41 protein-coding genes, 1 other RNA gene and 1 pseudogene (1 of these 43 running past the window's edge) are annotated in these 57,671 nt (G+C 50.9%); 15 read left to right on the top strand and 28 right to left on the bottom strand.

Annotation, left to right across the window (positions count from 1 at the left end; all coding sequences use genetic code 11):
- Both HA51_RS21605 and HA51_RS21600 read left to right on the top strand, forming a co-directional pair.
- Positions 1–360 carry the 3' portion of a MurR/RpiR family transcriptional regulator gene (locus HA51_RS21605; RefSeq protein WP_084936618.1) on the top strand. The gene continues 372 nt to the left of window position 1, outside the view, so only the last 360 of its 732 coding nucleotides appear in the window; its start codon lies beyond the left edge, outside the window; the stop codon is at positions 358–360.
- Between the two features lie 125 nt (positions 361–485).
- Entirely contained in the window at positions 486–1,925 is a 1,440-nt protein-coding gene (locus tag HA51_RS21600; protein WP_084936617.1) for a 6-phospho-beta-glucosidase, read from the top strand.
- Between the two features lie 138 nt (positions 1,926–2,063).
- Here HA51_RS21600 and HA51_RS21595 read toward each other — a convergent pair.
- The 8 genes and pseudogenes from HA51_RS21595 to HA51_RS21560 form a co-directional block, all read right to left on the bottom strand.
- A pseudogene (locus HA51_RS21595) lies at positions 2,064–2,804 on the bottom strand (SDR family oxidoreductase); the annotation flags it as partial.
- Between the two features lie 187 nt (positions 2,805–2,991).
- Positions 2,992–5,865: an aminomethyl-transferring glycine dehydrogenase gene (gene gcvP, locus HA51_RS21590; RefSeq protein WP_084936615.1), complete on the bottom strand. Its 2,874-nt coding sequence runs from the start codon at positions 5,863–5,865 to the stop codon at positions 2,992–2,994.
- Positions 5,866–5,964: 99 nt separating this feature from the next.
- Positions 5,965–6,351: a glycine cleavage system protein GcvH gene (gcvH, locus tag HA51_RS21585; RefSeq protein ID WP_084936614.1), complete on the bottom strand. Its 387-nt coding sequence runs from the start codon at positions 6,349–6,351 to the stop codon at positions 5,965–5,967.
- Between the two features lie 20 nt (positions 6,352–6,371).
- Positions 6,372–7,469, bottom strand: a complete 1,098-nt coding sequence (gcvT, locus tag HA51_RS21580; protein WP_084936613.1) for a glycine cleavage system aminomethyltransferase GcvT — start codon at positions 7,467–7,469, stop codon at positions 6,372–6,374.
- A 521-nt stretch (positions 7,470–7,990) separates the two neighbouring features.
- Positions 7,991–9,193 (bottom strand): FAD-dependent 2-octaprenylphenol hydroxylase, encoded by a 1,203-nt coding sequence (gene ubiI, locus HA51_RS21575; RefSeq protein WP_084936612.1) that lies wholly within the window; start codon positions 9,191–9,193, stop codon positions 7,991–7,993.
- A gap of 20 nt (positions 9,194–9,213) precedes the next feature.
- Positions 9,214–10,392, bottom strand: coding sequence for a 2-octaprenyl-6-methoxyphenyl hydroxylase (gene ubiH / locus HA51_RS21570; protein ID WP_084936611.1), 1,179 nt, complete (start codon positions 10,390–10,392; stop codon positions 9,214–9,216).
- Positions 10,389–11,711: a Xaa-Pro aminopeptidase gene (pepP, locus tag HA51_RS21565; RefSeq protein WP_084936610.1), complete on the bottom strand. Its 1,323-nt coding sequence runs from the start codon at positions 11,709–11,711 to the stop codon at positions 10,389–10,391. The genes ubiH and pepP overlap by 4 nt, the downstream gene beginning before the upstream one ends.
- A 47-nt stretch (positions 11,712–11,758) precedes the next feature.
- The gene (locus HA51_RS21560) at positions 11,759–12,340 is read right to left on the bottom strand and encodes a YecA/YgfB family protein (protein WP_084936609.1); all 582 of its coding nucleotides are present in this window, start codon (positions 12,338–12,340) and stop codon (positions 11,759–11,761) included.
- A 169-nt stretch (positions 12,341–12,509) separates the two neighbouring features.
- Here HA51_RS21560 and zapA point away from each other — a divergent pair, with 169 nt between their 5' ends.
- The 3 genes from zapA to HA51_RS21545 all read left to right on the top strand — a co-directional run bounded on the left by zapA (position 12,510) and on the right by HA51_RS21545 (position 13,845).
- Complete coding sequence (zapA, locus tag HA51_RS21555) at positions 12,510–12,839, top strand: cell division protein ZapA (protein WP_084936608.1); 330 nt, start codon at positions 12,510–12,512, stop codon at positions 12,837–12,839.
- Between the two features lie 39 nt (positions 12,840–12,878).
- Positions 12,879–13,062: non-coding RNA, 6S RNA (gene ssrS / locus HA51_RS21550), on the top strand.
- 183 nt (positions 13,063–13,245) lie between these two features.
- Positions 13,246–13,845, top strand: coding sequence for a 5-formyltetrahydrofolate cyclo-ligase (locus HA51_RS21545; RefSeq protein ID WP_084936607.1), 600 nt, complete (start codon positions 13,246–13,248; stop codon positions 13,843–13,845).
- Positions 13,846–14,063: 218 nt separating this feature from the next.
- Here the strand turns inward: HA51_RS21545 and serA are convergent, their stop codons facing one another.
- A complete protein-coding gene (gene serA / locus HA51_RS21540; protein WP_084936606.1) occupies positions 14,064–15,302 on the bottom strand; it encodes a phosphoglycerate dehydrogenase in 1,239 nt (412 codons plus the stop codon).
- A 279-nt stretch (positions 15,303–15,581) separates the two neighbouring features.
- The gene (rpiA, locus tag HA51_RS21535; protein ID WP_084936605.1) at positions 15,582–16,241 is read right to left on the bottom strand and encodes a ribose-5-phosphate isomerase RpiA; all 660 of its coding nucleotides are present in this window, start codon (positions 16,239–16,241) and stop codon (positions 15,582–15,584) included.
- 181 nt (positions 16,242–16,422) lie between these two features.
- On the opposite strand from rpiA, the gene HA51_RS21530 reads away from it, so the two are divergent.
- Entirely contained in the window at positions 16,423–17,328 is a 906-nt protein-coding gene (locus tag HA51_RS21530; RefSeq protein ID WP_084936604.1) for a LysR family transcriptional regulator ArgP, read from the top strand.
- 266 nt (positions 17,329–17,594) lie between these two features.
- On the opposite strand, the gene HA51_RS21525 is transcribed toward HA51_RS21530, so the two are convergent.
- Positions 17,595–18,326 (bottom strand): oxidative stress defense protein, encoded by a 732-nt coding sequence (locus HA51_RS21525; RefSeq protein WP_084936603.1) that lies wholly within the window; start codon positions 18,324–18,326, stop codon positions 17,595–17,597.
- 219 nt (positions 18,327–18,545) lie between these two features.
- Here HA51_RS21525 and HA51_RS21520 point away from each other — a divergent pair, with 219 nt between their 5' ends.
- Complete coding sequence (locus tag HA51_RS21520) at positions 18,546–19,853, top strand: MFS transporter (protein WP_084936602.1); 1,308 nt, start codon at positions 18,546–18,548, stop codon at positions 19,851–19,853.
- Here HA51_RS21520 and HA51_RS21515 read toward each other — a convergent pair.
- Positions 19,840–20,538, bottom strand: coding sequence for an IclR family transcriptional regulator (locus HA51_RS21515; protein WP_084936601.1), 699 nt, complete (start codon positions 20,536–20,538; stop codon positions 19,840–19,842). The genes HA51_RS21520 and HA51_RS21515 overlap by 14 nt on opposite strands.
- A gap of 59 nt (positions 20,539–20,597) precedes the next feature.
- Between HA51_RS21515 and HA51_RS21510 the strand changes: the two genes are divergently transcribed.
- On the top strand, positions 20,598–22,874 hold the full coding sequence (locus HA51_RS21510; protein ID WP_084936600.1) for an FAD-dependent oxidoreductase: 2,277 nt from the start codon (positions 20,598–20,600) through the stop codon (positions 22,872–22,874).
- Here the strand turns inward: HA51_RS21510 and argO are convergent.
- The 6 genes from argO to tkt all read right to left on the bottom strand — a co-directional run bounded on the left by argO (position 22,853) and on the right by tkt (position 30,520).
- On the bottom strand, positions 22,853–23,476 hold the full coding sequence (gene argO / locus HA51_RS21505; RefSeq protein WP_084936599.1) for an arginine exporter ArgO: 624 nt from the start codon (positions 23,474–23,476) through the stop codon (positions 22,853–22,855). The two genes, HA51_RS21510 and argO, sit on opposite strands and share 22 nt — an antisense overlap.
- Before the next feature lie 221 nt (positions 23,477–23,697).
- The gene (gene mscS, locus HA51_RS21500; protein ID WP_084936598.1) at positions 23,698–24,570 is read right to left on the bottom strand and encodes a small-conductance mechanosensitive channel MscS; all 873 of its coding nucleotides are present in this window, start codon (positions 24,568–24,570) and stop codon (positions 23,698–23,700) included.
- 188 nt (positions 24,571–24,758) lie between these two features.
- Entirely contained in the window at positions 24,759–25,838 is a 1,080-nt protein-coding gene (gene fbaA / locus HA51_RS21495; protein ID WP_084936597.1) for a class II fructose-bisphosphate aldolase, read from the bottom strand.
- 102 nt (positions 25,839–25,940) lie between these two features.
- Positions 25,941–27,104, bottom strand: coding sequence for a phosphoglycerate kinase (gene pgk, locus HA51_RS21490; protein WP_084936596.1), 1,164 nt, complete (start codon positions 27,102–27,104; stop codon positions 25,941–25,943).
- A gap of 51 nt (positions 27,105–27,155) precedes the next feature.
- Positions 27,156–28,175, bottom strand: a complete 1,020-nt coding sequence (gene epd / locus HA51_RS21485; protein WP_084936595.1) for an erythrose-4-phosphate dehydrogenase — start codon at positions 28,173–28,175, stop codon at positions 27,156–27,158.
- A 353-nt stretch (positions 28,176–28,528) separates the two neighbouring features.
- Complete coding sequence (tkt, locus tag HA51_RS21480) at positions 28,529–30,520, bottom strand: transketolase (protein ID WP_084936594.1); 1,992 nt, start codon at positions 30,518–30,520, stop codon at positions 28,529–28,531.
- 273 nt (positions 30,521–30,793) lie between these two features.
- On the opposite strand from tkt, the gene loiP reads away from it, so the two are divergent.
- Positions 30,794–31,549, top strand: coding sequence for a metalloprotease LoiP (loiP, locus tag HA51_RS21475; protein WP_084936593.1), 756 nt, complete (start codon positions 30,794–30,796; stop codon positions 31,547–31,549).
- 44 nt (positions 31,550–31,593) lie between these two features.
- Here loiP and HA51_RS21470 read toward each other — a convergent pair whose 3' ends face one another.
- Positions 31,594–32,004, bottom strand: coding sequence for a YidB family protein (locus tag HA51_RS21470; RefSeq protein WP_084936592.1), 411 nt, complete (start codon positions 32,002–32,004; stop codon positions 31,594–31,596).
- Positions 32,005–32,873: 869 nt separating this feature from the next.
- A complete protein-coding gene (speB, locus tag HA51_RS21465) occupies positions 32,874–33,794 on the bottom strand; it encodes an agmatinase (RefSeq protein WP_084936591.1) in 921 nt (306 codons plus the stop codon).
- A 685-nt stretch (positions 33,795–34,479) separates the two neighbouring features.
- On the opposite strand from speB, the gene HA51_RS21460 reads away from it, so the two are divergent.
- From HA51_RS21460 to HA51_RS21440, 6 genes are all read left to right on the top strand, one after another.
- Positions 34,480–35,256, top strand: coding sequence for an ABC transporter permease (locus HA51_RS21460; protein ID WP_084936590.1), 777 nt, complete (start codon positions 34,480–34,482; stop codon positions 35,254–35,256).
- Positions 35,253–35,918, top strand: a complete 666-nt coding sequence (locus tag HA51_RS21455; protein ID WP_084936589.1) for an ABC transporter ATP-binding protein — start codon at positions 35,253–35,255, stop codon at positions 35,916–35,918. Before HA51_RS21460 ends, HA51_RS21455 begins: the two co-directional genes overlap by 4 nt.
- A 16-nt stretch (positions 35,919–35,934) precedes the next feature.
- Positions 35,935–37,044, top strand: coding sequence for a stealth family protein (locus HA51_RS21450; protein ID WP_245840247.1), 1,110 nt, complete (start codon positions 35,935–35,937; stop codon positions 37,042–37,044).
- A 226-nt stretch (positions 37,045–37,270) separates the two neighbouring features.
- Complete coding sequence (locus HA51_RS21445; RefSeq protein WP_245840249.1) at positions 37,271–39,946, top strand: bifunctional glycosyltransferase/CDP-glycerol:glycerophosphate glycerophosphotransferase; 2,676 nt, start codon at positions 37,271–37,273, stop codon at positions 39,944–39,946.
- Between the two features lie 313 nt (positions 39,947–40,259).
- Complete coding sequence (locus tag HA51_RS27010) at positions 40,260–40,841, top strand: tetratricopeptide repeat protein (protein ID WP_139810716.1); 582 nt, start codon at positions 40,260–40,262, stop codon at positions 40,839–40,841.
- Positions 40,842–41,166: 325 nt separating this feature from the next.
- Complete coding sequence (locus tag HA51_RS21440; protein ID WP_084936588.1) at positions 41,167–41,925, top strand: acyltransferase; 759 nt, start codon at positions 41,167–41,169, stop codon at positions 41,923–41,925.
- Positions 41,926–42,174: 249 nt separating this feature from the next.
- Here the strand turns inward: HA51_RS21440 and HA51_RS21435 are convergent, their stop codons facing one another.
- The 8 genes from HA51_RS21435 to HA51_RS21395 all read right to left on the bottom strand — a co-directional run.
- Positions 42,175–43,416, bottom strand: coding sequence for a capsule biosynthesis protein (locus HA51_RS21435; RefSeq protein WP_084936648.1), 1,242 nt, complete (start codon positions 43,414–43,416; stop codon positions 42,175–42,177).
- 38 nt (positions 43,417–43,454) lie between these two features.
- Positions 43,455–45,482, bottom strand: a complete 2,028-nt coding sequence (locus HA51_RS21430) for a capsular polysaccharide biosynthesis protein (protein ID WP_084936587.1) — start codon at positions 45,480–45,482, stop codon at positions 43,455–43,457.
- 12 nt (positions 45,483–45,494) lie between these two features.
- Entirely contained in the window at positions 45,495–47,171 is a 1,677-nt protein-coding gene (locus HA51_RS21425) for a polysaccharide biosynthesis/export family protein (RefSeq protein ID WP_084936586.1), read from the bottom strand.
- Between the two features lie 11 nt (positions 47,172–47,182).
- Positions 47,183–48,331 carry a capsule biosynthesis protein gene (locus HA51_RS21420; protein ID WP_084936585.1) on the bottom strand — a complete coding sequence of 383 codons (1,149 nt, stop codon included), beginning with the start codon at positions 48,329–48,331 and terminating at the stop codon, positions 47,183–47,185.
- Between the two features lie 1,047 nt (positions 48,332–49,378).
- Complete coding sequence (locus HA51_RS21410) at positions 49,379–50,602, bottom strand: HlyD family type I secretion periplasmic adaptor subunit (protein ID WP_425435780.1); 1,224 nt, start codon at positions 50,600–50,602, stop codon at positions 49,379–49,381.
- Positions 50,602–52,788 (bottom strand): type I secretion system permease/ATPase, encoded by a 2,187-nt coding sequence (locus tag HA51_RS21405; protein ID WP_084936582.1) that lies wholly within the window; start codon positions 52,786–52,788, stop codon positions 50,602–50,604. Before HA51_RS21405 ends, HA51_RS21410 begins: the two co-directional genes overlap by 1 nt.
- Positions 52,785–54,239 (bottom strand): TolC family outer membrane protein, encoded by a 1,455-nt coding sequence (locus HA51_RS21400; protein ID WP_084936581.1) that lies wholly within the window; start codon positions 54,237–54,239, stop codon positions 52,785–52,787. The genes HA51_RS21405 and HA51_RS21400 overlap by 4 nt, the downstream gene beginning before the upstream one ends.
- Positions 54,240–54,319: 80 nt before the next feature.
- On the bottom strand, positions 54,320–57,671 hold a 3,352-nt coding region (locus HA51_RS21395; protein ID WP_139810715.1), incomplete at its 5' end, for an Ig-like domain-containing protein.

Below are 57,671 nucleotides of genomic sequence, written 5' to 3'. Positions count from 1 at the left end.
CTCGGGAAATACGGTGCACGTTATTTTTCCAATATCGGTAAATTTAGCCATCATATTGATGACCCTTATTATCCCGTCAGTAAGAGTGCTTATGAAAATGCGCTGGCGATTATTTTATCGGTGTCCGGTGAAACCGAGGAGATACTGCGTTTCGCCAGCCAATTTAGTCTGCATCACTGTAAAATCATCTCCATTACCAACCATGAAGGCTGTTCACTGGCAAAGATGGCTGACTTCAATCTCTCTTATCACATGCCACAACTGAAGCTCGGTGACCGCCTCGACATCACCACCCAGGTGCCCGTTTTATATATTCTGGAAACCCTTGGCCGATATATTTCCCGCGCCACTGCACTATAAAACACCCTGTTTTTTCACTGTAACAAGTCACCTATTTCACCCGGTGTTATATCGTGACTTTAATAAGTGAGTTGTTACACTGCGGGCAGTTTACTATTCCGCAAACAGTGTAATGAGGTGCGCCGATGAGTGAAGGATTGCAATTACCAAAAGGGTTTCTTTGGGGCGGTGCCGTTGCCGCACATCAGGTTGAAGGCGGCTGGGACCAGGGTGGTAAAGGCGTCAGCATTGCCGATGTATTGACTGGGGGGGCTCACGGCGTGGACCGTGTGATCACTTCCTACGTTGAGGCCGATAAATATTATCCTAACCATCAGGCCGTTGAGTTCTATTCACACTACAAGCAAGACGTGGCGCTGTTTGCCGAGATGGGCTTCAAGTGTTTCCGCACTTCGATTGCATGGACGCGCATCTTCCCCAATGGAGATGACCAGCAACCCAACGAAGCCGGCTTACAGTTCTATGATGACCTGTTTGATGAACTGCTAAAGCACGGCATCGAACCGGTGATCACCCTCTCCCACTTTGAAATGCCTTACCACCTGGTGAAAGAGTACGGCGGCTGGGCCAATCGTAAAGTGGTCGATTTCTTTGTGCGGTTCAGCGAGGTCGTCATGACGCGCTACCAGCACAAAGTGAAATACTGGATGACCTTCAACGAAATCAATAACCAGCGTAACTGGCAGTATCCGCTGTTTGGCTACTGCTGCTCGGGCGTGGTATTTACCGAGCACGAGAAACCAGAACAGATGATGTACCAAGTCATGCATCATCAGTTTGTTGCTAGCGCCAAGGTGGTGAAACGCGGTCATGAAATCAATCCTCATTTCCAGATTGGTTGCATGATTGCCATGGTGCCGGTCTATCCGTTCTCATGCCATCCCGACGATGTGATGCTGGCACAGGAATCGATGCATCAACGCTATGTCTTCAGTGATGTCCAGATGCGGGGTGCCTATCCGGCTTACACGCTCAAAGAGTGGGCGCGCAAAGGCTATCAGATTGAGATGCAGCCAGAAGATGCGGAAACGCTGCGCCAGGGCTGTTGTGACTACGTTGGCTTTAGCTATTACATGAGCAACGCGGTAAATACCCAAGCCAGCGGCGTGGATGATCCTATCACCGGCTTTGAAGGCGTGGTGCCGAATCCCCATGTGAAAGCGTCTGACTGGGGTTGGCAAATCGACCCTGTTGGCCTCCGCTATGTGTTGAACTCGCTGTATGAGCGTTATCAGAAGCCACTGTTTATTGTTGAAAATGGCTTCGGTGCTATCGATAAGCCAAATGCAGAGGGATTCATTGAGGATGACTACCGCATTGATTATTTGCGGTCGCATATTGAAGAGATGAAGAAAGCCGTGGCGCTGGATGGCGTAGATTTGCTGGGTTATACCCCTTGGGGTTGCATCGACTGCGTGTCGTTTACAACCGGCCAATACAATAAACGCTATGGCTTTATTCACGTCGATAAAAACGATGACGGCAGTGGCAATTTTTCCCGTTCGAAGAAGAAGAGCTTTGCCTGGTATCAGCAGGTGATTGCGAGTAATGGCGCGGAGTTGTAATTCAGAGCGATATCTTTGGCCAGGTCAGCATAAATGCTGACCCTACGAGATTAACAAGCGTTGTCGGGTTGGCAGCCATGCCGACCTGACGAGGTGAACAAGCGTTGTCGGGGTTGGCAGCCATGCCGACCTGGTTTTACGCCCGCCTGCGGCATCAATAAAGGTGCCAGTGACGTAAGAGGCGGCATCACTTGCCAGCCAGAGAATGGCCTCGGCAACTTCATTTGCCTGACCACCACGCCCCATTGGCAGCGAACTCGCCACGCGATCCACTCTTCCTGGCTCGCCGCCATCGGCATGCATTTCAGTGTAGATCAAGCCGGGTCGCACACTGTTGACGCGAATCCCCTCGGCCGCCACCTCAAGTGACAAGCCTTTGGTCAAGGTATCCATCGCGCCTTTTGAAGCCGCATAATCAACATATTCATTCGGTGCACCAAGACGTGAGGCCGCCGATGAAACATTGACGATGGCACCGCCCTGTCCGCCATGCGCTGTGCTCATACGCTTTACCGCTTCACGACAGCAAATAAATGTGCCGAGAACATTAGTGGCAAACACGCGCTGAATACGCTCAGCGTCGAGATCTTCAACACGGCACTGGGTGAACAAAATCCCGGCATTATTCACCAACACTCGCAGCGCGCCATCCTGTTCATCCAGCTGTTGGAACATGCGCACCACCTGAACTTCATCCGCAATATCTGCCTGCACGGCAAATGCACTGCCGCCCTGCGCTTCAATTTCAGTAACCACCTGCTGGGCTTCCGTCGCGCGTTTACGATAGTTTATCGCGACACGATAGCCCGCTTGTGCCAGCAGCAGAGCGGTCGCCCGTCCAATGCCACGACTGCCGCCAGTCACTAAAGCCAGATCCATGTTGCCTCCAAAATAAAAAGGGCCGATTTCTCGGCCCTCAGGATAAGTCGACTGAAACTGTTTAGCCTACATAATTTGCGTTGCAGCAAGGCAGCAAGCTCGTTGATCCACGGTGACCGACATCAGTCAGTGACCGTGGTGAACGATTGCAGCCAACGCCGCTGCGAACTCATTTATGACGGCTAAATTATTGGTATTCGCTCATTGGAACACAGGAGCAAAATACATTACGGTCACCGAAGACATCATCCAGGCGTTTCACTGTTGGCCAATATTTGTTGGCGCTGCCAGCCGGGAACACCGCCAGTTCGCGAGTGTAGGGATGTGCCCAGTCACCGACAATTTCCATCTGCGTGTGTGGCGCGTTCACCAGCGGGTTGTCTTCAGCTGGCCATTCACCATCAGCCACGCGGTCAATTTCCATACGGATAGAGAGCATGGCATCGATAAAGCGATCCAGCTCGATTTTGCTTTCAGATTCCGTTGGCTCAACCATCAGCGTGCCAGCAACCGGGAATGACATGGTGGGTGCATGGAAGCCGTAATCGATCAGACGCTTGGCAATATCCAACTCACTGATACCGGTCTGCTCTTTCAGCGGACGAATGTCGAGAATACACTCATGCGCCACGCGACCATCACGACCTGCATAAAGAATTGGATAGGCAGATTGCAGACGGCTGGCAATGTAGTTGGCATTCAGAATCGCTACTGAACTCGCTTGCTTCAGGCCTTTCGCGCCCATCATACGGATATACATCCAGCTAATTGGCAGGATAGAGGCACTGCCAAACGGTGCCGCTGATACTGCGCCCTGTTGGGTCAGCACGCCATCAATCTGCACCACGCTATGACCCGGCACAAACGGAGCCAGATGCGCTTTCACGCCGATTGGGCCCATGCCCGGACCGCCACCACCGTGTGGGATACAGAAAGTTTTATGCAGGTTGAGGTGCGACACATCAGCGCCAATGTAGCCTGGCGTAGTAATGCCAACCTGAGCATTCATGTTGGCACCATCCAGGTAAACCTGGCCGCCATACTGATGCACGATCTGGCACACTTCACGGATGGTTTCTTCGTAGACGCCATGCGTCGAAGGATAGGTCACCATGATGCAAGAAAGTTCATCACCGACCTGAGCGGCTTTTTCGCGCAGATCGCCCAAGTCGATGTTGCCTTGTTTGTCACAGGCCACCACCACCACTGACATGCCCGCCATCTGTGCAGAGGCCGGGTTAGTGCCGTGTGCGGAGCTTGGGATCAGGCAAACATTACGTCCACCTTCGTTACGGCTTTCATGATAGCGACGAATCGCCAGCAGGCCGGCATATTCACCCTGCGCGCCGGAGTTCGGCTGCATGCAAAGTGCATCGTAACCGGTGAGCTGTACCAGCCACTGCGAAAGCTGACCGATCATCTGCAGATAGCCCGAAGCCTGTTCTGCCGGGCAGAATGGGTGCAGCTCAGCAAATTCCGGCCAGGTGATAGGAATCATCTCCGCAGCGGCGTTGAGCTTCATGGTGCAAGAGCCTAACGGGATCATCGCCTGGTTCAGCGCCAGATCCTTTTTCTCAAGGCTGTGCATATAACGCATCATTTCGGTTTCGCTGTGGTGGCGATTGAATACCGGATGCGTCAGGAATTCACTGACACGCTGCATGCCCGCAGGAATCGCACTGTTCTCAGCGGCCACGCTGGCATCCAGTGCATCAATGTCGAGGCCATGTGCATCACCCAACAGAATGGCAAACAGGGACTGCACATCTTCACGCGTGGTGGTTTCATCCAACGTGATGCCTACGCCATTGAGCACGTCGCTACGCAGGTTAACGCCAAAACTCAGCGCACGATTGAGGACCTCGGCTTTATCAGCGACTTCCACCGTCAAGGTATCGAACCAGCTGGTATGACGCAGTTTCAATCCACCGTTTTGCAGGCCAGTCGCCAGAATGCTGGTCAAGCGATGGATGCGTGAGGCAATGCGGGTTAAGCCTTTTGGACCATGATAGACCGCATATAAACCGGCGATATTCGCCAGTAACACCTGTGAAGTACAGATGTTGGAGTTCGCCTTCTCACGGCGAATGTGCTGCTCGCGAGTTTGCATCGCCATACGCAGTGCGGTGTTGCCTGCAGCATCACGTGAAACACCGATAATACGACCCGGCATTGAGCGTTTGTGCTCATCACGGCTGGCGAAGAAGGCCGCGTGTGGACCGCCGTAGCCCATTGGCACACCGAAGCGTTGGGCAGAACCGAAGACGATATCCGCGCCCTGCTTGCCCGGCGCTTCTAACTGCACCAGCGCCATAAAATCAGCAGCCACACTGACCACGACTTTGCGGCTTTTCAGTTCGGTGATCAGTGAACGGTAGTCGTGCACTTCCCCGCTGGTCCCGACCTGTTGCAACAGCACACCGAACAGATCGTCGTGATCCAGCGCCTTATCGGCACGATCGATAATCAGTTCAAAACCGAAGGTTTCAGCACGGGTACGCACGACGTCCAGCGTTTGCGGATGGATATCGTCAGCAATGAAGAACTTAGTAGCGTTTTTCAGTTTGCTGACGCGCTTTGCCATCGCCATCGCTTCGGCAGCGGCGGTGGCTTCGTCCAGCAATGACGCAGAAGCAATATCCAAACCGGTTAAATCGAGCGTCAGCGTCTGGAAGTTCAGCAGTGCCTCAAGTCGGCCCTGTGAAACCTCAGGCTGATAAGGGGTGTAAGCGGTGTACCAACCCGGATTTTCCAGCATGTTGCGCAGAATGACTGGCGGGGTGATCACCGCACTGTAGCCCATGCCGATCCAGGATTTATAACGCAGGTTCTGACTGGCAATCGCTTTCAGCTCTGCCAGCGCTTGTTGTTCGGTCGCGGCATCGCCAACCGCCGGAGGACCTGGCAGTTGGATGTCGGCAGGGACGATGGCGCTAATCAACGATGCCAATGAGCTGGCTCCAATCGCTTCCAACATCGTGGCTTGCTGCTCGGGGGTTGGACCGATGTGGCGCTCAATGAAAGCACCGTTGTGTTCAAGCTGGCTGAGAGTCTGGGTCATTTGCAGTAAATCCTGAATCGGGCTGGGTTACAAAAACGGCATAAAATCAGGCAGATAAAAAAGAAGGTGCCGATTATCAGCACCTCCTGTCACTACCGGTTACTCATCGATAGAAGCTTTATACGCAGCGGCATCCAGCATTTCATCAAGCTCTGACTCATCGCTGGCTTTGATACGGAAAAGCCAGCCGTCAGCGTAAGGTGCACTGTTAACCAGCTCCGGTGAACCGTCTAACTCATCATTCACCGCGACGATTTCACCACTCAGTGGCGCATAGATATCAGAAGCCGCTTTGACGGATTCCGCAACCGCACAGTCATCACCGGCTGCGACAACCGCACCGACTTCTGGCAGGTCAACAAACACCATATCACCCAGCAGTTCCTGAGCGTGTTCGGTGATCCCCACGGTAAAGGTGCCGTCGGCTTCTTTACGGACCCATTCGTGGCTATCGCGGTATTTCAATTCATTAGGCACATTGCTCATCGCCATTTCTCCTGAAAAAATTACTGAGCGACCGGCTTACCGGCGCGAACAAAAATCGGTTTGGTGACTTTCACCGGCATTTCACGATTGCGGATCTCTACAATCGCTTGCTCACCAATGCCCGCTGGCACACGTGCCAACGCGATGCTGCAACCCAGCGTCGGGGAGAAAGACCCACTGGTAATAATACCCTGCTGTAGCTGACCTTGTTCGTCAGTGAAACGCACCGGCAAGCCGTTACGCAGCACCCCTTTTTCGGTCATGATCAAACCCACCAGCTTTTCGGTACCCTTGGCACGTTGCGCTTCTAACGCATCGCGACCAATGAAATCACGATCGGAAGGTTCCCAGCTGATGGTCCAACCCATGTTGGCCGCCAGCGGTGAAACACCTTCGTCCATCTCCTGACCATACAGGTTCATCCCTGCTTCCAGGCGCAGCGTATCGCGTGCACCCAAACCCGCCGGTTTCACCCCCGCAGCCAGCAGTTTCTGCCAGAAATCAGCCGCTTCACTGTTAGGCATCGCGATTTCATAACCCGCTTCACCGGTATAGCCCGTCGTGGCGATAAACAGATTTTCAGCCTGTACGCCAAAGAAAGGTTTCATACCTGCAACAGCTTCACGCTGCGCCGCAGTGAAGAGCGTTTGTGCTTTTTGCTGTGCATAAGGACCTTGCACCGCGATCAGCGCTAAATCGTCACGTTCAGTGAGTTCGACCCCAAACGGCTGCGCATGCTGTTTAATCCAGGCTAAATCATTTTCACGCGTCGCGGAATTCACCACTAAGCGGAAAAAGTCTTCGCTCATAAAGTAAACAATCAAATCATCAATGACGCCAGCGGAGGCATTTAGCATGCCGGTGTAGAGGGCTTTGCCGGGTTGGGTCAGTTTGGCAACATCATTTGCCAGCAGATGGCGCAGGAATTCGCGGGTACGGGCCCCGCGTAAATCGACGATGGTCATGTGGGAAACATCAAACATACCGGCATCGTTACGCACTGCGTGGTGCTCATCCATTTGCGAGCCGTAATGCAGTGGCATCATCCAGCCATGGAAGTCCACCATGCGAGCGCCGCATGCCTGATGCTGTTCGAATAGAGGCGTTTGCTGAGTCATAGCCATCCTGTGAAGACAAGTGAGTGTGACGCGCCTGCGCCGCCTTTACGGCTGACGCAAACGTTCTCTTTGTGCTGAAGTTACCACCGAATGCGGCGATTAACCATAAGGAAAACGAGGGCGAAACAGTACCATCACTCCCACAATCACCGAATACCACCCAGCACAATTCACTGCAATATTGTGATTAACCACGCATAAAATACAATTGAGATACATAAACTCAGCCAAAAAATGGAATGAGCGACGCAGTACGACAAAATGGTTCGGCTAACAAATAGAGTTATCATTAGTTAAAGTAATGCGAATTGGCAGGTAAAATTAGAATAAATCAAACGAGGCGCAATTTGGGTGCAGACGCGCACCAATCTCGTGCAACACGCCATGGCACACTGAATTGCACCGCTAAGGGTTGCAGAGATTGTTCAGGTCGCAGAGGTTGTCGCGTGAGGTTTAGCGCATGAAACTGAATTAAAGAAGAGAGGAGAAAACGGCGCCAGAGGAGGCGCCTTAGACGAGAGCTAGCGGATCCAGTGAGGGATATCGTTTAGCCCCATGGCCTGCTTCAGCATCAGCGGTTTCACGCCAGGCAGCGTATCGGCTAGTTTCAACCCTACGTCGCGCAACAGCTTTTTCGCCGGATGCGTGCCGGCAAACAGCTCACGGAACCCTTGCATACCAGCCAGCATCATCGCGGCGCTGTGCTTGCGGCTGCGCTCATAGCGACGCAGATATAGATGCTGTCCAATATCTTTGCCTTCCTGGTGCAAACGGCGGATTTCACCAATCAATTCCGCCGCATCCATAAAGCCAAGGTTTACCCCCTGCCCCGCGAGGGGATGGATAGTATGTGCAGCATCGCCCACCAGAGCCAAACGGTGTGCAGCGAAATTACGTGCATAACGTGCTGTCAGCGGGAAAGTTTTGCGCTCGCTTTCGACCTGGCACAAGCCCAACCGCATATCAAATGCCACCGAGAGCTGCTGGTTAAACAGCGTTTCCGGCATCGATTGTACACGCGCCGCTTCCTGAGGTGACAGTGACCAGACAATGGAGCACAGATGCGGGTCCTGCATAGGTAAGAACGCCAGAATACCGTCGCCATGGAACACCTGACGCGCAATCGCATCGTGTGGCATGTCAGTGCGGATATTGGCCACCAACGCGTGGTGGTCATAATCCCAGAAGGTGATGGGAATATCGGCTTTGTCGCGTAGCCAGGAATTTGCGCCATCCGCTGCAATCAGCAGGCGCGCACTCATCATGCTGCCATCCTGCAAGGTGACAAAGGCTTCATTGTCACCAAATGCCACCTGCTGTAACTGTGCTGGAGCAAATAAGGTGATATCACTGCACTGGCTGGCGCGCTGCCATAATGCACTGTGAATCACTTCATTTTCAATGATATGGCCGAGATGTGACAGACCCTGCTGCTCGTCATCAAAACTGATCGAGCCAAAGCTGTCTTGATCCCACACTTCCATGCCGTGATAGGCGCTGGCACGCAGTGCGAGGATGCCAGACCAGACATCTAATTTTTGCAGCAGGCGCTCGCTGGCGGCGTTGATCGCCGAGACACGAATCGACGCCGCACTCGCGGGATCAAATTGTGGCTCTGGTGCTTTTTCCAGCACGGCAACACGCAGGCCGCTCCCCTGCAATCCGCAGGCGACGGCCAGACCTACCATGCCACCACCGGCGATGGCCACATCAAATGTTTGCATTGCTGCCCCTTAATTCATGCTTAACGCTTGACCCAGCCGAGCGTACGCGCGGCAAGTGGGCTTCGCAGCCATGGCAGATGGTCCATTGCCACCAGCCCAAGATTTCTTCCCGCCACTAAAGGCGCATAACGGTTGGCAAACAGCCGCACTAACCCATCGGTCACACCAATAGTGGCGGTGCGATCCGCTTGGCGACGCGCGGCAAAATGGTGCAACACGCCATAGCTGCCCACATCTTGCCGTTGCCGATATGCACCTGCCAGCGTTTCTGCCAGCGACATCACATCCCGCAGCCCGAGGTTGAAGCCCTGGCCGGCAATCGGATGCAGCGTCTGTGCCGCATTGCCGACCAGCGCCAGGCGATGTGCCACCTGACGTTCTGCCTTTTGCAGCGCCAGTGGATAAATTTCGCGTTGGCCCGTGTGGGTAAAACGCCCCAGGCGCCAGCCAAATGCCTGCTGTAGCTGGTGCAAGAAGGTGGCATCATCCCACTGTTTTAATGTCGCTTCCGCCTCAATGGGATGGCTCCACACTAAGGACATACGATTATCTGACATCGGAAGCAGCGCCAGTGGACCGTGCTCGGTAAAGCGCTCATACGCACGGCCCTGATGCGGCAGTTGGGTGGTGACATTGGCGATAACCGCGAGCTGTTGATAATCGTCACGCTGCCAGGTCATCCCGCAGGATGCCGCTAACGGAGAGCGCGAACCATCCGCTGCCACCAACAATGCACCCTCAAGTTTTTCGCCACTGCTGAGCGTGACCTGCACAGATTCAGCGCTGCGCTCCACCACCGTGACGTAATCAGGGCAATGTACCGTCACACCCGGCGCACTTTTGAGGCGCTGGAATAGACGCTGCCCCACATCGAACAGTTCAACGACGTGGCCCAGTGCCGGGAGCTGATAGTCATCTGCCTGCAACTGCACAAAACCCGTGTGACCGCGATCTGAAACGTGAATATCCGTGATGGGCGTGGCGCAATCAGCCAGCGAGCGCCACAGGTCAATATCGGCCAACTGCTGGCAGGTGCCCGCCGCTAGCGCGATGGCACGTCCATCAAACCCTGGATGCGCACGGCTGTCTGGCAGGCTGCGTTCAATCAGGGTGACGGGTAATTGGCCGCGCGTCAGATGCGAGATAGCCAATGCCAGCGTGGCACCGGTCATACCGCCGCCTGCAATCAAAATGCTCATGCGTGACGTGCCGCCGCCATCAATGCTTCTATCGCATCCGCATCTTTGACAACGCTGTCGGTCAGGTTTTCATTGCCTTCCGCAGTGATCACGATGTCATCTTCAATACGAATACCGATGCCGCGATACTGCTGAGGAACTTTGGCATCCGGCGCAATGTAAAGGCCCGGTTCAATGGTCAGCACCATACCCGGCTCGAGAATGCGGTCACGGCTTGGAGTGCCGTAATGGCCGACGTCATGCACATCCAGCCCCAGCCAATGGCTCAAGCCGTGCATGAAGAACGGACGGTGCGCCTGCTCTTCAAACAGCGTATCGATATTGCCTTCAAGAATACCAAGATCGACCAGACCGGTGATCATGATATGCACCACTTCATCATTGACGTCGTGGATGCTGATGCCTGGGCGGAACATCGACAGCGCTTTGTAGAGCGAAGCCAGTACGATGTCATAAATCTCGCGCTGTGGCTGAGTGAACTTACCATTCACAGGGAAAGTGCGGGTGATGTCTCCCGCGTATCCTTGGAATTCACAGCCCGCGTCAATCAGCACCAGATCGCCATCGCGCATTTCACTTTCGTTTTCGGTGTAATGCAGAATGCAGCCGTTGTCACCCGATCCGACAATGGTGTTGTAGGACGGGAAGCGCGCGCCGTGGCGATTGAATTCATGGTGAATTTCGCCCTCGAGCTGATACTCAAACATCCCCGGACGACAGGTTTGCATGGCGCGGGTGTGCGCCAGTGCACTGATTTTTCCTGCGCGGCGCAGGATTTCGATCTCAGCTTCGCTTTTAAACAGGCGCATATCGTGCACCCATGGACGCCAGTCGGTGAGGGTCGCCGGTGCGCTCAGGTTTTGGCGGAAACCGCGACGCAGTTTTTCCAAAGCGCTGAACACCAGTTGGTCAGCTTCTGCGTATTCACCCTGAGCGTGGTAAACCACATCAAGCCCGTTGAGCAGCTGATGCAATTGATCACCGATATCGTCCCAAGGCAACGCGCGATCAACACCCAGTTTCGCCGGTGCGGCATCTTGTCCAAGACGACGACCAAACCAGATTTCTGCAGTCAAATCACGCACACGATTAAACAGCACGCTGTGATTGTGCTTGTCGTCGCTCTTGATTAGCACCAGCAGCGCCTGCGGCTCGTTAAATCCGGTGAAGTACCAGAAATCGCTGTTTTGGCGGAAGTTGTATTCCGTGTCGTTGCTGCGCGTCACTTCAGGTGCAGCGAAAATCAAAGCGGCACTGCCAGGTGTCATCCGGGCAATCAGCGCCTGACGACGTTGCTGGAAGGTTTCCAGTGTAATCATGTTTGCACTCCCTGTTGAAACGGGCAACAACGTACCCGATGACGCGCTTAGTGTAGCGTAGGCTTTTGAACTTCCGGTGCGGTTGGCGTGTGCTGACGCGTGAAGGTATCGTGGCACAACAATGCGGCAACGCGCACGTACTCGATCACCTCTTCCAGCGACTGCTCCAGCTCTTCCTGATCTTCATCTTCGTCGTAACCGAGTTGCGCGATGGTCCGCAGATCATCAATCGCTTCGCCGGTTTCGCCGGTGACTTTTTCCAGCTTTGGCTGCGTAACGCCCAAGCCAAGCAAGAAGTGATTCACCCAACCAGCCAGTGCATCAGCACGATCAAACACGGTGATGTCGTCATCCTCTGGCAGCATCAACTGGAACATGAACCCTTCGTCTTCCAGCGTACTGGTCAGGCTTTCATGCAGCGCTTGCAGCGGCTGCGACAGGCTTTGCGAAAACGCCATGCCTTCATTGGTAAGGTCATGGACCATGGTTTTCCAACCGTTGTCCTTGTTGCCACCGCACACGATTCCTGAGAGCAATCCGTGCATTTCAGCCGGCGTCATTCCGACACCTTGCTGTGAGAGTGCTGCGGCAAGCGCGTTGTAACTCGGCGTTGCGTTCTGTAATGACATAAGCTTTGGTCGTCGTTGGCTGAATAAGTTCGTGTTATGCTACCACCAGGTGCCTCTGGGTTTCCAGAAAAGGGGTTGTATCTTATCACTCGGATATATATAGTTGCGCCCCTCCCAACCCATTGAACGGTAAGGGAGAGCGAACGAAGTAATCAGTTAGGATGGTGGCATGTCTGCACAACCGGTAGATATTCAGATTTTTGGTCGTTCATTGAGAGTGAATTGCCCGCCTGAACAGCAAGAAGCGCTGAACCTGGCAGCAGAGGATCTCAATCAACGGTTGCAAGATTTAAAAGTTCGCACTAGAGTCACCAATACAGAGCAACTGGTGTTCATCGCCGCCTTGAACATTTGCCACGAGTTGGCACAAGAAAAAGGCAAGACGCGCGATTATGCAACAAACATGGAACAACGTATCCGCATGTTGCAGCAGACCATTGAACAAGCTTTAGTTGAGCAAGGTCGCATAACTGATCGCCAGGGCCCTAAATTCGAATAACACTTCATGGTACTCGTGTTAGAGTGACGGTGAAGTCAATTTTCTCTGAGATGTTTGCAAGCGGGCCCGTCCCCTGAGCCGATATTTAATACCAACAGAATGTGACGATCCACAATTTGTGCGCATGCTCGGTCCGTCCGAGAAGCCTAATAGTTGTGACGGCATGTTCACCTTGAACCATGGGTTCAAGGGTTACAGCCTGCGGCGGCATCTCGGAGATCCCTTCTTTAGTAGTATCTGCTAGATAATTCATGTTGTAGCAAGGCGGCAAGCAAGTGAGTCCCAATCAGCTTAAGTGATTGGGGTGAAGTGAGAGCAGCAACGCCGCTACAACCTGAAGTATGGCGCGACACCCCCGTTTCGCATGATATAGTGGCTGGCAACAGCTCGCTCTGCCGGGGACATCATGTCAGCACCCTCTCTTCTCGACCGCCAAGACATTCGCCAGCATGTGCGCCATCTGCGCCGCAACCTTACGTCTGAACAACAGGAACAGGCAGCCGATCTGTTGGCCGAGCATGCTATCAATTTTGCGCCAATTGCCAATGCGCAACACATCGCCCTGTTCTTATCTGTCGATGGTGAAATCAATACTCGCCCACTGATAGCCAAACTGTGGCAGCAAAAAAAGCAGGTTTACCTGCCGGTGTTACACCCTTTTTCACCCGGCAATTTGCTGTTTCTACGCTATTCGCCAGACACGACGCTAAGCCCAAATAAATTGCGTATACCTGAACCGCCGCTGGATATCACCCAGATGGTAACGCTCGATCAGTTGGATGTCATGCTAGTGCCGTTAGTAGCGTTTGACCATCAAGGTCAACGTTTGGGCATGGGCGGAGGTTTTTACGACCGTACACTGCAACACTGGCAGCAGCACGGATTTTTACCCATGGGGATTGCGCACGATTGCCAACGCGTGGAGTCACTGCCGGTGGCTGCATGGGATGTGCCGTTGCCGGCTATTTTGACGCCGTCAAAATTGTGGCAGTGGGACAATACGTAGTAGAGCAATTTATTGCAGTGTGACAATGCTTAGCGGCCCAATTCATTGCAGTGGGATAATGCGTAGCAGCGCAATTCACAGCAGTAGGACAATACGTAGCAGAGCAATTCATTGCGCATCTTTCAGCACATCTAAAGCTTCCAGCACGCGCGATAAATCTCGCCGCTACGTTTGTTTGGAGCACCAGCAGCGCACCAAGGTGCGCTGCAAGAGTGATATCAGTACAGCAGACGGGCGCGAATGGTGCCCGGAATAGCTTTCATCAGCTGCAGCGCTTTTTCTGCTACATCCTCTTCTGCATCAATATCAATAACCACGTAACCCATAACCGGTGTCGTTTGCAGATACTGGGCAGCAATGTTGATGCCCTGCTCAGCAAAGATCTGGTTGATAGCAGTCAGCACACCTGGACGGTTCTCATGAATGTGCAGCAAGCGGCTGGCGCTGGCGGCATGCATCGGCAGGGAAACCTCAGGGAAGTTAACCGCTGACAGCGTAGAACCGTTGTCAGAGTATTTCGCTAACTTGCCTGCCACTTCAGTACCGATGTTCTCCTGCGCTTCCTGAGTCGAACCACCAATGTGTGGCGTCAGGATCACGTTGTCGAACTCACACAGCGGTGAATTGAACGGGTCGCTGTTGGTTGCTGGTTCCACTGGGAACACGTCGATCGCCGCGCCTGCCAGATGTTTGTTTGCCAGCGCATTGCACAATGCTGGGATATCAATCACGGTCCCGCGCGCAGCATTAATCAGCAGTGAACCCGGCTTCATCAGCGCCAGCTCTTCAGTACCAATCATGTTCTGCGTAGTGTGGTTTTCTGGCACATGCAGGCTGACCACATCGCTCATGTTCAGCAAGTCAGACAGATAGCGCACTTGGGTCGCGTTGCCCAACGGCAATTTGGTTTCGATATCGTAGAAGAACACATGCATGCCCAGGCTTTCCGCCAGCACGCCCAGCTGCATCCCAATATGACCGTAGCCAATGATACCCAGTTTCTTGCCACGCGCTTCATAGGAACCCGTAGCCAGTTTATTCCAGATACCGCGGTGCGCTTTGGCGTTAGCTTCAGGAATGCCACGCAGCATCAGCAGCATTTCACCAATCACTAGCTCAGCGACTGAACGGGTGTTGGAGAATGGCGCGTTAAACACTGGCACGCCGCGTTTAGCCGCTGCGCCCAAATCAACCTGATTGGTGCCGATACAGAAGCAACCCACAGCCACCAGCTTTTCAGCTGCCGCAAAAATCTCTTCGGTCAGTTGGGTACGGGAACGGATACCAATGAAGTGCGCATCGCGAATGGAGGACTTCAGCGACTCCGCATCCAGTGCCCCTTTATGGAATTCGATGTTGGTGTAACCCGCAGCACGCAGATTTTCCAGTGCACTCTGGTGAACGCCTTCCACCAGCAGGAACTTAATCTTGTCTTTTTCCAGTGATACCTTTGCCATTTCCCGACCCTATTCTGAATTCAATGAGGACTACCATAAGCTAGCCTTCTGCCAAAATATCAAAAATTTCGTGCGCGGCAATACAAACGATTGCCTGCCTGCCAGCATGCGCCCACGCGTAGGCAGCACAATGCCGTACAAAATCGTGACATGCGTGTGTCGCGAAGTACGAACCCGCGCTTGATGAATCTTTTGTGACATAAGTCACCAAATTTCACCCTGGCGAGAAAAGATGTTTTGCAGATGGAAATAACCGGCGCAAACATCGCGCCGGATAGATCAATTTGTGATGGTTTTTACGCCATTGGCGGTGCCAATCAACGCAACATCCGCTCCGCGTGCGGCAAACAGACCCACTGTCACCACGCCCGGCAGCGCATTGATGGTTTGTTCCAACGCAATCGGATCAAGGATTCGCAGATTATGTACGTCGAGAATAATGTTGCCGTTATCAGTGACCACATTCTGACGATACTCTGGCAAGCCGCCCAGCTTAACCAACTCACGCGCCACAAATGAACGCGCCATCGGGATCACCTCAACCGGCAGCGGGAAATTGCCCAGTACATCGACCTCTTTTGAGGCATCAGCGATACAGACGAATTTCTTTGCCACCGCAGCAACAATCTTTTCACGCGTCAGTGCTGCACCGCCGCCCTTGATCATCTGCATATGTGGATTGATTTCATCTGCGCCATCGACATAAACCGATAACTCATCGACTTCGTTGAGATCAAAGACATGAATGCCCAAGGCTTTCAGTTTCTCTGTGGAGGCGACGGAGCTGGAAACCGCGCCTTCAATTTGATCCTTCATGGTGCCAAGCGCATCAATAAAATGCGCCGCAGTAGAACCGGTGCCAACGCCCACAATTGTGCCTGGCTCAACGTACTGCAACGCTGCCCAACCTACTGCTTTTTTCAGTTCATCCTGGGTCATGATATGTTTAAAACCTGTGCGACATCGAAGTGCGCGTAGTATAAAACAAGGCGTCGTAAAATTGCGCGGCTGTTGAAGCAACGATTTAATCCTTTGGAATCTGGCCCGCAAAAAACCATCGCAGCACACCATTACCATTTTGTGGCATAGTACTTTCCATCCTGAACGAGAGAGAACAACAATGAAACGCCCGGATTATCGAACGCTTCAGGCGCTGGATGCTGTGATTCGCGAGCGCGGCTTTGAACGTGCCGCCCAAAAACTCTGCATCACGCAGTCTGCGGTGTCACAGCGCATTAAACAGCTGGAAAATCTATTTGGTCAGCCGCTGCTGGTGCGCACAGTGCCGCCGCGTCCGACCGAGCAAGGACAAAAACTGCTGGCGCTGTTGCATCAGGTTGAGCTGCTGGAAGAGGAATGGCTGGGTGATGACAACAGCGGTGGCACACCACTGTTGCTTTCGCTGGCGGTCAACGCCGATAGTCTGGCAACCTGGCTGCTGCCCGCGCTGAAGGATGTGCTAGCAGATTCGCCGGTGCGTCTGAACTTGCAGGTAGAAGATGAAACCCGTACTCAGGAACGCCTGCGTCGTGGTGAAGTGGTGGGTGCCGTCAGTATCCAGCCGCAACCCTTGCCGAGCTGTCTGGTGGATCAGTTGGGTGCGCTGGATTACCTGTTCTGCGCCTCGCCTGATTTTGCCGCCCGTTTCTTCCCGAATGGCGTCACTCGCTCTGCACTGCTGAAAGCGCCTGCGGTGGCGTTTGACCACCTTGATGATATGCATCAGGCGTTTTTACAGCAGAACTTTGACCTGTCGCCGGGCAGTGTGCCGTGCCACATCGTGAACTCGTCGGAAGCCTTCGTGCAGCTGGCACGTCAGGGTTCGGTATGCTGTATGATCCCGCACCTGCAGATTGAGCGTGAACTGGCGCAAGGTGAGATTGTTGATCTGACGCCGGGCTTGTATCAGCGTCGCATGCTGTACTGGCACCGATTTGCACCAGAAAGCCGTTTGATGCGCAGCGTGACAGATGCGTTGATTGCGCATGGTCATCGCGTGTTGCGCCAGGATGATGTCACCGCATAAAAAAGGTCGCCATGATTGGCGTAATGCCGTTCACTCAAGCCAATGAGTGCGAATTTAACCCGGTACGCATGAATGCGCACCCTACAAAAACCGCACCAAACTTTGTAGAGTCGCCATTAACCGCACCCAACAATGTAGGGTCGCCATTAACCGCACCCAACAATGTAGGGTCGCCATTAATGCGACCGAAATGCACTTAAGTGACAAACATTACGCCATGATTGGCGATCTGCTTTGATGTGCGCGCATTCACGCGCAACCAGGCATTACTGCGCTGCGTTTGGCTTAATATCGAACACCACATCCACCTGATCGTCGAAGTGAATGCTCTGCTGCTCATAAGTCTGCTGCGCGGTGGTATCCGCTGGTGCGCCAGCCGCTTTGTACATGCGCGCCATTGGCATAGGCTGGTAGTTGGCAACGTGATAACGGATGCTGTAAACAGAGCCTAACTTCGCGTTAAAGCCTTCTGCCAAGGCATTGGCCTGCTGAGTCGCATTGGCAATGGCCGCTTTACGCGCCTGATCTTTATAAGCATCTGCATTGGCTACGCCCAACTCCACTGAACGGATCTCGTTCAGACCAGATTTCAATGCACCATCCAGCAGTTCGTTGAGTTTATCCAACTGACGCAGGGTGACCTGTACCTGACGCACGGCACGATACCCCTTCAGCACGGATTTGCCCTCTTTGGTGTAGTCGTACTCCGGCTGGGTGCTCAGGTTGGCCGCATCAATATCTTTCTTCTCGATGCCGTTTTTTTGCAGGAAATCGAAATATTGCGCCACGCGATCGTCAGCTTGTTTTTTTGCATCTGCCGCGTCTTTCGACGAAACATTCACCACGATAGAGAGCGTCGCGATATCGGGACGGGCATCAACACTTGCCTGTCCTGACGTCACCACATGTGGGCCATTCGGGACTTCACCCGCCTGTGCCATACCCGACAGGGCGCCGGTGCTCATTACGGCGGCTAGCGCCAGTGCTTTCAGTTTCACGAAAGTCCTCCTTGAAGGTTCAATTTGCAGGTCGCCACTATGGCTAAACCTAAAACACATTACTATGCGTGATGGTCTGAGTTTGAAATCACAAGAAAGTTCGGACCCGGTACTGTTTTAACGTATCCGCGATCGCAAAACTATGCTTACAGATTCGCTGAATGAATGCATCAGTGTTTCTATTAAAGAAACAATTCTAGCCTCTGGGAGAGTTGTATCATGACAGAACAGCCACTTAGCCAAACCGTTGTCGGCGTCCGCGCTGGGCGCACGCGATTCTTGATGCTCGGGTTGGTGTTTATCAACATCATCATCAACTACATGGATCGCACGAATCTGTCGGTGGCCGCCACGCAAATGGCCGGCGAACTGCGTTTCACACCAATGGAGATGGGGTTGATCTTCTCCGCATTTGGCTGGATCTACGCTGCGCTACAGATTCCCGGCGGTTTTTTGATTGACCGTCTCGGTGCACGCCTGGTGTATGGCGTAGGGCTGTTCGCCTGGTCATTGATTACCGCGCTGCATGCGCTGGCCAATAGCTTTGGCGCGTTATTTGGCTTGCGGCTCGGCGTCGGTGCCTTTGAAGCCCCGGTGATGCCTTCGAACAATCGTGTCATCTCCAGCTGGTTCCCCGAGCAGGAACGTGCCAGCGCGATTGGCATCTACTCTTCCGCCCAGTTCGTTGGCCTCGCCTGTATGACGCCGCTGCTGTTCCACGTGCAGGATGCCTTTGGCTGGCGAGGATTGTTCCTCATTACTGGCGTGGCGGGCATGATTTGGGCGCTGGTGTGGACTCTGCTGTATCGCGAGCCACATGAACACAAAGGCGTATCAGATGCGGAGTTGAAATACCTGCGCAGCAACGGAGCGTTGCTCGAGAGCCGTCAACAATCACAACAACCCAAAGCCCGCTGGTGTGATCTGGTGCAGATGTTCCGCAGCCGCAAGCTGGTCGGCATTTATATCGGTCAGTTCACGATCTCCGCCACCTTCTGGTTTTTCCTCACCTGGTTTCCCACTTACCTGGTGGAATATCGCCATATGGATTTCATCAAAAGCGGCTATGTGGCCTCGGTGCCCTACTTCGCCGCGTTTTGTGGTGTGCTACTGGCGGGATTTGCATCGGATCGCATGATACGGCGCGGCGTGTCTGCCAGCGTCGCACGTAAATTACCGGTGATCCTCGGCCTGTTCCTGACCCTGTTTATTCTCGGGGCTAATTACACTGACGATTCCACGCTGATTATTCTGTTTATGTCGCTGGCGTTCTTTGGCAACGGGCTAGCAACCATCACCTGGGTGTTTGTCACCGCGCTGGCACCCCGTCATCTGATTGGCCTTGCGGGCGGCGTGTTCAACTTCACCGGCGCCCTCTCCTCCATCGTGGTGCCGATTGCGATTGGTGCCTTGATCGATGGCGACAACTTCGCCCCAGCACTTGGCTTTATTGCGGTACTGGCTGCGATAGGGATCTGTAGCTATCTGTTTGTAGTGGGGAAAATTGATCATGTCAGCGCGCGCTGATCAACACCTGCGCCAGCGCTTGCAGCTGTTGCAAACGCTGCTGCAAATGCGCCTCATCCGTCTGCCAGATTTTGGCGAAGGCAAGCGCCGCGCGGTTGTTATTGATCGGCTGTGCCATGCTCACTTCGCCGTCATCGCGATGCCAGATCAGGTGATTCGAGTCACGCTTACGCGCCAGCAGCGGTGCAATCTGGGCCCACTGTTCATCACTGAAACGCGGACGCAGCACCTCATCACTCTCCGCCGCCAGCAGCGATACGCCAATCACCGACTGCCAGGCAGGCAACATGCGGAATCCTGCCAGTGCCTGGCTGGTGCTGGTACGTTCGCCGGGTTCGGAGTGCCAGATATAGATCACCTGATCTTCCCACAGCACACCCAATGCCACGACGATATCACGCGGGGCATGCGCTTCCAGCTGTGGCAATGCCTGAGCAAACAACGACGAGCCCCGAATCGCCTGTGCCGCCAACGCATGAATGCCGGGGCCGGGCAAATAACGCCGATGCTCATCCTGAACCGTCAGGCCAATCGCCGCCATGGTCATCAGCAGGCGGTTAACACGTGTGCTATTCATGCCCATCTGTCGCGCCAGTTCACGGCAGCCCACGGCTTTATCGCTGGAAACCAGATACTGCAAGCAGCGAATCCCATCAATCAGGCTTTGGTTGGGTTGAGAAGACATAGATCACCCTTTGGCGCTCAAAACACCAATCTTAGCTGTAGCATGACAGGAAGCAAATGATGCAGACCTTCTCTTCGCAAAATGCGCGTCACTTTCCACAGCAACAACTTACCGCTGATTTAGTGGTCGCGGGTGGTGGCTTAGCAGGCGTGTGCGCTGCACTTGCTGCCGCACGTGATGGGCTTCAGGTGGTGCTGATTCAGGATCGCCCAGTGTTAGGAGGGAATGCCTCCAGCGAAGTGCGTTTGTGGGCCAATGGTGCGACCTCGCACATGGGAAATAACAATCGCTGGGCGCGTGAAGGCGGCATCATGGGCGAGATCATGGAGGAGAACCTGTGGCGCAACAAAGAAGGCAATCCAGTACTGTTCGATATGGTGCTGCTGGATCTCGTGCAGGCCCAGCGCGGCATCACACTGCTGCTCAACACTGTGGTCAGTGACGTTGAGAAATCTGGCCGCCGACTGCAGGCGGTTCAAGCCTTTAACGCCATCAATCAGACACGCTATCAGGTTCAGGCCACCCAGTTTATTGATGCCAGCGGCGATGGCGTGCTGGGTTATCTGGCCGGGGCGGCCCACCGCGTGGGGGCTGAATCGATTGAGGAGTTCGGCGAGAAAATGGCGCCAGGTGAACATTTTGGCCACAAACTCGGCCACTCGATTTACTTCTACACCAAACGGACCTCGCAGCCAGTGCGCTTTGTTGCGCCCACTTTCGCGCTCAAAGAGATCACCGCCATTCCGCGTTATAAACGTTTGACCTCCGATCTCAACGGCTGCGATCTGTGGTGGCTGGAATGGGGAGGACGACTCGATACGGTGCATGAAAGTGAGACCATCAAGTGGGAGCTGTGGAAAATCGTCTGGGGGGTGTGGGATTACATTAAAAACTCCGGCGAATTCCCCGATGCTGAAACGCTGACCATAGAGTGGGTGGGATTGATCCCCGGTAAACGCGAGAGCCGCCGCTTCCTTGGCGACACTCTGCTCTGCCAGCAGGACATCATCGAACAGCGCGATCATTACGATGCGGTGGCTTACGGCGGCTGGTCAATCGATCTGCATCCTGCAGATGGCGTTTACAGTGAGCACGATGGCTGCCGTCAGTTTCACAGTAAAGGCACCTACACCATTCCGTTCCGCGCGCTTTACAGTCAGTCACTGGATAATCTGCTGCTCACCGGTCGTTTGATCTCGGCAACCCACGTTGCTTTTGGTAGCGCGCGGGTAATGTGTACCTGCGGCGTATTGGGAGAGGTGGTGGGACGCGCAGCGGCAATCTGCCATCAACAACAGATCACTCCCACGCAGTTAGCACAACCTGAGAGCGTGACACAGTTGCAGCAGCACTTACTGCGTGAGGGTGCCTACATCCCACGTCAACAGTTGGTGAATCCTGTCAGCCATGCGCAGGTGGCCGTGAGCAGTACCTTGCAGCTTCATGCCCTGCCCGCCGATGCAGGCTGGCAACCCTTGCAGTCACGCTGCGCCCTGCTGTTGCCGCTGAAGGCAGGAGAGCGCCTACCGGCCATTCAGGTACAACTGCGTGCTGCACAGACGCAGACATTGCAGGTTGCGTTGCTCACCAGCGACAACCCTGCCAACACCTGCGGCGACTGCCTGCTTGCCAGCCAGAGCATCAGGGTGAACGGTCAGGACAGTTATCGTCTGAGTTTTGATTACCAGGCTGATTGCGATCGCTATCTGTTTATCGCCTTTGAGGAGAATCCAGCGATTGAAGTGGCCCTCACTCAGCAGCGTTTGCCAGGGATCATGATGGTGTTTAACAGCCTCAACCCACGCGTCGCCAAACGTACCCGCCAGATGAACGATGGCGATTACGGTGTGGATGAATTTGATTTCTGGTTGCCGCGCCGCGCGCCGCATCAGATTCTGCTGGCCTTCGCACTCGAAGCGCCGCTGAAGCTCTGGCATAGCGACTATCTGCTTAACGGCAAACTGCGGCCGGAACAGCACACCAACTGCTGGGTACCCGCGCCGGAAGATGCGCAGCCCACCGTTATCTGGCGATGGGATGAGGTACAGCACGCCCGCCACATCACGCTGTTGTTCGATAATGACTTCGACCATGCGATGGAGACCGTGCAAATGGGGCATGCACAAGCGGTCACGCCGCATTGCACCACGCATTATCGCCTGTGGCTGGATGAAGATTTACTGGTTGAAGTTGAAGATAACCATCACTCGCTCTGCCATCACGCTATACCGCAGGGGGGGAGTTTCCGACAGATTCGTTTAGAGCTGCTGGCCAGTGCGGGCGCGCTGCCCGCACTGTACGGCTTACATCTGCATCAGAACGACGCGATGCCCTGACGTGCCAGCTGAATGGCGATAAACCACATCACGCCGCCCACCAGCAAGTTAATGATGCGCTGGGCACGCACGGTGCGCAGGCGTGGTGACAGCCAGGCCGCCAACAGCGCCAAGCCAAAGAACCAGATAATTGAAGCACTCACCGTGCCCAATGCGAACCACTGACGCGCCTCGGTAGAAGGAAGCTGACTGCCGAGGCTACCCAGCACCACAAAGGTATCGAGATAGACGTGGGGATTCAGCCAGGTCACCGCCACAATGGTAGCAATAATGCGCCAACGACCATGCTTCAGCTCTGCCTCGGTCGCCAACGCCACATCACCCTGCCACGCGCTGCGCAGTGCGCCCCAGCCGTACCACAGCAGAAACGCCACGCCCGCCCAGGTGATCAGCATCAGCAGAATCGGGGATTGATTCAGCAGCGCACTGCCGCCAAAAATACCGCCGCAAATCAGCACGATATCGCTCAGCGTGCATAACCCTGCGGTCATCAAATGGTAGTGGCGTTTGATTCCCTGATTCATCACGAACGCATTTTGCGGGCCTAATGGCAAAATGAGTGCGGCCCCAAGGGCAAGCCCTTGTAAATAAACAGATAACACAGTGGTAGTCCTGAGTAACGAGGTATTGCGATGCAGTATAGTGACGCGCGGGTATTAGCGGAAATTGAAAGATTTAATCGGGTATTAGAGAAAGTAATGATGCCGTTATAGATGGTGCAGTTGGAGAAGTAATGTGCTCATTTTTGCACGGGGCGCATAAATGCGCCCCCTACATCTATATCACCCAGGGTGCGCATTAGCTGCGCACCGCCAGGTATTGATTACTCGACGCGCTCAGGCTGCTGCTCGTTCTTCACCTGATGCAGATGCACGTCCATCTGCGGATAAGGAATTCCGATGCCGTTCGCGTCCAGCGTACGCTTGAAGTTCTTCAACAGATCCCAGTAGACGTTTTGCAGATCACTGCTCTTGCTCCAGCAGCGCACCACAAAGTTGAGTGAAGACGCGGCCAACTCGTTCAGACCGATCTGAATGCCCATCTCTTTCAGCACGCGCTCATCCGCTTCCACCACTTCTTTGAACAGCGCGATAACCTGATCGACATCCGCATCGTAGGCCACACCGATAATAAATTCATTACGGCGAATCGGCTCACGAGAATAGTTGATGATGTTACCCGCAATGATTTTACCGTTCGGTACTACAACGATTTTGCCGTCAGCACTTTTCATGGTGGTAGAGAAGATCTGCACGTTCTGAACCGTACCCATCACGCCACCAAGATCAACGAACTCGCCCGTCTTGAAGGGACGGAAGGTAACCAGCAGCACACCTGCTGCAAGGTTGGAAAGCGACCCCTGCAGTGCCAGACCCACAGCCAAACCGGCGGCACCCAGCACGGCGATCACCGATGCGGTCTGTACGCCGACACGCCCTAACGCCGCAATAATGGTAAAGGCAATAATGCCGTAACGAACCAGTGCTGACAGGAAATCTGCCACGGTGGCATCAATATGACGAGCCAGTAACACGCGATTCACGGCGTTGGAAATGATACGGGCAATGAACATCCCGATGATGATGGTGATGATAGCGGCAACGATATTCACCGCATAGCTCAGGATCAGTGCCTGATTACGTACCAGCCAGCCGCCGGCACTGTTAATGCCATCGACGACATTTAAGTCTTCCATTTGTTAGCCCTGTTGTTGAGTTTCCCGCAGGAAAATGCAAAAACGGCCAGATTAACTCCGGCACTCCCGTGTACAAGGGTAAACAAAAATGGGATGAAGCGCCAAAGATGGGCTGAATTTCCTCACTATTCCGAATCGAATGCATAAAAAAAGGCCCTTTCGGGCCTTTTTTGTACTGTAAGGAAAAATTACAGCACGTCGACAGCGTTAAGCTCTTTGAAAGCCTGCTCTAAACGCACAACCATTGAAGCTTGTGCAGAGCGCAGCCATACGCGTGGGTCGTAGTATTTCTTGTTCGGGCTATCCACGCCATTTGGGTTACCCAACTGGCCTTGCAGATAGTCTTCGTTCTTTTTGTAGTACTGCAGGATGCCGTCCCAGGTTGCCCATTGGGTATCGGTATCGATGTTCATTTTGATTACGCCGTAACCAATTGACTCTTCGATTTCTGCAGCAGAAGAACCTGAACCACCGTGGAACACGAAATCCAGCGCGTTGTGCGGCAGATTGTGTTTCTTAGTCACGTATTCCTGAGAATCACGCAGGATGGTCGGGGTCAGTTTCACGTTGCCTGGCTTGTACACGCCGTGCACGTTACCGAATGATGCCGCGATGGTGAAACGCGGGCTGATTTTGCTCAGCTCGGTGTACGCGTAATCAACGTCTTCTGGCTGGGTGTAAAGGGCAGATGCGTCCATATGGCTGTTGTCCACGCCATCTTCTTCACCACCGGTGCAACCCAGTTCGATTTCCAGCGTCATATCCAGTTTCGCCATACGCGCCAGATACTTGCTTGAAATCTCGATATTTTCTTCCAGTGACTCTTCAGACAGGTCGATCATGTGAGAAGAGAACAGTGGCTTACCGGTTTTCTTGAAGTGCTCTTCACCGGCATCCAGCAGACCGTCGATCCACGGCAGCAGTTTCTTAGCGCAGTGGTCGGTGTGCAGAATGACTGGCACGCCGTACTGTTCAGCCATCAGATGCACATGGTACGCACCCGCGATAGCGCCGAAGATTGCCGCGCCCTGTGGCTTGTCGGTTTTGAAACCTTTACCGGCGATGAAGGCAGCACCACCATTGGAGAACTGAACGATGACCGGCGCTTTAACTTTGGCCGCAGCTTCCAGTACCGCGTTGATGGAGTCCGTGCCGACGCAGTTAACTGCAGGCAGAGCGAATTTGTTTTCTTTCGCTACTTGGAAAACTTTCTGAACGTCATCACCAGTGACAACGCCGGGTTTTACGAAATCAAAAATTTTAGACATGGTTGTGTCCTGTTTCGTTACCGTTCATCCCACAAGGGGACGTCGATTTTTTGCCCAGAATGGGCAAGCCTTCAGACGGCGCCGAAGCGCCGCCCCCAAAAATTACTGCTTAGCGCGCTCTTCCAGCATCGCTACCGCTGGCAGTTTTTTGCCTTCCACGAACTCGAGGAATGCGCCACCGCCGGTAGAGATGTAGGAGATCTTGTCTTCGAGACCGAACAGGTCAATCGCTGCCAAGGTATCGCCGCCGCCCGCAACAGAGAACGCGTCGCTGTCTGCAATCGCGTTCGCCACAATTTCGGTGCCTTTACGGAAGTTCGGGAATTCGAACACGCCAACTGGACCGTTCCACAGGATGGTTTTCGCATCTTTCAACAGTGCAGCCATCGCCAGTGCGGTTTCGTCACCGAAGTCCATAATCTCTTCGTTATCCGCCACTTCGGAAACCTTTTTCACGGTTGAAGGGGCAGTTTCAGAGAATTCCGTTCCCACGCGAGAGTCGGTTGGAACCGGAATGCCGTGCTCGTCACGCAGCTTTTTCGCCGCTTCAACGAAGTCTGGTTCGTACAGTGATTTACCGACGTTGTTGTCGATAGCCACGAAGGTGTTAGCGATGCCGCCGCCGACAATCACGGTATCCGCGATTTTCACCAGAGATTGCAGTACATCGAATTTGGTAGAGACTTTAGAACCACCCACAACGGCGACCAGCGGACGCTCAGGGTTGCTCATCACTTTACCCAGCGCTTCCAGCTCAGCAGACAGCAGCGGGCCAGCACAAGCGATTGGCGCGAACTTGCCAACACCATGGGTAGATGCCTGCGCGCGGTGCGCAGTACCGAAAGCATCCATCACGAACACGTCGCACAGTGCGGCATATTTCTTCGACAGGGTCTCTTCGTCTTTCTTCTCGCCTTTGTTGAAGCGAACGTTTTCCAGTACCACCAGCTCACCTGCGCCAACTTCAACGCCTTCAAGGTAGTCTTTCGCCAGGGTAACGGTGGTGCCGTTCAGTTTTTCTTTCAGGTAGTTAACAACAGGCAGGAGGGAGAATTCTTCGTTGTATTCACCTTCGGTCGGACGACCCAGGTGAGAGGTAACCATCACTTTCGCGCCCTGTTTCAACGCCGCTTCGATGGTAGGCAGAGAAGCACGGATACGTGCATCTGACGTCACTTTCCCTTCTTTCACTGGCACGTTGAGATCGGCACGGATCAGAACACGCTTACCAGCAAGATCCAGATCGGTCATTTTAATTACAGACATGGTGAACCCTCTCGTTGATTCTCATAAGTTTTGCCAGACGCAGTCCGCGTCTTACCTGAAACCGCTTGCGGCCATTGCTAACGTGGTGTCGATCATGCGGTTAGCAAAGCCCCATTCGTTGTCACACCAAACCAAGGTCTTGATCAGGTGGTGACCACTGACCCGCGTTTGCGTGCCATCGACTATGGCACTGTGCGGATCATGGTTAAAATCTACTGAGACTAACGGTAATTCCGTATAGTCAACTATACCACGAAACGCCCCTTCTGACGCGTTTTGCAGCAAGGCATTGACCTCACAAGCCTTCACGGCTTCGCGTACTGAAACGCTCAAATCAATGGCTGTCACGTTGATGGTGGGTACACGGACAGCGATGGCTTCGAAGCGGTCGTTAAATTTCGGAAAAATACGGGTAATGCCCGCAGCAAGACGCGTATCCACCGGAATGATCGATTGGCTGGCGGCACGGGTACGACGCAGATCGCTGTGATAGGCGTCAATCACCTGTTGGTCATGCATCGCCGAGTGAATCGTCGTCACGGTGCCTGACTCAATCCCGAAGGCGTCATCCAGCAACTTGATCACCGGGATAATGCAGTTGGTGGTACAGGATGCGTTAGAGACTATGCGATCGGTTTGTTTCAGGTCTTGTTCGTTAACGCCAAACACCACGGTGGCATCCAAATCATTACCACCCGGATGCGAGAACAATACCTTCTTCGCGCCCGCTTGCAGATGGGCTTCGCCATCAGCGCGGCTGCCATATACCCCGGTGCAGTCCAGCACGATATCGACATTCAGTTCCTGCCACGGCAGTGCATCAATGTCGGCCAGATGCAGAATGCGTATGGTGTCGTCGCCGACGAACAGCTGGTCACGCTCCTGGCGCACATCCCAGGCAAAGCGGCCATGGCTGGTATCGTACTTCAGCAAATGCGCCATACCGGTGGCTTCAGCCAGCTCGTTAATCGCCACTACGGTAATCTCAGCGCGGCGGCCGGTTTCGTACAAGGCACGCAGCACATTGCGTCCAATACGGCCAAAACCATTAATTGCTATACGAATGGTCATCTCACTTCCTGCCACAACACCCAAAAAAACGTGCCAAATACCTTGAGCGTTTCGCTGCGTTTTGTACAGGGAATTATTGCCCACCTAACATTGCAAAATGATGCCACTGGATTGCTACTGAAACGGTTCAGCTAGAATAAAGCATGCAAGGAATAACAGGAATGATTGCGATCAAGTGCGCTGCTGATTATTGGATCTACGTCACATATTTTGCAGGTAAAAATTATTACTGCAGGAATAATTGAAGCGTTTCAGGTGGGAGAAGGGATAAGAAATTAAAAAGGTGCGCATAAATGCGCACCCTACGATAAGGGAAACCAAACTGTAGGGTCGCCATTCATGGCGACCGCCAATTACAGAATAGATTTCGCCGTCTTCACCACGTTCTCAACGGTGAAGCCGAACTCTTTGAACAGCAGCTCTGCTGGAGCAGACTCACCGAAGGTGGTCATGCCCACGATAGCGCCGTTCAGGCCGGTGTATTTGAACCAGTAGTCTGCGATACCCGCTTCGATAGCTACACGTGCAGCAACCGCTTTCGGCAGTACAGATTCACGGTAAGCCGCGTCCTGCTTGTCGAAGGCATCGGTAGAAGGCATAGACACCACGCGCACTTTACGGCCTTCGCTGGTCAGCTGGTCGTAAGCGGCAACCGCCAGTTCGACTTCTGAACCGGTGGCGATCAGGATCAGCTCTGGCGTACCTTCGCTGTCTTTCAGCACATAACCACCGCGCGCCACGTTCGCCAGCTGCTCTGCGGTACGATCCTGCTGCGCCAGGTTCTGACGTGAGAACACCAGCACTGATGGGCCGTCAACACGTTCAATCGCGTATTTCCATGCCACAGCAGATTCAACCTGGTCACATGGACGCCACAGGCTCATGTTTGGTGTTACGCGCAGGCTTGCCATCTGCTCTACCGGCTGGTGCGTTGGACCATCTTCGCCCAGACCGATGGAGTCATGGGTGTAGACCATGATCTGACGAATCTTCATCAGTGCAGCCATACGCGCCGCGTTACGTGCGTATTCTACAAACATCAGGAAGGTCGCGGTGTACGGCAGGAAACCACCGTGCAGTGCCAGGCCGTTAGCGATCGCGGTCATACCGAATTCGCGCACGCCGTAATGGATGTAGTTACCTGCTGCATCTTCGTTGATTGGCTTAGAACCAGACCACATGGTCAGGTTGCTTGGTGCCAGGTCAGCGGAGCCGCCCAGGTATTCCGGCAGGATTTTGCCGAAGGCTTCAATCGCATTCTGAGACGCTTTACGGCTGGCGATTTTCGCTGGGTTAGCCTGCAGCTGCTCGACAAACTTCTGCGATTCGGTTTCCCAGTTCGCTGGCAGTTCATTGTTGGTGCGGCGTTTGAACTCAGCAGCCAGTTCTGGGTGTGCTGCAGCATAAGCGGCAAACTTCTTATCCCATGCGGACTCTTTCGCCTGGCCGGCTTCTTTGGCATCCCACTGCGCATAGATGTCTGAAGGAATTTCAAACGGCGCGTGGTTCCAGCCCAGCTGTTTGCGGGTCAGTGCGATTTCGTCGTCGCCCAGTGGTGCGCCATGTGAATCATGCGTACCGGCTTTGTTTGGTGAACCGAAACCGATGATGGTTTTGCACATCAGCAGTGAAGGTTTGTCAGAGACGGCTTTAGCTTCTTCAACCGCTTTTGCGATTGCGTCTGCATCGTGACCGTCTACGCCGCGCACTACGTGCCAGCCGTAAGCTTCGAAACGTGCTGCGGTATCGTCGGTGAACCAGCCATCAACGTGACCGTCGATAGAGATGCCGTTGTCATCATAGAAGGCAACCAGTTTACCCAGTTTCAGGGTACCGGCGATGGAGCACACTTCGTGTGAGATACCTTCCATCATGCAGCCGTCACCCATGAACACGTAGGTGTTGTGGTCAACGATGTCATGGCCAGGACGGTTGAACTGTGCCGCCAGCGTGCGCTCAGCAATCGCGAAGCCCACAGCGTTAGCGATACCCTGGCCCAGTGGACCGGTGGTGGTTTCAACGCCTGCGGTGTAGCCGTATTCCGGGTGGCCTGGAGTTTTAGAGTGCAGCTGACGGAAATTCTGCAGCTCGCTCATCGGCAGGTCATAACCGGTGAGGTGCAGCAGGCTGTAAATCAGCATTGAGCCGTGACCGTTAGACAGCACAAAGCGGTCACGGTCTGCCCACAGCGGGTTAGTCGGATTGTGGTTCAGGAATTCACGCCACAGAACTTCAGCGATGTCGGCCATGCCCATAGGGGCACCCGGATGTCCCGATTTAGCTTTCTGTACTGCATCCATACTTAACGCGCGAATGGCGTTGGCAAGCTCTTTACGAGAGGGCATCTTCTACTCCAGGTCGGATTAATGCTCCGCCGCGCTTAACGTATTGTAATTAATCAGTTATAAGGCGAAGCGTGAAAAAAGTCGCACATCAATGTACATGAAAAACGGTGCAAAAGTACATGTATGCAAATGCTAAATAGCGGGGAAACGGTTGCAATTCGGGGCTTGTCTGCTAGCCAGTGAACAGGATGCGAGCTATAAACAAAGCGTTTGAACACCGATCTCAATTTCAGGTGTTTGTTTTCTCTACCTTGTTACGCAAAGGACCCTTAAATGAAAATCCGCGCCACGATACTTGCTGTGGGAATCGCTTCGCTGCTGAGCGGCTGTGAAGGAATGGACAATAATGCGCTGCTGCAATCCGGCGCGCAGGCTTATCAGGCTTATACGTTAAATGATTCACAGGTAAAACAGCTGAGCGATCAGTCTTGTGCCCAAATGGATAAAGACAACCAGGTTGCACCCGCCAACAGTGAATACCAGCAGCGCCTGAACAAAATCGCGGCCGCGCTGGGCGATAACATCAACGGCGTGCCAGCCAATTACAAAGTCTATCTGACCAAAGATGTGAACGCGTGGGCGATGGCGAATGGCTGCATCCGTGTTTATAGCGGTTTGATGGATATGATGACCGACAACGAAGTAGAAGGTGTGCTGGGCCATGAGATGGGCCACGTGGCGCTCGGCCATACGCGCAAAGCGATGCAGGTTGCTTATGCCACCACGGCGGCGCGCACGGCGGCGGCATCTGTGGGTGGCGTGATTGGGCAACTTTCACAGTCACAGCTGGGTGATTTGAGTGAGAAGCTGGTAAATGCACAGTTCTCGCAGACGCAGGAATCCCAAGCGGATGACTACTCCTACGATCTGATGAAGAAACGCGGCATCAATCCGCTGGGCTTAGCCACCAGTTTCGAGAAGCTGGCCAACATGCAGCAAGGCCAAACGAGTTCAATGTTTGACTCGCATCCTGATTCCGCAGCGCGCGCGCAACACATTCGCGATCGCATTGCGGCAGACGGGAAATAACGGTTTAGATGTTGTAGGGGCGGCTTTCTGGCCGCCCCAATCCGTCACCGCTTGAACAAATCATTGACCATCGAACCCAGATCCAGCTCGTTGTTGTGCAGACTCTGCTCATCCAACTGCCCCTGTGGCGACATTTTATCAATCAGCTGTGGCAGCAGCGCCGCCAGGGTGCCAGATGCACCGTTCACATCGGTGCCTAACTTATCCGCCAGCGATTGCAACTCATCCTGCCCAAAAGCATTCTGAATCTCCCCGCCCCCGACCTGCTGATTGCCGCCAGTGCCGATCCACGATCCCAGCACTTCACCTAGCCCCCCTTGCTGAAACTTTTGCAGCAGCACTTCGATACCGCCCTGCTCCTGCACCCAGTTCCAGATCGCCTGTAACTGACCTAACTGATTGCCCTGACCGTTGCCGTTCCCCAGCGAACCGACTAATTCATCCAGAAAGCCCATGTTGACCTCCGAAGATTGTGTAACCGTGATTAACGAAGCGATTAATGACCTACGCCCCAAAGTATAGCTACACCGAGCCGATAACAGTTTGTCACCATTCAATTGTCGAAGCGTTGAGATGAGAAGCGTGATAATGCTCCAGGCAATGCAGCTCTGGTCATGCGAAATTGGGCATGGTCTACAATGATTTTTTGATTACAGGCGCAGTCAGAGAGAGTCACAGGAGCATCACACATATGCTGACCATTCTGATCATTATCGCCATTGTTATCGCCGTTGTGCTGCTGGGCGCGTATCTGGTGATACGTTCCGCTTCGCAGGACATCAACGATGATTACTAGGAACCGGGGAAGTCGAGGGCAAAGGAACGCCCCATCAGTTTTGCAGTCTGCTTTAGCATCCCACTTATTCTCCCCTTCACTCCCCTGCTTTAATGCCTTTTCTGTAGCGTAACGGCGGGATTTATCTCGCTTAAACAAGCTTTGCACGGCGCCAACCCAACACACCTCACAAATTCGCAACATAGTGATACAAACCAACGAAATACCGTCGATAACTACTTATAGATGAACAGGTATGGAGTATGAGAAAGCAGAAATGTAACGATAGCGTGGGATAACAAATAATGGCCGAGTCTGTGCGGGCTAAACGGATGATTCCGAATTCGTGAGAGCAGCAAGAATTGTGTCACAAATAAAATGTAGCGTGGTTCAAATACTCTGAGAGGAGCCACTTATGCTAACAACCATCATTATCAGCACAGTCGCTTTACTGGCTATAACCGGTTTTGTCGTGGTGCGTTCCGCTATCAACGATATCAACAACGATTATTGAGAGGTGGGCAAGATTCATACCTTGCCCACAACGGCTTAGCCTTTGTTTGCTGCCTGAACGTGCAGCATATCCAGCGCAATCGTAGCCGCTGCCAATGAAGTCAGGTCTGCGTGATCATAACCTGGTGCCACTTCAACCAGATCCATCCCGACGATGTTCATCCCCTGCAAACCACGAATCAGCTTGGTGGCTTTATCACTGGTTAAGCCGCCAATCACTGGCGTACCGGTGCCCGGCGCATGTGCTGGGTCCAGGCAGTCAATATCAAAGGTCAGATAAACCGGCAGGTCGCCCACGGTGCGCTTCACTTCAGCCAGGATGTCATCCACGCTGCGATCGTTAACCTGTGCCGCATCCAACACATTAAAACCAAGGCTCTTATCAAACTCAGTACGGATACCGATCTGCACTGAGTGGTTAGGGTCGATCAAACCTTCTTTCGGTGCGGTGAAGAACATGGTGCCGTGGTCGAAGGTTGGGCCGTTGGAGTAGGTATCGGTATGGGCATCAAAGTGTACCAGCGCCATCTTGCCGAAGTGTTTGGCGTGCGCGCGCAGCAGCGGAAGAGTGACATAGTGGTCACCACCGAAGGTCAGCATACGTTTGCCGTTTGCCAACAGCTTCTCAGCATGAGCTTGCAGCTTGTCCGAGAGGTCCTGTGAATCACCGAAGGCGTAAACCAGATCACCGCAATCCACTACGTTCAGACGCTGACGCAGATCGAAATCCCACGGCCAGCGGCAGCCTTCCCAAGCGAGGTTGGTGGAGATTTGACGAATCGCACCCGGCCCCAAACGGCTGCCAGGACGACCTGAAGTTGCGGCATCAAAAGGTACTCCGGTGATGACCCATTCTGCATCGCTGTCATAGGGCTGGAAGTTCACCGGAAAGCGCATGAAACCGAAGGCGTTAGAAACCAGGGAGTTATCGTACTGATTGCCCAGGGTGTTATACATAACTTGTCCTCTTTAGATCCGTGAGTCGGTTAGCCACTAAGGTATAGATGAAAAAAATCCCCTCCGCGTCGTTAGGCCCGACGAGGAAGGGATTTGTTGAGCGTGATTATTGCGGAGATTCCCGATAGCTGCAATGGCTCGTTTAACATCATTCCCCTACCAACATTTGTAATAATTAGTGAAATATTCCGTAAAGCAATTCATTAGCAGAATTGATTTTAGTGACAGAAAATTTCACAAAACAAAACTCCAAAAACAAATATATATCAACAATTTCAATTAGTTATATCATTAACAAGTTATTAATTCATTTAATAGGAACGACTAATTATTTTAAGGATATTAATAGACTAAAACGTTTAGGATTATTTGGACATGGTCTGTAACGTACGGCGTCAAATTAGGGAAATTCTTACAGACAAGCAGGGAACGGCAGCTCAGTTAGATGGAAATTTCTTTTAAAATCATCTAAATGACCATATTGGCGTCAACTCTTTAGCGTATTCATCAGATCGCACAGCCTGAAATTGCGTAACAAATGCTGAAATATTCAGCAGCCCCACTCGTCTGCATAACTAAAACCTCTCCCCCTACACCGCCCAAGATGTGCCCAGTGCATTGGTAGCTGTTGAGCCAAGGGCGGTAGCGTGTAAAAAATTCAACCCAATGATAATGAGTTTATGAAATGGCCCGAAGTGGATTTGAAGTCCAACAAGCAGCCGTTAAGGCCTTGTTTTTGCGTGAAATACGCACCCGATTTGGTAAGTTTCGCTTGGGTTATTTTTGGGCGATTCTTGAGCCATCTGCGCATTTACTGGTGCTGCTGGGCATATTTGGTTTCATTATGCACCGCACCATGCCGGATATCTCGTTCCCGGTATTTCTGCTGAACGGCATTATCCCGTACTTTATTTTCAGTAATATTACAAACCGCTCAGTAGGTGCGATTGAAGCTAACCAAGGGCTGTTTAATTACCGTCCAGTAAAGCCGATCGACACCATTATTGCCCGCGCAATGCTAGAAACGCTGATCTATGCCGCCGTTTATATTCTGCTGATGGTGGTTGTATGGATGGCTGGTGAATACTTTGAAGTGACCAACCTTCTGCAACTGGTGACGACATGGAGCTTACTGATTCTATTCTCTTGCGGGATTGGATTAATCTTTATGGTAGTGGGAAGAACCTTTGCCGAAACTCAAAAGTTTTTACCCATACTGCTTAAACCTCTCTATTTTATTTCCTGCATTATGTTCCCTCTGCACTCCATTCCAACAGATTACTGGCCTTATTTGTTATGGAACCCTTTGGTTCATGCAGTCGAACTCAGCCGTGAAGCGGTAATGCCGGGTTATGTGAGTGAGGGCGTGAGTCTTAGTTATCTCGCAATTTGTACATTAGTAACGGTATTTGCTGGCCTTGCGTTATATCGAAATCGCGAAGAGGCAATGCTTACCTCATGATTAAAATAGAAAATTTAACGAAATCATACCGCACGCCTCAAGGCCGCCATTATGTTTTTAAAGGCCTGAATGTTGAGATACCTAGTGGTAAAAGTGTGGCGCTTATAGGTCGTAATGGTGCTGGTAAATCAACTTTACTTCGGATGATCGGTGGAATAGACCGCCCAGATAGCGGAAGTATCACAACTGATAAAACAATCTCTTGGCCTGTAGGCCTTTCTGGTGGCTTTCAAGGTAGTTTGACAGGGCGGGAAAATGTAAAGTTCGTCGCCCGATTATATGCCAAGCAGGAAGAACTAAAAGAAAAAGTAGCATTTGTTGAAGAGTTTGCCGAACTTGGAAAATATTTTGATATGCCAATTAAAACTTACTCTTCAGGGATGAAATCTCGGTTGGGCTTTGGCCTGAGCATGGCATTTGAGTTTGACTATTATTTAGTTGATGAAGTAACCTCAGTAGGCGATTCTAGTTTTAAACAAAAATGCGCCAAATATTTCAAAGGTCTTAATAAAAAGTCCAACTTCCTAATGGTTTCACACAGTCTGAACTCACTTAAGGAATTTTGTGATTGTGCAATTTATATCGGGAAAGATAATGAAGTCAATTACTTTGAGGATATAGAGAAAGCTTTAGAAAAGCATAAAATTGAACAAGCCGCCTAAATGGATGAGATAATTTATGCCCATGTTAAAAAAAGTAAAAAAACTCATAAAAACACCATCTTTATTTTTTAAAGATTATCTCAATAAAAAATACCCCATTCATCTAAATGAAATAAAGTGCCCTCAAGAAGAGGAGCAAATAATAATCAGTTATGATGAAAAACTAGAAAGAACATTCAAAAACAATGCGCCAATTGATATTGTCTTCACCTGGGTTAATAGTGATGATTTAATTTGGACTGATAAATACAATCACTTTAAAAGAAGTGGAAATAAAGAATTAGGAAGATATGCTACTGATTCCGCTAGGTTTGAAAATCATGATGAATTATATTACTCACTTCAGAGCGTTCACAAATTTTTACCTTGGGTGAGAAATATATTTATAGTTACTGATAATCAGATACCATCATGGTTGGAAAAGTTTAAATCTAAAAAAATCATAATAATTGATCATACCGAAATCATTCCCAGCAAATTCCTACCTACATTCAACTCTCATGTTATCGAGGCCTTCTTACATAATATACCTGAAATTTCCGAGAATTTTATCTACTTCAATGATGACGTTTTTGTAGCAAGACCTTTAGAAGCAAGTCATTTTTTCAAGAATAATGGACATGCCTCACTTTTTGTGTCCTCCAAAAACCTCAGTCAAATGGTCGAAAGAGGAATATTGACTCCAACACTTTCAGCGTCATTGCTTTCATCCGCGCTCATAGAAGAGACATTTAATACCAAGCCAGATAATCCATTGGTTCATACTTATGTTCCATTACGTAAAAGTGATTACTTAGATGTTTGGAAGTTATATAAAGATGAAATTGAATCTTTTCTTGTTAATAAATTCAGAACAGATAGTGACTTAAACCTCGCAACATTTTTAGTGCCGTGGTTTAGTTATTACAAGGGTAATTCAATTCTCCAAAGAGACATTTGTTATTATTTTAACATTAGATCAAGATCAGCGAATAGTTTCTACAAGGCATTAAGAAAAGCAAAAAATGATAATCATCGCCCTCATTCATTCTGCGCAAATGACTTTAATTCCATCAACGCTCCGATTGAAAGCTATCAAGATACTCTTAAAAAAGAATTAGATAATTACTACGAGACTGAAAAATAAATGAACATAAAAAAATTGCGCAAACTCATTAGAGATCCAAAACTATTCATTTCAGACATGATGTTAAAAAGAAACAAGAGTATTGACAAGTTAAAGCCCAAAAAAATCATGGTGCATATCAATACACTGTAGTTTCTGCTGTATACAATGTAAGCAATTATCTTGATAATTATTTTGAAAGCATCACCACTCAAAGATTAGATTTTGAAAATAATATTTTTTGATTATGGTAGATGATGGTTCCGTTGATAATTCTGCAGAAATAATAAAAAGATGGCAGAAAAAATTCCCTAGAAATATAAAATATATTCTCAAAGAAAATGGTGGGCAAGCTTCAGCACGCAATGTAGGGTTGGATTATGTTAAAACAGAATGGGTAACCTTTATTGACCCTGACGACTTTATAGACATAAATTATTTTTTATCAGTTGACAAGTTTATTAGTAAAAATAATCATGGGAATTTAGATCTGGTTTCCTGCAACTTCATTTTCTACTTTGAAGACAAAGACCAAATTAAAGACTCTCATCCCCTTAAATATAGATTTTCAGGTGGTGATAAGATCATCCCCGTAAATAGCCTTGGGAAAGAAATTCAACTATCGGTAAATTCAGCAATATTTAAAAATGAAAAAATAGAAGCTAACAATATAAGATTCAATGAAAATATAAAACCAAATTTTGAAGATGCACACTTTGCTTCATCTTACCTATTACATATTCAAAAAAGTAACATAGCATTTTTAAAGTCAGCAAAATATTTATATAGAAAAAGAAGTGATGGAAGCTCAACTTTAGATAAGTCATGGGAAAAACCAGGGTTATATGATCAAGTATTAGAATTAGGTTGCCTTGATCTCCTTAAAAAATACGTAAATGAAAAAGGGAATGTGCCTGAGAACATTCAAATAACAGTTGTATATCATCTTATTTGGTACTTTAAGAAGTTGATAAACAATCAGCAAAAATTACATTTCCTGAGCTTACAACAGCAAGAACGTTTTCTTTCCCTCTTAGATGAGATTTTTACATACATTGATGAATCTGTGATTATGAGATTCAATCTTGCAGGTGCATGGTTCTATCATAAAGTAGGAATGTTAGGTGCATTTAAAGACCAAGAGCCAAATATGCAAATTGTATATGTTGAAGGCTATGATCGTATAAAAAAAATGGTCCAAATAAGGTATTTCACGCATAAGGAAGTATCTGAAGTCATCGAAATTGCTGGAAAGGAAGTTTACCCTAGCTACGAAAAAATAATAAACCACTCTTTATTATCTCGTAGTTTCGCTCAAGAGAAGCGAATTTGGGTAAAAATTGGTTGGCATGAGAAAATAAGAATAAACATCTCAGATGTTAAAACAACAATATCTCTTGCAGGAAAACAGTATAGCAATGGAATAACTGGTGAACAAATTGTACGCCACTTTGATAACTTAATACCTGATTATGTATCCAAAGCAAAAAAAACTGATGCTTGGATTTTGATGGATCGAGATTATCAAGCTGATGATAATGCTGAACACCTATATCGTTATATTAGTAAACACCACCCAAAACAAGAAATTTATTTTGCACTTAATGAGACGTCACATGACTGGGACCGTTTAAAAAAAGAGGGCTTTAATCTTTTAAACTTTGGGGGTGAAGAGCATCTATCAAAATTAAAAAGTTGTAGTAAAGTCATAAGTTCACATGTAGATTATTGTGTTGTAAACTTATTGGGGCCGCGAATGCTATCAGGCAGACACTTCATATTTCTTCAGCATGGAGTGACAAAAGATGATCTTTCAGGCTGGTTGAATCAGAAAGAGAACATTGACTGTTTTATTACTGCATCAAATGATGAATATGAATCAATCGTTTCTAATGATAGCAATTATAAGTATTCCAGTAAGGAAGTAAAAATAACGGGTTTCCCACGGCATGACTCTTTATTAAATAGTTCAGGGCACAATAAACAAATTCTAATTATGCCTACTTGGCGTGCTAGCATTGCAGGAGAAGCTAATCGTAACGGGCATGAACGTTCTAAAAATCCTGATTTCATGAATTCAAGCTTTGCTATACATTGGAACAATTTATTCAACTCTCAGGAGCTAAAACACCTATCAGAAAAGTACAATTATAAAATCGTCCTTCACCCTCACCCAAACCTTATTAATTACATTAATGAATTTGACATCCCCTCATATATTACATTAAAAAAGCCATCAGAAATTAGAATTCAAGAGCTATTTAGTGAATCATCTCTTTTGATTACGGACTACTCATCTGTAGCTTTTGAATTAGCAATTCAGGGAAAACAAACAATATATTATCAATTTGATGAGGAAGAAGTTTTTTCTGGAGCACATACCTACTCTAAGGGTTACTATGACTATAGGAAACATGGCTTCGGCCCAGTTTGTAATTATTTAGAGGATGTATTTGTTTCTCTTGAGAAACTGCTTGAAAATGATGCTATACCATCTGATGAAACTTTGAATTTAATCGAAAACACATTCCCTTACCGGGATGGTAAATCTTGCGAGCGCACTTATAATGCTATTACTGCATTAGACCAATCTAACGATGATCACATTGATATAAAAGCATTACAAAGAAGAGCAATTATTGCATCTAAAAAAGGGTATTGGGCAAGCGCTTGTGATCGGTGGGAAAAGCTATTTTCTATCGATTCATTTAAAAATGAAGCAACTAATTCAGATGTTATAAACTATGCTCAGGCGTTGCTTCAGCATGGCAAAGTGTTCCAGTCATTAAAAATGATAAAATCATTGGATATAAATACAACGCACGTCGAGAAAGCCTCCTTAGAGGATATTGAAGATAGGTTAAACTTAGCAATTGAGAGCCTAACTTTTTTTAATGAAAAAGTTAATGCAAAAAAACAATAAAGAAAAATAAAAATGACATTATTTATCATAACTTTACATGTGCTTTTAATAGAGGTGACGATTTTATTTTTACCCCCCTCAAGATACTGAAAAAATGAGTTTGAAAATTATTTGAAGTTGTGCGAAGCTTTTTCAAGAAGAGCTTGGGATGAAGTTGAGACCATATTTGAATCAGCCAATGAAAACATAAATAAAAACGTTGAAATTAAAAAAATAACAAAAATAATCACACTTTTTATCTGCAGTATAAAAAGGAAAAGCAGATTTAATTTCACATTTAAATAATAACTTCAGCAAGCAAGAAAAAGATAGCTTGTGGTGGATTCAGTCTATTTCAATTAACCACAGCTTAAATAATTTTAATTCTGTGGTTAATATGATTAGTCCACTCAATGAGTTTTTTGACTTATTTCCACCTGAACTTACTACGATTTATCTGAATTCATTAAGGCATATTAATAACCATGATCTATTTATAGAGGCTTTATCTTGCCTGAATGAAGAATCAAAAGCTGCTAGTTCAATTCGCCATGAAATTGCGGAATTCTTCTTTAAATCCGGGCAATGGGCTGAGTCTGCTGAGAATTGGTTGTTACTTTCGAACTCAGAATTTGAGTCACCATACAAATTAGCTTATTCGTACCGAATGCTAGGCATGATAGATGAAAGCTATCATATCCTCAAAGTAAATGACCAAATAGGTAAATTTGACGTAAATTACTGGCTGCTCCGTTCAGAACTTTCACAAATAACTGAAAATTGGGATGATGTCGTATTGTGTTGGAACTCAATTATTCGCTTGCACCCAACAACCGCGCCTAAAAATGCTGTAGTTCGATTGCAAAATGCACAGCTAATTAGATCTATAAATAGTCTTACTTTAAAAGAAATATAAAAATGTAGAGTTAGAACTAGGCTCCTTAAGTAGGGTACTGCCCTACTGAGGAGCCTCACACTTTTTGTAAAAATCCTTTCTCCACCTATACTAAAAAACTGTAATTTCATTACCAATTAGACATTTACCTCATCATTTACGCACCTGTTTTTTTCAAAAATATAATTACGAAATATAGAAACGATTTTACTTAACATACATAATAGACCCATTGACACAACGTTTTTTAAGGGTGGGGGAAATAAGACTTGATGGTTTAAATACCTCAGTTAAGTGCCTCATTAATCACTTAATATCTAAAACAATTACACCCTAAGGGGGCACGATGCTAACAGAGTTAAAGTCATATAAAGATGAAAGGAATAATATTATAAACTACGAGGGTAATATCATAAGTAATATGAAAATAACCTTCATAGGATCAAATAATACATTAAATGTACATAAAAACACCAAATTAAAAAACTCAACATTTACCTTTGATTGCGATAATGGCACATGCACTCTTGGGGATAATTCGTTTAACGGTATGGTAAGGGTTGGACAAGATTGTATTGTAACAATAGGGGATGGTGTAACATTCACAGGGTGGACTTATATATCTACCGCAGAAGGTTCTAAAGTTGAAATTGGTGACGACTGTATGTTCGCATCCAATATTGAAATAAGATCTGACGATGCACACCCATTCTTTGATGTAGATACTGGTAGGAGATTAAATCCTACGCAAGATATAATAATTGGTAATCATGTTTGGATTGCTGCCAAGGCTGTTATCTTAAATGGTGGTAGTATCGGTGACGGAAGTATTTTAGGTTATGGCAGTATATTGAAAAAAAAGATACCTAATAACTGTGTTGCCGTTGGATTGCCAGCCAGAGTTGTTAAAAAAAACATTGCTTGGGAGAGGCCCCACCTTAACCTAGTAAAACCTTATTACAAACCAAATTCATCGACAATAATAAAGTCCGCATACTGGAATTTGACTGATGAATCAGAACCTACTTTGAGACCAATAAGCATGCCATTTAACAAGCGCTTGTATAATGCTTTTAAAAGTTTACTTAAAGGGAAGATCTCATAACAAATAATTAACAAAAGGTGTTTTAAGATCCATTTAAAAGAGTATTTCCTGGGTGGGTATAATAAATAACCCATCCTATCCATGGAGATTACGGCCCTTATCAACTGAAAAGAACTTTTTATCCATTGCATTTTTGCATGCCCCATTCATGCTTTCAGTTGCCCACTTCATAAAACTGATTTTTTAAATCCGTTAGAGCTCTCTAAAGAAATCACATCTCAATAAACAATATAAAATCGTCTTTTTAATTCAATCCCTTATCATGTCTTTTTTAGTTATAACCGTAATCCGATTAGATGATGGTTGTTTTTTCCTGTAATCTCCATAATAAACCGCATTCACCTGTGTATTTTCCAGCAGGTACTCACGAAACTTCTTAAACAGCTTCATATCCGGTTTAAAGTCCGCCGTCCAGAACTGGTTAAGATGCCCTTGGTAGGTCAATCCCTTCATATCGTACAGCGCGTTCCCCATCACCTTTAATGGCTTGTTGTGGATCAGCGCTGAAATCCCCGCCGTACTGTTAATCGTGATTGCAGCCTTTGCATGAGTTAATAACTCAGGCATAGGTACGTCATGCACATAAATCACCCGGTTTTTTACACCGTACTCCTTGCTGAGTTTATTGATCAGTGGACCGTATAAGCGGTGTCCGCGATCCATCGGATGATGCTTAATCACCAAAAACTCATTACGCGGTGCCTTCTTCGAAAATGAGAAGATCACATCATTAATGTAGTCGCGCACATCCTCATACGGGCTATGGTTTCGTATCTGGCTGTCGTTATAGACCTGTAGAATGGCAAGGAAATAACGTTGATCCAGACTGTTCTGCAAATGCGATAACACATTGCGCTGACGCCAGCCGTACCACTGTTTGCGCCAATATGCCCTGACCCAACACTGCGCCTCGTACCATGGTGAGAATGACTTGTGATGGCGATACTCATGAAACTCATGGCGATAACGCCAGCCAACAAGGTAGTACCATGTCGCATGCCCAATACGCTTACCGGCTGAAGGCTTCAGTTTCTCAACCTGCATGGCAGGCATTTCAGGTAAGCGACGATAAAACTCAGGATCGCGTGGCAGAGATGAGAACGCATTCACCCCGCCCTCTTCTACCGTAATGAAGTGTGGGCGCAAATAGCCCTCTTCAAATGCGATAAAACGAATCCCTTTCGCTTGTGCCCAGCGCTTGGCAGCTTGATGCATCGGGCGACAGTCGCCAAAGCAAAGAATCGTATCGAACTCATATTCTTTGTGCGTATCACGCAGCCATGAAGGGAGTTCTTTTGGGGTTTTGAGATAAGGCAGATATTTACGCTGGCGACAGTAAAAACGATCCCCACCGTTAAATATTACATTAACAGCTTCGCGTTCCAGCGATTCGAGCCACTCAGCGACATCATTAAAGAAAGGTCCCATTGGCCCTTGTAGCAATAGGTATTTCTTCCCAGACAGCAACATCTTCAAAGCATTACTGTGCATCATCAACCTTCTTTTTGTTATTTTATGAGTCGGTTTTCCTAACCGAATTTAACCTTAAAAAACATCAACATCTTGCGGTAATGCCTTACCAAGTAATTTGCTTTTTTCTTATTAACAAACATCTTTCCACGCGGGGCATTAATCAGTAATTCTGTCGCCTCTTCTGCGCTTATCGCCGTGAGCCGTAATGGATGGATATAGGTGGGATAAGCAATCAATGCTTGGTACACCACATCCGCAAGCCCCAACTTGCGATTGCGACGTGCGCAGATATGCTCATCATTTGTCAGTCCCCAGCCCGCGTAAAAAGGCAGGCCGTAGCAATACACCTGCTTGCCATGTAATAGCGCTTCAAAACCTGAAAGCGAGGTCATGGTGTGGAGTTCATCTGCTATCTGGATGCATTGAATCACATCTGCATCCAGCGCCTGATAATCTGCCAGTCGGGCAACATCCTGCTCGGGAATATTCCCTTTACGGTTTCCTACCAACACATCAGGGTGCGGTTTATAGATGATAAAGGCATCAGGATTACGCTCACGCACCGTTCGCAGTAACGACAGGTTGGTATTGATGGAGAGTGTGCCAGTCTCAATAGAAGCGTCATCTTCCACTTGCCCAGGTACCAGCAAGATACGTTTACCTTCAGATCCCGCAGGCAAAGCAAAGTCGGCACCCAAGTTGTATTTACTGAGCTTACTTTCGACTAAGCGCTTGTGCAGTTTCTCTGCGCGCAGCTGTTGGGCCAAGGTTAACTCGCTGTGATTCATCATCACTTCGAGATCACTGGAGCGCCTGGCGTCGTAATAGATGCCGCGTTTATCGAGCACCAATGAGAGCGGCGGCAGTAAATCTGAACCGAGGCCGGAAGACCGCAAGAAACCATCTTCCATACGCCACAGTGGCAGTTGGCGAGTTCTGGCTTTATCTTTCCAGCGCTGTTCCCCTCTCACGCCCCATACAACACATGCGGTCGCAGCACGGCATCGACGAGAGAAGCTCAATTTGTTCGCCGTCGTATGCAAGAAGGGTTTCAGAATCGTGGATTTCCACAGCGATAATCCCGGCGCCCAAAGATGCCCACTGCGCTGTTGTTGATGACGACGCTGTAACTGCATCCAGTTCAGCACATCAAATAGCGTTGCGGCTTCACCGGTTATTGGATCAATGTAGCGGCTGTAGCGCAGGTAAGCGGCAGCAAACAGCTCTTCCAGAGTCGAGTGACCACGGCGCTGACGCAATGACTCAGCCTGCTGATGGCGATCGTCCGTTAACCCCCAACCCGCATACCAGGGCTGGCCAAAGCAGGTCACTGGTTTACCTGCCATCAAGGCTTCAAAACCATATTGTGACGTCATGACATAAACACGTGAGACATGGCGCAGCAATGACTGCGGGCTCACGTTATCTGCCATTAAGTGAATGCGATGCGTGGATTGTAACTGGTGGTAATAGCCCGCTTTTTTCCCCTCTAATACATCCGGGTGAACTTTTACCCAGATGGTGGAAGACGGGTTTTCTTTAATGGCTGCTTCCAGCATTGCGGAAAAATCCTCTGCTGCCGCATTGCCGTATGTCACTGACATATCGCCAAAGGTTTGATCTACCACCAGCACTAAATTGCTGGTCAGGCTTTCTCCCGCCAAAAACGCCGGGGCCTGATTATACTTCGACAGATCTTCAGTCACGATGGTGTGGATCGCTTCCTTCGCCTCAGCCACTAACGCCTGATTAGCAGTGCGTTCGTGAATGAGGCGCTCTAGAGCACTTGGTCGGCTGGCATCGTAATAAATGCCTTCATCATCCAACACCATTGAAAGCGGCGGCGCACCATTTACACCTAAGCCAAGCGAGCGGATAAAGCCGTCTTCCAAGCGCAGTATCGACTTACCTGCAGCCTGCGCCATTTCAACCGGTTTGCGGGCGCTGGGGCGATGTCCCCAGACCGCAACAATATCTATCTCATCAGGAATCGGACGCAGTGCAGAGAGCTTCTGGCACGGCTGTTCCAGAAACTTATCCAAATGCGGAATCCGCCAGATCCCCGAAGAGAAGATACCAATCATGTCTTAATGTCCTTAGATCGACAGAATCACTTTCGCACCCACCGCCAGCTGGTAGAGGATGGTGGAAATACCGCGCGTCACTTCGATGTTCTTCGATTCGTACTTCGGCAGAACCATCAGCTCATCGCCTGGGTTGAGGGTATCGACGTCCTCACCATTTTCGGCGGCACCGTTCTGACGAATCACCACAATCTTGGAGTTACCCGATTTCTGCGTCAGGCCACCACACTTCTCGATGTAGTCTTTCGGACTCATGCCTTTTTCCCAGCTCACCGCATTCGGGAACAGCACTTCGCCATGCACCATCACCAGCGAGGTTTTCTGCGGAATATTAATGACGTCGCCATCTTCCAGCAGAATGGAGTCGAGGTTCTTCTCGTTGAGAATGACTTCGCCTTTTGGCACCACGGTGCGCGCTTTCGCCACAAAGCGGCTAATCAGCTGTGCTTCCTGCACACGCAGGCTGGCTTCTTCTTTGGTCGAGGACTGTGCAGAGAGTGAAGCTTCTTCAAGCTTTTGCAGGGAGAGATCCAGCATCTCTTTCTGGCGCTGTGCCACAGACGGACGGTAAAGCTGGATTGCACTCATTTCCGACATGCTATTGGTACGGATCTTCGCCAACACTGCACGCATGCTTGAACCGTAAGGCAATACCATCGCGTGTTCGCCAGAATGCGCACCTTCAACACGCACCTGAATAGTGCCCGCATAGCGGTCAGTGCTGACAATCAGCGTATCGCCATCCTGCAACATACGACCTGGTGCAGAGCTGATCGGGTAGTATTCGCTACGCTTCTGCAGACCCTGCTGACGAATAATGGTGATATTGGTCGCGCCAGGTTTGGCACGTGCCCAGCTCAAGGCTTCAGTCACCGGAATGCTGCTGTCACGGAATTCGAAGTCATAGCTGTTAAACACATCGCCCTGCACGCTAAAGGTGTGCTGACGCGGCCCCACCACAATGGTGTCGCCATCGGCAAACTGAGAAAGGCCCAGCTTGCCATTAAGTAGGAAGTCATACAGGTTGATGCTGGAACGCACGCGGTTGCCACGTTTGATCACGATATCCACATAGCTGCCGCGATCGGGATCGACGCCACCCGCTTTAATCAGGTAGTTGAGCAGGGAATCGGAGGTCACGCCGCCATAGAGGCCAGGGCTGCGTACAAAACCGGTGACATACACCTTAACCGGCTGCGCTTGCAGCAGTGAGGCATAGACACTGACGTTGGCCTGATAAACCTGCTTTACCTTGGTAGTAATCAACGCGTTTAACTGGCTGTTGCTGACGCCCGCTACCTGCACAGGACCGACGTTTGGCAGGAAGATATTGCCCTTAGGGTCAACCTGTAACGCACCATCAAAGGTGAACGCGCCCCACAAACGTACCTGAATACTGTCGCCAGGATTGAGCACGTAGCCGGGGTTGAAGCCAACGGTTGCGCCACTGTCGGCGCTGGTGCCATTAAATAGCTGGGCACCAAACATGCGGCTCATAGTGACTGGTGTGGCTGGCGGTGGCGTGTTGTCGAACCCATCGCTGCTCTGAACCTGCGTTTGCTGGCCGGTCAAAAACGAAGGCAGCGGAGCCGCACCCGTCAGATTAGGATCGGCATTGATATCCACTGCCGCGCTGGCTTGCGCAGCCTGCCAGGCTGCAATCAGTAATAATGACTTCAGTAATTTCATGACGAACTCAATTAATCCCGGTGATCTTCAATAACAGCCAGCAGCAGTTTCAGGGTGCCGAACAGCAAGCAGCACACCAGCAACCAACAGGCGATCAAGTATGGATAATTAGGGAAAGTGGATTCCTGCGGCTGCTGTGGAGAACTGATCACAGACAGTGTTTTTAACTTACGTGCTGCTTCCACACGGGTTTTCTCAATCGAAGTCAGCGCCAGCTTGTACAGCTCGGTATCAAACTCTACTTTCGATTTAATTTCTTCGAAATCGACCGCCATACGGTTCAGCTTGTGACCTTGAGGTGCGGTGACTTTGCTCTTTTCGTCGTCGATCTGGGCCTGCAGTGACTTGATAGCGTTTTGGGCGCTTACCACCTGTGGCGCATCATCTCTCAGATAGGTCAGCAAATTACGCAGGTCTGCTTCCATCTGGATTTTTTGCCCAACCAAAGTGTTGATTAAGGTCGTGGCGGCCAGTGCCTGCGCTTCTGGGTCCAGCATATTGGTGCTGTTCTGATAAGAGAGCAGATCGGCCTTGCTGGCATTCAAGCGCGCACGCGCTTTCTGCATTTCTTCTTCTGCAAAAGAGAGCTGATCACGTGCAATGCGGTGAGAGAGCTCATTGATAAAACGCTCAGATTCTTTCAGTACCGCGTGGTTAAACTTCAGTGCGAATTCGGGGCTAAAGCCTTGGGTCTGGATATCCAACAGGCCGGTTTTGTCGTCGTAAGACACGCTGATACGGTCGCGGTAATACTGCAGGAAGCGTTCAGCTGTTTCTTCTTTGCCAAGATGGTTTAAAAAGTCCAGGCCACTGTGGCTAAAGGCTTCATGGAAATTCAGTTGCTTATCCAGTGCTGCCAACATGTCCGGGGAGTTAATGTACTCTTTCAAATAGAGTGCATCTTCAGCTGAGCTTGGGTTAGAAGCGCCTAAGAGCAGGCCAAAGTTTAGGCTGCTGCTGGTGAGATCGTCCGAACGTTTGATCGCGACTTTGGATTCGCTCATATAGCGCGGCTGGCTAAAGATCACGAGGTAGATCAGCAGCAGCGCCATCGGCAATAGAATGATAATTTTCGCCAGGTGTTTCTGGATTTCCGCCAGTGAAATAGCAGAAAAACGCGTACGCATCGTGGATGCGGCAGACTTCACTTTCATCAACATGTAACAGTCATCAATTATTATTGGGGTGCCAAGCACTGACTCTTGAGCTCTAACTCAAGCCCTTCACACCCACTCATTCATATTTAGCCGAAAATGTGTACAAGGCTGGTTGTTTTCGTTTAGACATTTGGTTAATCAAAAGCAAAGGCACGCCCCACTTCTGACGTCTTTCGTCTGTTTCGGTGTTTCAAAATCGTGTTGTTTTAAGATGGGGCTTAACGCTGCGCCCTGTCCGGCCAACGCTAAAGAAACTGAGAGGGTCAAACACGGCTTGCTTAAGCCGCTGTGCTGCTCCTGAGTAACAACCTGAGTCATGTCAGTTCCTTTGCATGGGGTGTTTAGCAAATGCTGTCGCCAGGCTCACAGCGCACTGGAAGCATAACGACGAATTGTATTAATTTTTCTTTTCTATCCCACCCCGTTACGCGGCGGTTTTATCACGCTGCGTGACAAGTTGAAACGCAAGCATTAGCGCCCGCTGTAGGGGTAGTGAAGTAAGCTCTTTTTATTATTTGGCACTACGGCGCTTACGGAAAAATCTTAAGTAAGCAAGGGATAAAAATTCGACACTCTATGTAACACACAGCAATATCAGGCACAAGGTTTTTAAGTATATTCTTATTGAAACCCCTACAACCGATTGACTAAATCTTAATCACCTCCGAGCACTTAATGACATTAAACACCTAATTTACGGCGATTAATCGCAAGAATAAGCCAAATTTCAAGCGTTAATCTCCTAATGACGCTAAAAATTTCTAAAGATGTCAAAAAGCTTCCAGAAAAGAAGCGATAAGCGCGATAACACAAGATTTTACTTAGCGTTATTGTCAGGATTTACCCCGTTCCTGATGGTTTGGCTCGTAAAGAGACATATGATAACGACCATCAGTGAGTGGTCTTTTCTGCCCTGTATCTACCCGCTCACCTTCAGCATCAATATTGCAGAACACATCAACCCGACTTAAGTTTATAGCGAATCCAGGGCCAAAAAAAGCCGCTGTTTATTGTATAAACAGCGGCTTACGAGCGTAAACGCAGCGGTAATTAACGTTCGCGCATCGCTTCCTTCGCTTTGTTAAACGGTTTAATCAGGTAATCCATCACCGTCTTCTCACCGGTTTTGATATCCACCGTCGAGACCATACCCGGACTGATAGCAAAGCGTTTACCGGCCTTGTTCTGCACATAGTCGTTGTCGGTACGGATAAACACGCGGTAGTAGTAAACCTCTGGTTTCACTTCATCCTGAATGGTATCAGGCGAGATGCTCTCTACCACGCCGTCCATGCCGCCATAAATGGCATAGTCATATGCAGAGATCTTCACCACCGCACGCTGGCCGGGATGGATAAAGGCAATATCGCGTGGTGACAGGCGCGCTTCGATCAGCAAGCGGTCGTTCAACGGTACGATGTTCATCAACTCCCCGTTCGGTGGAATTACCCCGCCCACCGTGGAGACCTTGATGTTTTTCACGATGCCGTTCATCGGCGAGCGAATGGTCGAACGGGTCACGGTGTCTTCGCGTCCCTTGATGGTCTGCGCCAGGCTGTCCGCTTCGGCACTGGCTTTCGCCAACTCCTCACGCGCCTGTACATAGTATTGCGAGCGCATATCCGTCAGCTTCAGTTCCAGGTCCGACTTGTCGCGCTGCAAACGCAGCACTTCAACACTACTGGCCGCGCCGGTTTTTGCCAGTCGCTGTGTAATGGCGAGTTCGCGGTTGGCTAAAGCCAGCGATTGATTGAACTGCGCGGTGGCATCAGTCAGTTGGGCGCGACGAGTCTTATACAGCCGGGTTTCAGAGGCAATCAGGTCGGGGAAGTTATTCAGCTCCGCCGGGAAGGTTAACTTCTGATCGTTCACCTCAGCATTCAGGCGCGAAGCAGCGGCCAGCGCGGCACGATAGCGCGCGGCGCTTTCACCGACGTTGGATTCAGATCGCGTGGCATCAAGACGGGCCACAATCTGCCCGGCCTTCACCTTATCCCCTTCATGCACATACAGCTCGGTCAGGATGCCGCCCTCCAGTGATTGGATCACCTGGTCACGCGAGCTAGGAATGACTTTACCCGTGCCGGTAGAAACCTCATCCAGTACGCCAAACCATGCCCATACCAGTGTCACCAGAATCAAAACCGTACTGATGGTGATCAAACGCACCGCGCCGGTGTAGTGGGTCTCTGATTTCAGTTCGCCCAGCAGGTCGTCGGAAGAGTCGACTTCAGCAGCGGTGACCAGCCGCAGCTTGCCCGGAAGTTGTTTCATCATGATTGCGCCTCCGGCTGATTGTTACCGCCAGCACGTGGCGCGGGTAACGCATTCTCTTTCGGGCTATCCATCACCAGTTGCCCATCCTTCAACACCAGCACACGATCCACCAGCGCGAGAATGGCCGCACGGTGCGTCGCCACCACCAGTGTGCGGCCGTTCAGCCATACACCCAGTCGCTCAATAAACTCTTTCTCGGTATGTTCATCGAGTGCCGCCGTCGGTTCATCCAACAGGATGATGTTCGGATCGCGCAGTAACATACGCGCCAGCAATAGCGACTGCCGTTGCCCGCCCGACAGGCCGACGCCCCCTTCCATAATCGGATGATCCAGTCCCAGCGGCAGACGACGGATGAAATCTGCACCGCCGCTCACCGTTAGCGCGCCAAAAATGGCGTCATCGGTAGCGTGCGCCGCGCCCATGGTCAGGTTTTCACGCAGCGTGCCGTGGAACAGACGCGCGTTTTGCGTCAGCAGGCCCACGTTGCGGCGCACATCCGCTAAATCAATGTGCGGCAAACTGAGGTTATCCAGACGAAGCTCACCGCCGACCAAATCCATACCACCCACCATCGCTTGCAGCAGGGTCGATTTACCCGAGCCGTTGCGTCCTAATACCGCAATGCGTTCACCCGGTTTGATGGTCAGGCTTTTGATGCGCAGTGCCACGGTAAGTGAGTCGCTGTAGTAACGGAACATCGCATCGTTGAATTGATAGTGGCCAAACAGCACCGGACAGTGGATGCGTGTTTCATCTTTGCTGTTTTCAACCGGCAGGTTCATCAACGCATCCAGACCGACTTTTGCCGCTTTCACTTGCTGCCAGCGAGCCAGCACGCCGCACAGCGTGGCCATGGGCGCAATCATGCGTGAGGAGAGCAGCGAGGCCGCGACAATCGCACCGGTAGAGATATCGCCATTGATCACCATCGGCGCACCCACCACGATCACGCTGGCATACACCAGGCCCTGTACCGTCACGCCCCAGCTGATCAGCGAATGCATCACTTTACGCATCTCAACGCCGGACTGCGCTGTGATACGAATGTAGCTGTTCCACTGTTGCAGGAAACGGTCCTCCGCCTGCATCAGCTTAATATCCTCCAGCCCCTGCACACTCTCTACCAGCACTGCGTTACGCAAAGTGGACTCTTTCATCGCCTGCTGCGCCAGCTTCGCCAGTTTTTTCTGGCTAAACAGCCCTGGCAGCACCATCAAGATCACGGCGACGGGTGCTATCCACGCCAGCTGCGGCGCAATAATCGCCATCACCAGCAGGAACAGCAGGAAGAACGGCATATCGACAATCGCGGAAACGGTGGTGGAGGTCACCATCTCGCGGATCGATTCCAGTTCACGCAGTTGTGAAATAAAGGTGCCGGTTGAACGCGGAACCGCACTGTTGCGCAGACGCAGTGCGTGACCAAACACCCGGTCAGAGACACGCATGTCCGCGCGTTTACCCAGTAAGTCGGTGACATGATCGCGCCCGACACGCAGCACGTAGGTGAACACCACGGAGATGATCACCCCAATGTAGAGCACATACAGCGTCGGGTAGGATTGCGCCGGAATCACGCGGTCATACACCTGCATCGAGAACACAATGCCGACCAGCGCCATCAGGTTGATCAGGAATGAACCCAGCATCACGTGGATGTAGGGCCGCATATCGTGCAGCACCAGCTTCATCAGCCAGTTGGGCTTCACGGTCGCCAGGTAGCGATCTACGCGGCTGTCTTTCGCCGCCGTCACCGGGCGCAGTGCCGCGACAAAGCGGATTTCCGGCAGCAGCGTTTCCAGCGCCACAGGGGCCGGTTGTTCATCACCGGCGAAGTGGACGCGTACCTCATCATCACCATCAAAACTGGTGATCACCCCAACCTGCCCATCCGTTAGCTCCACCGCCAGCGGCAGACGCCAACTGGTGATTTCCCACTTATTTTCATCGTACAGTTGCAGTGACAAACCCGCCTGGCGAGCCAGATGGCGTAGCGCTTTATCGCGCGTCTGTTTGCCCTGCCACTCTGCGGCCGCCATGATCATGCCCGGCGAGCAGGGTAAGCGATAGTGGGTCGCAATCAGGATGATTGCCGTGGCCCAGCCGTTTAGCGGAACACTGCCACCCGCGGCGCTATTGCTATCACCGTTGGGGGCATCAGGAATTTGCAATACTGTCATGGCTGGATCTCCACATTCTGGATCCGCTGATTATTCAACGCGAATGCCGACCGCACGTTCCCGGTGCTGTATAAGCAATCGAGCTGCAGTGAGCGTAATTGACTGATGGTTTGCTGAAGCGTAAAGCGGGTCTGGAACACTTCCTGCTCGGCGTTGAGCACATCCAGCAGCGGACGGGTGCCGAGTTGCAAATATTGGTCTTGGTACAACTGCTGAGTTTTCTCACCCAGCGTTTGCTGTCTGCCCATAATCGCCAAGCTTTGCGACAGGCTCAGTGCCTGATTCTGCGATTCGCTCAACTGTTGTCGGGCTTTGAGTCGCGCAGAATTCACCGCCGCATTCGCCGCCTGCAACGCATTGGCCGCTGCGTCACGCGCCGCGGTAATCCCCCCGCCCTGATAAATCGGCATTTCGACTTTCACGAATGCCTGATACTGGGTGCGGTCTAAGGTTTCACTGCCGGAGTAGTGGTCGTTGAGGTAATGGGTGACCTGCGGCTCCAGTGAAATGGTCGGCAAATTCTGCGCATTGGCGTTATCCAATTTGGCTTGTGCCTGGTTGGCTTGCGCCCAAGCGGCGAGCACGGAGGGATTGAGTTTGTCATCCGCTTTCCCCACCGCGCAGGAGCGCGTCAGGTTCACCGGGAAGTCATCGCTGACTTTCTTCACCAGCGGCCAGCCAAGATAGGTCGCCAGCGTGGCTCGCCAGCGATCAAGGTTGGCTTGGTATTGAATTAAGGTGGTGCGCGCACCTTCGATACGCGCATCGGTTTGGGTGGCATCGGAAAGCGAGGCAGCCCCTTCGTCATTACGCTGACGCGCCAGATCGCCAATTTTACTCAGCGCATCCAGCTGCTGCTGGGCGATTTTCACCAGCTGCTGATAACCCTGTACTTCTACCAGTGCAGAAGCGGTGTCATGTGCCACGGTGTCGATACTGACCAGCACATTGGCTTGCTCCTGTGCGACGCCCGCCTCAGCGGAGCGCACCGAACTGCTGACTTTACCGAAGTCATACAGCATCTGCGAAACCGATAGAACAAACGAGGGACTGAAGCCTTTTTCGGTGTAAGCATTGGTGTAGCCGTTGTTCATACCCCCACTGATTTGTGGATAGTATTTCGACTTTGCCACATCCACCTGGTTGGCCTGCTCCAGCATTTTCCCTACCGCCTCGGCGATGTCTGGGTGCCAGTGGATGGCCCGTTGTACGGCCTGATTGATGGTTAAAGAATCCGGCACATGAGCCAATGCCGGTTCGGCGACTTCGCCAGTAAGAGAAGGCAGTTCCTGCTGCTGTTGCGCCAGGCCTGCTGAGGTAATTCTGCCTGCCGACGTGAGCGCATCACTGACAGCCATGGTGTAAGAACTGTGAAAAAACGCGATGCCAGCACATAAAACGCTGAGCTTAGTAAAACGGCGAGTTGTCGTGCCTGATTGCATCAGATCCATCTTTAATCCACCAGTCAAAATAGAGAAAGGGGCGCATCCCTGCGCCCATACTGCTTCCCTGCTTCCTATACCGGCCTTAATTAGACCGTGGTGTTTTGGTGCGGTTGTTGCAGCAGCTCCTCCAGTGACACGTTCACGCCTTCCAGCGTAACCAGTTGAGTACTGCTGTAAGCCGTACCGGTACCATCACGGTCAATCGAGAGCACGGTATTGCCATCTGAAGTATGATCCACTTTCACGAAATCATTAATATTACTTGTGGAATCATTCCAACCAATTAGCAAGTTACTGACGTCAATTTTGTCGCCTTGCGCAACATTAAAGTCGGTCCAGGTATCATGCCCGTTGCCGCCTGTGGCATCCGCGTTCGCCAGCAAGTGATAAACAAGTGTGTCTGCGCCAGCACCGGTGGTAATGGTGTCGTCGTAGGCACTGCTGGTTAACGAGTCAGCCGCTGCGGTACCAGTAATGGTCGGATGCAGGTCAATGGTGAACGTGTTGGTGGTGATGGTGCCGTTGGTACCCGCCAGGCTATAGGTGAACACCTCTTTATGCGTGATGGATTGAGCATCCAGTCCCGCCGTCAGTGAGTAGGTGTAAGTACCATTCGCCGCGATACTCAACGTACCGTAGTCGCCCGTAATCAGAGTAGAACCGGTGCTGCTCACGGTAGTGGTATCACCGTGTTCATTAGTAATACTCAAGGTTCCGGTATGAGTGGTAGAGGAGTCAGCGTAAATGCTACCGCTGGCGTCATGCTCTGCCGTGGTGGCCGCAAACAGACTGTTGGTTGCCACCAAGCTGGTCGCCACGCCATTGTGCAGCGTCACGGTTAACGTCGAAGACGTTGCTGTGCCGTAGGCATCAGTCACCGTATACGTGAAGGTGTCGGTTGATGGCAATGTCGCCACATCCAGACCCGCTTTCAGCGTATAGGTGTAGTTACCGTGGGAGTCGATCACCAGGGTGCCGTAGGTCGTGTTGATGGTGGTATTAGTGGTACCGCTCACCGCCGAACCCGATACCGCCGTCACCGCCGTACCTGCTGGAACCGTATGCGAAATCGAGCTGCTATCGTTGGTCAGCAGGTTACCGGTTACCGTTGCCGCTACGGTGGCGACATAGGATGTGACATCCGATGTCGTACCGACAGTGGTGGAAGGTAACAGGCCGAGACTAATTGCACCGGATGCGCCCAACACAATCGCATAGTTCCCACTGGTCAGGCCGGTATAGGTCACTGCCGACCCTGTTTTCGAACCGATATACAGGAACATGCTGATGTAGTTAGCCACGGTGTAGTTGGTCTGCTGCACCCATTGTCCGTTGACCTGCTCATACAGATACAACGTGTAGTTGGTACTCAGTGCCACCAAGCTTGCAGCCGAAGCCTGTACTGTCAGCGTCCTTGTATCACCGGTACCCACTGAGAACATGAAGGCGTTGCCGCTGTTCAATACGCTCAGATTAACCACACCCAACAGTGAGGTGGTCAGCAGGGCTGCGTTGGTCACACTGGCATTCGCATTGACGTGCGAGCCAGCACCGGTAGAGAAGTCCACCTCTGCTGCGTCCGGGGTCGCCACAATGTTAATGGCACCGACCAGCGATGTCGTTGGTGAAACGTTACCGGCGCTATCTGTCAGAGAAACCGACAGGTTGGCGCCCGTGGTCTGTGCAGTGGTCAGCGAGACAGAGAAAGTACCGTTCGCCGCAACTGTGCCGCTACCAATGGCATTCCCCCCCGAATCACGGACGGTAACCGTTGTACCCACCTCACCACTCCCGGTGACAGTCGTACCGGCGCTGTTAATCGCCAGACCGGTTGCCGCCGTTGGCGCCACGGTATCAACAATCACCGTTGCCGTAGTGGTGCCACTGACGTTGCCGGCAGTATCTGTCACCGTCACGTTAATCGGATGGCTACCGTTGATCAGTACAGCGGTGGTGAAGCTCCAGGCGCCGGTTGTGGCGCTCGCCACCACGGAACCCAGTAACGTTGCACCGTCGTAGATAGTGACGACAGCACCGCGTTCCGCCACACCGCTGAGGACTGGCGTGGTATCGCGGGTTGAGCCGCCATTCGCAACCGTACCCGTTGGTGCCACCGAGTCATTGGTGATCACCAGCGTCGTGTTGGTTGGTGCCACGGTATCGACCGTTAACGTGACCGAAGCGTTTGGACTCACGTTGCCTGCTGCATCGGTCTGCGTCGCGGTCAGCGTATGCGTCGCATTCGTCAGCGTTGGCGTAATGAAGGTCCACTGGCCGTTACTGCCTACGGTGGTGGTGCCCAATACGGCGGCGCCATCGTACACGGTGACTTTGGCACCCGCTTCACCGGTACCACTCAACAGCGGTGTGCTGTCGTTGGTGGTGCCGTTGTTGGCAATCGCCACTGCCGTGCTGCCGTTGTTGTTGCTGGCAGCAATGGTCAACGCCGCTGGTGCGGTGGTGTCGATAATCACAGAAGCCGAAGTGGTGCCGCTGACGTTACCCGCTATATCGGTGACGGTGACAGTGATTGGATGCGTGCCTTGCAGCAGAGCAACCGTGGTGTATGTCCAGGTGCCGTTGGCTTGCACAATCGCGGTTCCCAACAGCCCACCGTTGTCATAAATGCTGACACGACTGCCTGCCTCTGCAGCGCTGACCGTACCGCTCAGCGTTGGCGTGGTGTCGTTGGTGGAACCGCCGTTAGCCACTACGGTGTTAGTCACATCGTTGGTGATCACCAGCGTTGAGGCCACTGGGGCCACGGTATCCACCACCACCGTGTAGGTGCCAGAGGCTGGGCTAATGTTGCCCGCAGCATCTTTCACCGTCACGCTCAGTGGATGGCTGCCGTTGGTCAATGCTGCGGTCTGGAAGCTCCACGCACCCGTACCACTGGCGGTAGTGGAACCCAACACCGTACTGCCGTCGTAGACCGTCACAATCGCGTTGGCTTCCGCCGAACCGCTCAACACTGGCGTGTTGTCGTTGGTGGAACCGCCGTTGGCGACCGTCACGTTTGGTGTGACGTCGTTGTTAGTGACCGTCAGAGCGGTAGCAATCGCTGGTGTACCGGTATCGATGGTCAAAGCAATAGTGGATGCCGCTCCCACGTTACCCGCCGCATCTGTCGCCGTGACACTAAAGGTGTGTGCGCCGTCAGCCAACGTACCCAGCGTAATGCTCCAGGTCCCGCCTGCCGAAGCCGTCACCGAACCAATCGCCACGCCGTTTTCACGGATGATGACCAGGCTACCTGCCTCAGCGTTACCACTCAGCGCTGGGGTGTTGTCGTTGGTGGAACCGCCGTTGGCAATCGCCACCGCCGTGCTGCCGTTGTTGTTGGCTGCCGCGACTGTCAGACCGGTTGGTGCTGTGGTGTCGATAATCACACTGGCTGTGGTTGAACCGCTGACGTTACCTGCTGCGTCAGTGACT

The organism is Pantoea rwandensis, assembly GCF_002095475.1.
Lineage (GTDB): Bacteria > Pseudomonadota > Gammaproteobacteria > Enterobacterales > Enterobacteriaceae > Pantoea > Pantoea rwandensis.
This window is presented reverse-complemented; position numbering and strand designations above follow the sequence as displayed.

What these genes read in the sequence shown, in the direction of transcription:
- HA51_RS21600 (WP_084936617.1), top strand. Translation starts at nt 486, where the DNA reads ATGAGTGAAGGATTGCAATTACCAAAAGGGTTTCTTTGGGGCGGTGCC.
- gcvP (WP_084936615.1), bottom strand. Translation starts at nt 5,865, where the DNA reads ATGACCCAGACTCTCAGCCAGCTTGAACACAACGGTGCTTTCATTGAG.
- gcvH (WP_084936614.1), bottom strand. Translation starts at nt 6,351, where the DNA reads ATGAGCAATGTGCCTAATGAATTGAAATACCGCGATAGCCACGAATGG.
- gcvT (WP_084936613.1), bottom strand. Translation starts at nt 7,469, where the DNA reads ATGACTCAGCAAACGCCTCTATTCGAACAGCATCAGGCATGCGGCGCT.
- ubiI (WP_084936612.1), bottom strand. Translation starts at nt 9,193, where the DNA reads ATGCAAACATTTGATGTGGCCATCGCCGGTGGTGGCATGGTAGGTCTG.
- ubiH (WP_084936611.1), bottom strand. Translation starts at nt 10,392, where the DNA reads ATGAGCATTTTGATTGCAGGCGGCGGTATGACCGGTGCCACGCTGGCA.
- pepP (WP_084936610.1), bottom strand. Translation starts at nt 11,711, where the DNA reads ATGATTACACTGGAAACCTTCCAGCAACGTCGTCAGGCGCTGATTGCC.
- HA51_RS21560 (WP_084936609.1), bottom strand. Translation starts at nt 12,340, where the DNA reads ATGTCATTACAGAACGCAACGCCGAGTTACAACGCGCTTGCCGCAGCA.
- zapA (WP_084936608.1), top strand. Translation starts at nt 12,510, where the DNA reads ATGTCTGCACAACCGGTAGATATTCAGATTTTTGGTCGTTCATTGAGA.
- HA51_RS21545 (WP_084936607.1), top strand. Translation starts at nt 13,246, where the DNA reads ATGTCAGCACCCTCTCTTCTCGACCGCCAAGACATTCGCCAGCATGTG.
- serA (WP_084936606.1), bottom strand. Translation starts at nt 15,302, where the DNA reads ATGGCAAAGGTATCACTGGAAAAAGACAAGATTAAGTTCCTGCTGGTG.
- rpiA (WP_084936605.1), bottom strand. Translation starts at nt 16,241, where the DNA reads ATGACCCAGGATGAACTGAAAAAAGCAGTAGGTTGGGCAGCGTTGCAG.
- HA51_RS21530 (WP_084936604.1), top strand. Translation starts at nt 16,423, where the DNA reads ATGAAACGCCCGGATTATCGAACGCTTCAGGCGCTGGATGCTGTGATT.
- HA51_RS21520 (WP_084936602.1), top strand. Translation starts at nt 18,546, where the DNA reads ATGACAGAACAGCCACTTAGCCAAACCGTTGTCGGCGTCCGCGCTGGG.
- HA51_RS21515 (WP_084936601.1), bottom strand. Translation starts at nt 20,538, where the DNA reads ATGTCTTCTCAACCCAACCAAAGCCTGATTGATGGGATTCGCTGCTTG.
- HA51_RS21510 (WP_084936600.1), top strand. Translation starts at nt 20,598, where the DNA reads ATGCAGACCTTCTCTTCGCAAAATGCGCGTCACTTTCCACAGCAACAA.
- mscS (WP_084936598.1), bottom strand. Translation starts at nt 24,570, where the DNA reads ATGGAAGACTTAAATGTCGTCGATGGCATTAACAGTGCCGGCGGCTGG.
- fbaA (WP_084936597.1), bottom strand. Translation starts at nt 25,838, where the DNA reads ATGTCTAAAATTTTTGATTTCGTAAAACCCGGCGTTGTCACTGGTGAT.
- pgk (WP_084936596.1), bottom strand. Translation starts at nt 27,104, where the DNA reads ATGTCTGTAATTAAAATGACCGATCTGGATCTTGCTGGTAAGCGTGTT.
- epd (WP_084936595.1), bottom strand. Translation starts at nt 28,175, where the DNA reads ATGACCATTCGTATAGCAATTAATGGTTTTGGCCGTATTGGACGCAAT.
- tkt (WP_084936594.1), bottom strand. Translation starts at nt 30,520, where the DNA reads ATGCCCTCTCGTAAAGAGCTTGCCAACGCCATTCGCGCGTTAAGTATG.
- loiP (WP_084936593.1), top strand. Translation starts at nt 30,794, where the DNA reads ATGAAAATCCGCGCCACGATACTTGCTGTGGGAATCGCTTCGCTGCTG.
- HA51_RS21470 (WP_084936592.1), bottom strand. Translation starts at nt 32,004, where the DNA reads ATGGGCTTTCTGGATGAATTAGTCGGTTCGCTGGGGAACGGCAACGGT.
- speB (WP_084936591.1), bottom strand. Translation starts at nt 33,794, where the DNA reads ATGTATAACACCCTGGGCAATCAGTACGATAACTCCCTGGTTTCTAAC.
- HA51_RS21460 (WP_084936590.1), top strand. Translation starts at nt 34,480, where the DNA reads ATGGCCCGAAGTGGATTTGAAGTCCAACAAGCAGCCGTTAAGGCCTTG.
- HA51_RS21455 (WP_084936589.1), top strand. Translation starts at nt 35,253, where the DNA reads ATGATTAAAATAGAAAATTTAACGAAATCATACCGCACGCCTCAAGGC.
- HA51_RS21450 (WP_245840247.1), top strand. Translation starts at nt 35,935, where the DNA reads ATGCCCATGTTAAAAAAAGTAAAAAAACTCATAAAAACACCATCTTTA.
- HA51_RS21445 (WP_245840249.1), top strand. Translation starts at nt 37,271, where the DNA reads ATGGTAGATGATGGTTCCGTTGATAATTCTGCAGAAATAATAAAAAGA.
- HA51_RS21440 (WP_084936588.1), top strand. Translation starts at nt 41,167, where the DNA reads ATGCTAACAGAGTTAAAGTCATATAAAGATGAAAGGAATAATATTATA.
- HA51_RS21435 (WP_084936648.1), bottom strand. Translation starts at nt 43,416, where the DNA reads ATGCACAGTAATGCTTTGAAGATGTTGCTGTCTGGGAAGAAATACCTA.
- HA51_RS21430 (WP_084936587.1), bottom strand. Translation starts at nt 45,482, where the DNA reads ATGATTGGTATCTTCTCTTCGGGGATCTGGCGGATTCCGCATTTGGAT.
- HA51_RS21425 (WP_084936586.1), bottom strand. Translation starts at nt 47,171, where the DNA reads ATGAAATTACTGAAGTCATTATTACTGATTGCAGCCTGGCAGGCTGCG.
- HA51_RS21420 (WP_084936585.1), bottom strand. Translation starts at nt 48,331, where the DNA reads ATGTTGATGAAAGTGAAGTCTGCCGCATCCACGATGCGTACGCGTTTT.
- HA51_RS21410 (WP_425435780.1), bottom strand. Translation starts at nt 50,602, where the DNA reads ATGAAACAACTTCCGGGCAAGCTGCGGCTGGTCACCGCTGCTGAAGTC.
- HA51_RS21405 (WP_084936582.1), bottom strand. Translation starts at nt 52,788, where the DNA reads ATGACAGTATTGCAAATTCCTGATGCCCCCAACGGTGATAGCAATAGC.
- HA51_RS21400 (WP_084936581.1), bottom strand. Translation starts at nt 54,239, where the DNA reads ATGGATCTGATGCAATCAGGCACGACAACTCGCCGTTTTACTAAGCTC.